This is a genomic window from Paraburkholderia sp., from assembly GCF_049581445.1.
GTDB lineage: Bacteria > Pseudomonadota > Gammaproteobacteria > Burkholderiales > Burkholderiaceae > Paraburkholderia.
On the sequence record NZ_JBAURZ010000362.1, the window covers coordinates 1 to 53,509 of the forward strand.

The following is a 53,509-nucleotide window of genomic DNA, read 5'->3' on the forward strand; positions in this document are numbered from 1 at the left end:
AGGCCACCCGCTTCAGCGCGCCGAGCGGGTCGCCGGCGGCGAGCGCGCGTGCCGCAGCGGTGACTAGCGAATCCATCGTCTATCGGAATCCCGCCACACTTGTCACTCCCACCGTTTCTGGCCCGCAACTAATCTAGCACATGCGTACCCCCTATCCCGTCGTACAGGGAATACCGGGTACGACACGACGACCCGCATTCAACGGAGGCAGGCATGACGACGAAACATATGACGGCAACACGCGAGGAAAGGTCAGCCGAAACAAGGAGATCTCTCGAATCATGAGTGCCGGACGCGTTTCGCAACAGCCCTTCTTTGGCGCTATCGCGCTGCTCTTTGCCGTCAGTGTGACAGGGACGATCCGGTGGTGCACGTCGATGTCGGCGATGGGAGAGATGCCGATGCCGGGCGGCTGGACACTGTCGAATGCATGGACGCGGATGTGTGGACAGACGTGGTCCTACTCCGCGAGTTCGTTCCTCGGCATGTGGATGCTGATGATGGTGGCCATGATGCTGCCATCATTCGCGCCCGTGTTGTGGCGTTACCGCGAGTCGTTCGGCAGGGTCAGCGCGACGCGTCGCGCCTGGCTGACCACGCTCATGGGCGCAGGGTACTTCAGCGTGTGGATGGCATTCGGCATCGTTGCGTATGCGGTGGGTGTTGCGCTGGCAGCGCTCGAACTCCAGTGGCCCGTGCTGGCGCGCGCCGTGCCGATCGCTGGGGCTTTGGTGGTACTCGGTGGCGGCGCACTTCAGTTGACTGCGTGGAAGGCGCATCACCTTGCCTGCTGCAGATCGGCACCAGCGCGAGACGGCATCTCGCCAGTGCGCGCGAGCACAGTATTGCAATGCGGTATGCACCACGGCCTGCATTGCGCATATTGCTGCGCGGGCCTGACGGCGATCCTTCTGGTCATCGGCATCATGGACCTGCGCATGATGGCGCTCGTGAAAGCGGCCATCACCGCCGAACGTCTTTTGCCGGACGGTGAGCGCGTAGCGCGCGGGGTTGGCGTGGTAGTCGTCGGCGCAGGAGTGTGGCTATTCATGCGAGCGGCGCTGCTCGCATAACATCACGCGCTCTGCGCACGCTTGAGAGCGGACCATTCGCCACCCGCGCGGCTTATGACAAAATAAGCCAATTTCACGCGCCATCAGAATCCGCTTTTGAACCCACCATCCTCTACTGTGTCGATCTCGGTCGTGAACGCCTTCCTTAGTGGAGCCGATCGTGCCGCAATGGCGCGTCTTGCTGGCCGCTCGGGTATTCCCTATGAGCTACTGAGCAAACCAGGCGCACGGGTCACAGAGGAGCAGTTCTCGACGCTTTACCGGCTCCTCGCTGTTGAACTGGACGACGAAATGCCCGGCATTTTCAGCCGGCCACTGCGAAGCGGGACATTGAAATTCCTCTGTCTAAGCTTGCTTGACGCGCCGAATCTGGGTGTGGCGTTGCATCGCTTCGGTCAGTTCTTTCACCTGATTCTCGACGAATTCCGCGTCGTCCTGAATCGCGAGGACGCGGTGGGCTGTGTCGAACTCGTCGATAATCCGGCGGGCCCTGCAGTCAGCACGCTGGGCCGCGAGTTGATGCTCAAACTGGTGCACGGCGTGGCGTCGTGGCTGATAGGACAGAAAATTGCACTCACGAAGGTGGACTTCGAGTTTCATCGGCCCGCGCGGGCGGGGGACCACCTTTATCTGTTTCCGGGCCCGGTGCAATTCGGCCGGCAAACGACGCGTATGTGTTTCGACGCCGCCTATCTTGATGTTCCAGTCAGGCGGCGCAAGTCGGAGCTCAAGGCATTTCTCGGGCGCGCTCCCGAGGACTGGATTTTTGTCTCGTTCGCAGAGCAGATGGTGTGTCACCGCGTCTGGCGCTACATCGCCGATTGTCTGCCTACCCCACCGGCGATCGACGCGGTGGCCGATCATCTGCACTACTCGGTACGCACGCTATGCCGCAGGCTCGAAGCGGAGGGGACGACGTTTCAGGCCATCAAGGACGAGGTGCGGCGCGACATCGCAATCCAGCGGCTGACGCAGTCGGAAGATGCGATTGCAGCGATCGCCTATGACGTAGGCTTCGATAATCCCACCGCTTTTCATCGTGCGTTTCGTCACTGGACCGGCAGCACGCCTGCTGCGTATCGCAATACCGTCTGAGCGGGTCGCCTGTGCGATAAACGCCAGGCCAACGCCATCAAGCATAGAAGGGGAGCAACTGCGGTCCGCCGCGGTTGCTCCCCTCTCGTCCAGCATCACGTTTCCTGACCGATCCCGCCAGCCCTTGATCAATGATTGAGGCAGGTGTCGGCGTTCTGCCAGGTACAGGTGTCGAGGCCGGTGTGGATGACCGGCTTCACGGTTTTTCCTTCAGCAAGGTCGCGCATGACCATCGCTGCCCGATAGCCCATTTCCTCCGGCCGTTGCCCGACAAGCACGTTGACCTTATGGTCCTTGAGGGCCTGAAGTTCCGGTCCAAGCGTATCGGCCGAGACGATCACGAACTTGCCGTCCTGGATCTTCTGCATGATCGGCGCAACGACCTGTGAATAGGCCTGCGGCGCGAACAGCGGCCAGCCGCCTTCGAGTACGAAAGCATCGAGCCCGGTCGCATTGGCGGTCAGCGTATCCTGCATCATCTGGTTCGCCTTGGCGGCATCGTCATTCACGTAGAGTGGGCAGGCGCTGATTTCATGCCAGCCGTTCTCGCCCGCGAGCTTCTGGATTCCCTTCTTGCCCGAGAGTGCATCGCGTGTGCCTTGAGCGCGCTGGTTGATGTTCTCGGCTGCGGGATTGCCCATCACGAGGCAGATATTGCCGCCCTTCGGCATCAGCGTTTTCAATTGCTCACCGAGCTTGACGCCCAGTTCGTAATTGTCGGTGCCTACATAGCTCTTACGCAGCGACGCGTCCTTCGGCAGCAAATCGGCATCCGCGGTGATGATCGGAATCGACATGTGACGGCGGCGCAATACTTCGGCCACGGCCGGGGCATTCGCGGGCGAGATCGCCATGGCCGATACGCCCTTCGTCAAAAGATCGTCGATGATCTGCACTTCAGCGCTTTCGTCGGCGGCCGTCGCGGGGCCAGTGTAGTAGCAGGTGTAGCCTTCCTTGTTGAGTTCCTTGTTCGCCCGTTCGCATCCCTGATGCATGAGGTCGAAGTAGGGGTTGTCGAGACCCTTCACCACCAGCGCGAGGGTCTTATCGGCTGCGAAGGCGGGAGAGCCCAGCATGGCAAGTCCTCCGATCGCAGCAAGACACATCAATACTTTTTTCATCGTTGCCTCCTAGGTCGACCAGCGTTAGCGCTTTAGCGTTTACTCCGGTCCCATGCAAAGCGACAGGCCCCGGCTCTGCGGTGCCCATGTCTCGCACAACTTTCGTAATAATCGCAAGGAAAGCCCGTATTCGAGCCTGCTCGCCTTCCCGCGGAACTTCGCGGTCTCATGCACACTTGCGTCCGGCAGCGCCGCGTCTCGTCCGGCCGCACCCCGCCCATCGTCGCACCGGCCGTATCGCGGCCGATGCGCGCGAAGACATTTCAATCTCCTTGCCGCACACCGCCTAGCCGGTTGAAGAGCACGGCGACGATGATGAACGCGCCCACGACCGTGCCCTGCCAGAACGAATCGACACCGAGCAGGATCAGGCTGTTGCGGATCACTTCGATGAGTGCGGCGCCGACGACGGTCCCGAAGGCGCTGCCGATGCCGCCCATCAGATTGGTGCCGCCGATCACGGTCGCGGCAATCACGCGCAACTCGTCGCCCGTGCCGAGGCCCGTCGTCACCGCGCCGAGCCAGCCCACTTCAAGGATCGCCGCGACGCCTGCCATGAGTCCAGCGAGGACATAGACCGAGCAGATGATGCGGCGCACCGGAACGCCAGTGAGGTTGGCCGCATGACGGTTGCCGCCGACCGCGAAGACGTAGCGGCCCCAGCGCGTCCACGCAAAGGCGAACCAGAACAGCACGGCAAGGACAACCAGGAACCACACCGGATTGGCGACGCCGAAGGTCTTGCCGCCGCCGAGCGCAAGCAGCTTGCTGCCGTCGGGGCCAAAATCGAAAATGGTCCGGCTGCCGGAGAACACCAGCGCAAGACTACGCCCAACGCTCAACATGCCGAGCGTGACGACGAAAGGCTGCATGTCCAGATAGGCGATGAGTATGCCGTTCACGAGGCCAACCAGCCCTGCGGTCAAGAGTCCCATGCCGATACCGGCCCAGATCGGATAGCCGGCATTCATGACCACCGAGAGCACGATCCCGCTCAGGCCAATCGTCGAGCCGACCGAAATGTCGATGCCGCCCGTGACGATCACGGCCATCATGCCGAGCGCGACGATAGCGACAAAGGCGAAGTTGCGCGTGACGTTGAACAGGTTCTGCTGCGTCGCAAAGGTCGAGGTGACGAACGAGAGCACGACGCAAGCGATGATGGTGGCGAGCACCACCCAGAACACCTGGCTCGCGAGCAGCCCCGACCAGCGAGTATGAGTCCGCGTGGATTGCGGATCATCAAGCAGTGTTTGCATTCGGGTAGGCCTTTCCGGCGCATCGTTCAATTTCGGGTCTCCGTTGCGAGGCAGATTCAGGCGGTGGTGATGGCTCCGGTGATGAGGCCGGTCACTTCTTCCGGGGAGGACGCTTCGATCTTCTTGTCCGCGACCTTACGCCCACGCCGCATGACAACCACGCGGTGGGCGACGTCGAAAACGTCAGGCATGCGATGGCTGATGAGAATGACCGCAATGCCATGTTCGGAGAGGCGTTTGATGAGGTCGAGCACCTCTACCACCTGACGCACGCTGATCGCTGCGGTCGGCTCGTCCATGATCACGAGGCGCGCTTCGGAAAGGCGCGTGCGAGCAATCGCCACGGCCTGTCGTTGACCTCCGGACATCTGCCGGACGAGGTCGCGAGGGCGCGTCTCCGATTTAAGTTCTTTAAAGAGTTCGCCAGCGCGCCGGTACATGGTCGCGTGATCGAGGATGCGGATGGGCCAGAAGCCGAGGCGTGGCTCACGGCCGAGGAAGACATTGGCGGCCGCCGTGAGGTTGTTGCAAAGCGCGAGATCCTGATAGACGACTTCGATCCCTTGAGCCCGGGCGTCGACGGGTTTGCCGAAATGCGTGGGCTTACCCTCGATAAGGATCTCGCCGTGCGAGGGGGGAAAGTTACCGGCGATGACCTTCACTAGCGTCGACTTCCCGGCCCCGTTGTCTCCCATGAGCCCGACCACCTGGCCCCGCTCCAGACTGAGCGTTACGTCGATCAGCGCCTGAATCGCGCCGAAATGCTTGGAAACGCCTCTGAGTTCCAGAAGACTCATGGACTGTCTCGCTCGCTCAAGTAATGCCGCCCGTTTCTTCTGCCGGGCAGACGGTGGACATGCAAACCAACATTTTTTTATAGCACAAAGGTGCTTTTTGGCAAGCAACGCTCGTTCGGGGTTTACCTTCGGCCCATGGGGCAGCGCACATCGTGAGAGCTATCGTTTTGCTTGCACTTGTGCGAAGTGGTCGCATGTACCTGTGATGGTCTCGGCGTATGCTATATGGGTACCAGTGGATGCGCCCCTAGTTTCCGCTTACCCAGATAACGAGCTTATGCAATGGCCAAAGATCCTGAATCGACGGTCGAGGAGGCTGCAGGCGGCGAAGCCGATCCTGCTCCTGCGAAGTTTCTTCCTGCCTTCGTGTGGCGCGCTTCACGCGATGGTTCAATCCTCTACGCGAATCCGTGGGCTTGCCGATATCTCGGCGGCCCGCCCGAACAAGTAATCGGACGGCACTGGCGAACGTTCGTGCACGAGGAAGACATCGACGCTGTGCTCGATGCCGTACGCCAGATAAAAGATGGCCCGCTCCTGCGCAATGTGGACGTGCGGCTTGTTCGTGCAGACGGCGCATTTCGCTGGCACACGCTTCATCTGCAGGCGACCCGCGACGAGCACGGCAATATCTCCGACACGGTGGGCGTCGCAATCGACATTCACGAATCCAGGCATACGCGGGCCCTGTACGAAGCCAGCGAGCGGCGCCTGCGTGCGGCGTTCCAGGCCGCACGGATGGGCGGCTGGGAATGGAACATGAAAACCCGGATGGTGCATATGACCGCCGAGTTGGCGAAGATGTATGCACTGCCTGAGGGCATTGAGTGCGCAACCATCGAAGAACTGAGCAATCGCGTGGCGCCCGGCGACCGCGATGCCTATCACCGCAAGCTCGACGAATTACTGCGGCACCGTGCACCATTCGAACTCGATTACCGCCTTGGAGAAGGTCAAGCGGCGTGCCGCTGGCTGCGCATGCGTGGGCACTCTGAGTACGATCCCGAAGGGCGCCTCGTGCGCGTGTACGGCGTGACCTTCGATATCAGCGAGCAGCACCGCAAGGAAGAGCAACTGAGTGTTAGCGAACGGCGTTATCGCGCACTCGTTGAATCGACCGGCGCGATGGTCTGGTCGGCGGATACCGATGGGCGCATCCGCGTCGCCGGTGGTTCGTGGAAAGAGTTCGCTGGAGCCGATGCCGCCAGGCTCGACGGCTGGGGCTGGCTCGACCTGGTGCATCCGGATGATCGCGAGTTCACACGACGCAGCTGGCAGGATGCGCGGCTCGAGAAGACCGCTCAGTCGCTGACGTTTCGCCTGCGCCGGCAGGACGGCGTTTACCGCTACATGCAGGCCAACGCGGCGCCGCTGAGCGACGAGCGGGGCAATCTGCAGGAATGGTTTGGAACCATGACCGACGTGACGGCACGGCGCGAAGCGCAGGCCGCAACCGAAGCGCGCCGCTTGAGATTAAGGGCCGCCACGCAGGCCGCCAAGCTGCGCATCGTGACGCTCGATCTGTCGGACTGGAGCCTTTCGATGGAGAACGGCGGGGACTGTCACCACGTGGCACGGATGCCCTATCAAAGCGCGCTCTCCCGCGTGCATGCCGACGACCGCGCTTCGCTCGACCGTTATGTCCGACGTCTCCTGGATGGAGAAGCGCCGCACGCGAACTTCGAATTTCGTATCCAGCATGCGCGGCGCGAGCAATGGGTCGGGGGTAGCGCGCTACTGCAACGCGGTTTTGGTGGCGAGCCGCTGCGTATCATCGGCTCGATCGTCGATATCACCGGGCGCAAGCGGCTAGAGTTGATGCTGCGCGAGTCGAGCCGGCGCAAGGACGAATTCCTCGCCATGCTGGCACACGAACTGCGCAATCCACTGGCGCCGTTACGAACGGCGATCGCGCTAATGCAAAAAGCGGCGCTGCCCTTAGAGCATGAGGAGCCGGATCTGCTTGGGCTGATGCAACGGCAGGCCGAGCATATGACGCGTATCGTCGACGATCTGCTTGAGGTGTCCCGGATCACCCAGGGCCGCATTGCGCTGAAGTACGAGCCTATTCTCGTTTGCACCGCTGTGTACCACGCGGTGGAATCGGTCGCCCCGCTTGTCGAGGCACGCGCCCAGCAAATCCACGTCGAAGTGCCGGACGCTACCAGCTGGATCTGTGCGGACTCCACCCGCATGTCGCAGATACTGGTCAATATTCTGAACAACGCCAGCAAATACACCCCCGAAGGCGGCAGCATCAAGATCACCGCGCATGTGGACGCGGAGTGGATATCTATCGTGATTACGGATACGGGTTCCGGCGTGTCGCCCGAACTGCTGCCGCATATTTTCGATCTTTTTTCGCAAGGCGAGCGCACGCTGGACCGTTCTGAGGGCGGACTCGGCATCGGGCTATCGCTGGTCAAGAAGCTTGTAGAAATGCATGACGGCAGGATCTCCGTACGCAGTCCAGGACCGGGCCAAGGGACGAGCGTGACGGTCGATCTGCCGCGCCTGCATCATCATGAACGGCATTCGGGAGCCGCGCTTTCGGCACTCGACGCGCCTCAGGAAGCGTCGGTGCGCCGCATACTTATCGTTGACGATAACCGTGATGCGGCCGATTCGTTAGCCATGCTATGTGAAACGGAGAATCACGTGACCTGCGTTGCCTATTCGTCGGCGCAAGCGCTGGAAGTCGTGCGGGATTTCAAGCCGAACGTCGCGTTGCTCGACATCGGGCTACCCGGTATGGACGGTTACGAACTGGCCGGGGTCCTGCGCGCGCAATGCGATACACCGCTATTGCTGATTGCGATTACCGGGTATGGACAAGCCGAGGATCGGATGCGTGCGCAGGCAGCCGGGTTCGATCTGCATTTCGTCAAGCCGGTCAGGGTGGAAAGTTTGCTCAAAGCCCTGTCGGTACGGGTGGCCGATTATGCGGACGAAGAGTCAGCCACCGTTGCGGGACGCGCACGGCGATGATTGATCGCGATAAACACGCCCATTAGCAGACAGAAGCCAAACAGCAGCAACGCCGTATTGATGAGCACGCGTTCAAATCCGAGCTCGCTGACGTCGATAAACGGATAGGGGTAAAAATCGGTTTCGCTGCCGCGCCAGAGTGTCATCAGCAGATAGGCAAGCGGATACACCAGCCAGAACAGGCAATCGCGTAGAAGTAGATGGAAGCGCGGGACGAACAGCAGCCAGTACAGCGCGCATAGCAGCGGTATGGCCGTGTGCAGCAATTCGTTGAGCAGCGCGCGGTAGCCTGACGGTGTCCACAGATGACGCAGCAGACAGTTATAGGCAAGACCGACGAACACGATATAGACGACGACCGCGGTGAGCACGGGCGGCTTGCGGAAGAATCCCCCGGGCGCGAAGCGCGCTCGCGTGGCCACGCAGGAAAAGCTGATCGCCACGGTGAGTATCGTCAGATTGGTCAGGTAGCTGCTCAACCGCTCAATACCCTCGATCACACCCAGGCCGCGAAACAGCATTCTGCTAATCGTGATGTCGGTCTGCGCGGCAAGGGCCAGCCATGCAAGAATCGCAATCAGCGATGCCATGGAGATTGACGCAAGACTTGGCGTCGCGAGCGGCAAGTCGGAACGATGCGGTTCGGGATGAGCGGAGTGCTTTGGCATGCTCAGAGTCCGTTTCACTGAAATCGAGTATAAGACAGTCTGGGTCGCGATCTGTGACCTCGGGACGAGGGCGACGGCACGACGTTTCGCGATTGCGTCGCTGCAGTGCATCAATTGCAGTGACAAGTGGCAGCGTTAGCGCGGTCACCACCTCGGGCACAAGGGCCATGCATTACGCAACGACTGGCCAACGCCAGGTGGTCGACAGCGAGGCGATAGCGCAACTGCCGCGATCAGGTGCAATATGTTGCGGCGTTCGTGATTGATATTTTTTTCTGGGCTAGTTAAATATACGGGTACGTGTCATCTCGTTGTCAGGCTGCTGATCCTGTTAAGAGGGGAATAGGCTTGAAAAGTGATTCGCAGACCTCGGTGCTGGCTTACAAATACACTACACGCACGCGATCGAGGCGGGTGGTGCAGGGCGGCGTCGCGCTCATCGTCGCAACGTCGCTTGCAGCGTGCATGGTCGGCCCGGACTATCGCAAGCCCACGGTTCAGGTGCCGGAAGGGTTCAAGGAAGGCGTGGACTGGCAGCGCGCCGAGGCGAATCCACAAGCGGCGATCTCGAGCACCTGGTGGCGCATGTATGGCGACGACAAACTCAACGGTCTGGTCGACCAGGCGTTGCAGGCCAACCAGTCGGTCGCGGCGGCAGAAGCCGCCTACCGCGTTGCTCTCGCAACCATAGAGTCCGACCGGGCAGCCCTGTTTCCTGTCGTCAGTCTGGGCGCGGAAGGCGGGCGCTCGGGCGGCAACATCGCAGGGCTCTCGGCGGGCAGCTCCAGTTCGCCGGCCGCGGCGGGCAACAGCGTGGCGGTGACGGGCACGGTCAGTTGGGAACTCGATCTGTGGGGCGCGATACGGCGCCAGCTCGAATCGGCGAGAGCAAACGCCCAATCGTCTGACGCACAGCTGGCCGGCGAGCGCATTTCGATCGCGGCCAGCGTCGCGACCGACTATTTCCAGCTACGGCAGGCCGACTTCGACATTCGTATGTTGAAGGAGCAGCAGGATATCTACGGACAGATTCTCGGGATGACGCAAGCCGGATTCAAGGAAGGCGAAGCGTCGGGTGACGACGTGCTCAACGCGCAGGAGAATCTGCAAACGATTATCGCCGACCTGCAGACGACCGAAATTTCACGGGAGCAGGACGAGCACGCCATTGCCGTGCTGGTCGGCACGCCACCGGGGTCATTTTCCATCGCGCCTGATCCGGACTATCAGTTCGTTTCGCCTCCCGTGCCGCCCGAACTGCCTTCCGAACTGCTGGAACGGCGCTATGACGTCGTGAGCACCGAGCGCACGGCGGCGTCGGCCAACGCGAAAATTGGCGTCGCCGAGGCCGCGTTCTTTCCGGACGTGACGCTTTCGGCCGAGGGCGGTTTCGCGCACAACACGTTCGCGCATCTGTTCTCGGTACCTAGCCGTTTCTGGACGCTTGGCCCCGATATCGCGGAAACGATTTTCGACGCCGGCGCACGCACCGCTGCGGTACATGGCGCGCGCGCGACCTACGACGAAGATGTCGCGAACTACCGTAATACGGTGCTGACGGCGTTCCAGAGCGTGGAGGACAGCCTCTCGTCGATGAATCATTTGCGGCAGCAGGCCAGCGCGTTCGAGCAGGTGTACGACAGCAGCAGCCGGCTGTTTTCAAGCCAACAGGCGCAGTTCAATGCCGGTGCGTCCAGCCAGCAGAACGTGCTGACGCAACGGCTGACGTTGATCCAGGCGGAGGAGAGTGTGCGCGACACGCAGGCACTGCTCGCCGAGAGCAACGTGCTTCTGGTCAAGAACCTTGGCGGTGGCTGGCAACGCGATGACGCCGAAGTCGCTTCGGTGCCGGCCGCCGCTTCATCACCCGCTTCGGACGCGGCAGCGCAACCTGCCGCGGTGCATTCCGCCGACTGACCCGCATGCTGTTTCATATGATCCGGCATACCGCGAAGCCCGCGCGTGCTGGCCTCAAGCAAGAACGGAGTTCTCATGAAGCCACGTCCTCAGCGCGCGTCGCTGTCGTATCTGTGTCTGATCGTACTTGCCGCCTGCTCGAAACCTGCGCCGACGCCTCCACCGCCGCAGGTTTCGGTCATGACGGCGCATATGCAGTCGGTGGCGCTTGAGCGTCAGTTCGTCGGCCGGCTGTCGGCTTACTACAGCGCCAATGTGACGGCCCGCGTGTCTGGCGTGCTGCTGCGGCGCAATTACACGGAAGGCGCGCCGGTTCGCACGGGGCAAGTGCTGTTTGAGATCGATCCTGTCTTTTACCGCGCGCAGGTCAATAACGACCTGGCGGTGCTGGCCGAGGATCAGGCCACCTACGTCAACGACCACATCACCGCAGCGCGCAACCGCAAGCTGCTGCCAGTGGGCTCGATCTCACAGCAAACCGTCGACAATTCCGACGCCGCTGAACGCAGCGCGGCGGCCAAGGTGAAGGCCGACGAGGCGGCTGTCGAGACCGCAAAGGTTTCGCTCAATTACACGCGTGTGACCTCGCCGATCAGCGGGATCGCCGGACAGCAACAGGTGACTGCGGGTGCGGTGGTGGGTAGCAGTACCTCCGACTCGGGTGGCAGCGGGACGCTACTCACGACGGTCCAGCAGATCGATCCGATGTACGTGAACTTCACGATCAGTTCGTCCGACCTGGCGACGCTACAGCAGTCCCAGACCCGGGGCTCGATCGATCTGACACAGCAGAACCAGACCACGGTGCAGATCGGACTGCCTAACCGCACGTCATACGGCACGGCGGGTACGCTCGATTTCTCAGACATTACCGTCAATGCGGCGACCGGATCGATCAACATGCGCGCGCTCGTGGCGAACCCGCAGCGGCATCTGCTGCCCGGCATGTTTGTGACGCTGACGGTCAATTTCGGTCAACAGAACAATGTGTATCTGGTTCCGCAGCAGGCATTGCAGCGCGACACCGTGGGCGGATACGTGATGGTGGTCAACGCGGATGGCAAGGTCGGGCGTAAGGACGTCGAGGCGAACAATAGCCTTGGCAATAACTGGGTCGTGACGCGCGGTCTGACAGACGGGGACCAGATTATCGTGACGGGTGTTCAGATGGTAAAGGAAGGGGCACCGGCGAAGACTGTCGCGTGGCAGCCGCCTGCGTCTTCGGCTGCGGCGGCGGATTCGGCAGCATCCGGAGCGCCGGCGGCAGCGGCACCACCGGCAGCATCGGCGTCGGGTCCGGCGGCAGCGCCGGCTTCCACAGCGTCATCGGCTTCGGCCGGCATGGCGCAATAGGAGACCGTTCATGCCGAGTTTTTTCATTCAACGCCCCATCTTTGCCTGGGTCATCGCGATCCTGATCTGCCTGTTCGGCATCATCTCGGTGCACGGCATGGGGATCGATTCGTACCCGGACATCGCGCCGCCGGAAGTGACCATCACTTCGACCTATCCGGGCGCGAGCGCCCAGACGATGGAATCCACGGTGACCCAGGTGATCGAGCAACAGCTCACCGGGATCGACAATCTGCTGTATTTCAGTTCGACCTCGAGCGCGAGTGGCCAGTCGCAGATCATCCTCACGTTCGCAACGGGCACTAACCCAGACATCGCGCAGGTGCAGGTGCAGAACAAGGTCACGATCGCCCAGCCGCTGCTGCCTTCGCAGGTAACGCAGCAAGGGGTCGTAGTGGCGAAGGCGAGCCCGGACATCCTGATGTTCGTCGCGCTGCAGTCAAACAACCCGGCGATCGATGCTGGGCGCCTGAGCGATATTCTCGCATCAGACATTCAGCCCAACATCGGCCGTCTGAATGGGGTGGGCAATACCAACCTGCTTGGCTCGGAGTACGCGATGCGCATCTGGCTCGACCCCGACAAGCTGCAGAGCTACGGGTTGTCGACGACCCAGGTACTCAATGCCGTGAACGCGCAAAACGCGCAGTTCGCAGCCGGCTCGCTAGGTGCGGATCCGGCCGTGAAGGGGCAGGTATTTACGGCGACCGTGACGGGCGACGCCCTCTTTTCGTCGCTCAAGCAGTTCCAGGACATCATTCTCGTGGCGAACAACAACGGCACCACGGTCAAGCTCTCCGACGTGGCGCGCATTTCGTTCGGCTCACAGACGTATGGCTTCGCGCCGGTCTATGACGGCAAGGCGGCTGGGGGGATGGCGATTTACCTGCTGCCGGGTGCGAATGCGCTCGCGGTCGCGAAGGCGGTAAAAGCCGAGATGGCGGTACTGGCGCGGGACCTGCCGGAAGGCGTCGTGTGGAGCGTGCCATACGACACCACGCCGTTTATTACCGCCTCGATCATCGACGTGATCCGTACGCTCATCGAGGCGATCGTGCTGGTGTTTTTCGTGATGCTGATCTTCCTGCAGAATCTGCGGGCTACCATCATTCCGACGCTCGTGATTCCGGTCGCGCTGCTTGGGACCTTCATTGGCCTGTCGGCGTTGCACTACACGCTTAACCAGTTGACGCTGTTCGGCATGGTGCTCGCGATCGGCATCGTGGTCGACGATGCGATCGTCGTGATCGAAAACGTCGAACGCATCATGACCGAGGAGCATTTAGAGCCAAAGGCGGCGACCCGCAAGGCGATGGGCCAGATCACCGGCGCCATCATCGCAATCACGGTGGTGCTGTCTGCGGTCTTCATACCGTCCGCGCTGCAACCGGGCGCGACCGGCATCATCTACGCGCAGTTTGCACTGACGATCGCGGTGTCGATGGGATTCTCCGCGTTCCTTGCGTTGTCGTTCACGCCTTCGCTGTGCGCGGCGATCCTGAAGCCCGAACACCCGGACAAGAAGAGCGCGATCTACCGCTGGTTCAACCGCACTTTCGACTGGACGACGACACACTATATCGGCCACGCCGGCCGGGCCGTGACCCATGCGCCGCGCTGGATGATGGTATTTGTGCTGGTCGTGGTGCTGACAGGTTTCCTGTACACGAAACTGCCGACCAGCTTCGTGCCCGACGAAGATCAGGGCTTCGTGCTCGCGCTCGTGAATCTGCCGCCCGGCTCGACGCTGCAGAGCACCAATCACGTGATGGGCGAAGTGCGCGACAAGCTCCTGCACAGTGCGGTCGGCAAGGACATCGTGGGCATTTTCCAGCCAGAGGGTTTCAGCTTTGTCGGCACGAGCGAAAACGTCGGCATGTCGTTCATCAAGCTGGCGGACTGGAAACAGCGGCCTCTAACCGCGATGCAGCTGATTCCGCGGATCAACCAGATCCTTCATTCCATTCCCGATGCGCAGATCTTCGCGGTGAATCTGCCGACCATCCGCGGTCTTAGCCAGTTCGGCGGCATCGACATGTATCTGCAGGCACGCGAAGGCCAGTCACGAGCGGAGCTCGGCCAGGCCGAACGCACGCTGCTCGCAAATGCGACGAAGAGCCCAGTGCTGTTCGGGATCCGCCCCAACTCGCTGCCGTACGCACCGCAACTGGACATCGCGGTGGACCGAACCCAGGCCGAAGCGATGGGCCTGTCGCTGTCCGATGTCTACAACACGCTTGAACTGGAGCTCGCACCGTTTTACGTCAACCAGTTCACTTACGGCGGGCGCGTAAAGAAAGTCTTTATCGAGGCCGATGCGCCGTACCGGATGGGCCTCGAGGCGTTCCAGCACTTGTATACGCCGAGCTTGTTCGGCACCGCTGCCGGCACCGGCACCGGTACGACCGCGAGCCTGTCGTCATCGACCAGCACGTCGGCATTGAACGGCTTCACGACGGCCGCCGACCCATCGGCCGCGAACCCGTCGATCGCCCCCTACAACATGGTGCCGCTCGCCAGCGTGGTGAATTCCAGATGGACCCTCGGGCCTACCGTGCTACCGCGCTACAACGGCTACTCGGCGATCGAGATCGTCGGCAACTCTGCGCCGGGCTACGCGACCGGGCAGGCGATCGATGTGCTGCAAAACATCGTCGACCACCAGTTGCCTAACGGTTTCGCAGCGGACTGGACGGGGCAGTCATTCCAGGAACTGCTATCAGGCTCGTCGGCGGTGACGCTGCTGATCCTGTCGATCGTAGTGGTGTTCCTCTGTCTCGCCGCGCTGTACGAAAGCTGGTCGATTCCTGCTGCGGTGCTGCTCGTCGTGCCGCTCGGCATGCTCGGCATGCTGGTGTTCTGTCTGACGTTCAGCGTGCCGAACGACATCTACTTCAAGATCGGCCTCGTGACCGTGATCGGCCTCGCGGCGAAAAACGCGATTCTGATCGTCGAGTTCGCCGTGGAGGGGCAGCAACGTGGCATGACGCTGCGCGACGCTGTTCTGACGGCGGCCCGGCTAAGATTGCGTCCGATCCTGATGACCTCGTTTGCCTTCATCCTCGGCGTGTTCCCGCTGGTGATCTCCTCGGGTGCGGGCGCCTCGTCGCGTCATGAAATTGGCACCGGCGTGATCGGCGGCATGCTGTTCGCGACCATCTTCGGTCTGCTGCTGATTCCGGTGTTCTATGTGGTCGTACGGCGACTGCTGGGTGACAAGCTCGACGAGGTGTCACACAAGATGCCCCATCACGGTGATGACGGCGAGGGCGGGGACGGCCACGGCAAGCACGACGATGGGACTCCGGGTGGCGGTGGTCACGACGGCGGTGGCGCGGGTGGCGCAGGTCCTGCAGGGGAAGGCGCGCCAGTCTAGCGAACGGACGCACGCCAGACCTGACGCTGGGCATGTCTGGCGAACCCTGTGCAACGCTCGCGATATGGCGAGGGAGCCGGCATGACCAATCTATTGCTCGCGGGTTACGCCCTCGTCATTCTCGATGTCGCGATCTGGCGATTCAAGCTTCCAGAAAGCGATATTGTCCGGTTGTTTATCAGGCTGTTCATCTTCGCCGCGCTGTGCGCGGTGCTATTCACTGCAAACCTCAGTCCGTTCTCGAAACCAGACCCGGGGCCGTTGTTTTCGTTGCAACTGGCAGGACAGATTCTTGAGGTCATCTGGTGGCTGAACGGCGCGCGTCTTCTGACACTTGCGCTCGACGCGCTATTGCTGCCAAAGGCATGGCGCAAGCAGCGTCTTTTCCAGGACATTTTTGGCGCTGTCATTTTTCTGGCCGCGATCGTTGCGGCGCTCGCGTTTGTGTTCAATGTGCCGGTGCGGGGGCTCGTGGCGACCTCCGGCGCACTCGCTATCGTGCTGGGTCTCGCGATTCAAAGCACCTTGAGCGATGTTTTTGCCGGCATTGTCATCAATACAACCGAGCCCTATGAGGTGGGCAATTGGGTCTCTATTGACGGCACCGAAGGAAAGGTTATTGAAATGAACTGGCGGGCCACCCACCTCCTGACATCGCAGGGGAACGTGGTTGTCGTTCCCAACGCCTTGGCCGCCAAGACAAAAATTACCAACAGCAATCGACCGCCGTCGTTACACGGTATCTCACTCGTGATTGATGTGTCTCCAGAGGAGCGTCCCGGCGTAGTGGTCACGGCCCTTGAAAATGCGCTCGTGGCATCACGTTCAATTCTCGCGGCGCCTGAGCCTTACGTTCAGGTCAAGGACACGGGTGTGAACTTTGTTCACTACGAGGTAACGGCGTATGTCGACGATATGGCGAAGAAGACCCCGGCGACCAACGAACTGTATGACCTGTCGCATCGACATCTCGCCGCAGCCGGCATTAACCTTCGTCCAATCGGCGCAGCGACACCAGACCCGCTGGCAAGCGACATGAAGCAGCTCCGCTTGCGACGCGTAGAGCTCTTTGCAGCGCTAAACGACGAGGAGATCAAAAAGCTCGCGGCTCGTCTCACGTCACAGAAATACGAGGTTGGGGAGGTATTGGTCACGCCGGAGACCGTACCCAATAGCCTTACGATTATTGATTCTGGCGTGCTGTCGGTAATCATCGACGAACCATCGGGGCAGGTGGAAGCAGGGCGCCTCGGTCCCGGAGATGTCATTGGTGAAGGGGGATTGCTCGCCGGTATGCCGACAAACGTCCGGGTTGTCACCCTGACGAAAACGACTGTGTCCTCCTTGCGCCAGGAGGACCTTACGCCAATTCTGAAAGCCAACCCCGAGGTGGCAAAGTCCATGTGCCGACTGCTTTCTACCCGGCGGGAGATATTAGGCAAACTGTCTGTGGACCTTCCGGCGCAACCGGCACCGGATCAATCGGTCTTTCATTGGCTGCTTGAAAAGATCCGCGAACTGCATTCGCTTACCTTGTAATTCGCGCCGGCGCGCAGATTGGTTTTGCCGATTAAAGTCGAAGAACAGGTTGATGTCTGCAGCCGTCAGTGAGCGGGCGTTCGACGCCAACGTCCAAAGTCGTAGACAATCTGCAGAAGCGGGTTAGCCTCCAGGCCGACACCAACAGTCTTTGCTCCGGCAGTGCGTTTCGGTCCACGACCGATGCGCTGCACGAACGCGCCATATGCATGGGAATGATTCATGTTGCAGAACATCAGCAGTATCCGGTGGAAGATCGTCGCTTTTCTGGTCGCGCCGATTACCTTTGTGATGACGCTAGACCGCGCCGCCATGACGGTCGCAGCGCCTACCATCCAGAAAGAGCTCGGACTGTCGATCGTCGAAATGTCGATGATCCTGACGGTGTATTTCTGGGCCTACGCAGTCGGACAGATGCCGGCCGGGCGGTTGGCCGAGCGGATCGGCTCACGCAAGGTGCTGTTCGGAACGAGTGCGGTGTGGTCGCTGATGATGATAATCACGCCGTTCGGCGCGACGTTTGCCTGGCTGCTCGGCTGCCGGCTGGTGCTCGGCGGCGCGCAGTCGGGAGACTGGTCGAGCGGGGTGGTCGCGATCAAGCGCTGGTTTCCGCGTGCCGAACGCGCGAAGGGCAACTCGATGCTGCTGGCCGGCCTGTACCTGGGGCCGATCATATCGGCGCCGCTGACGGCATGGACCATCGCCAATTTTGGCTGGCATGCGGTGTTCTATAGCTTCGGCGTGCTCGGCCTGCTGCTCAGCCTGGTCTGGTGGTTCGGGTACCGCGATACGCCCGCTGCGCACCCGCTGATCACGAAAGCGGAGGCCGAGTTCATCGCCGCCGGGCAACCGCCTGAAAACGCGCCCATCAAAGGGGCGTTCCTGCGCTGCTTCAGCCAGCCGCGCTTCTGGGTATTCGGCATTCAGTACTTCCTGCTGGTGCTGATCCAGAGCTTCTACACGACCTGGTTGCCGACCTATCTGATGCGCGCCCGCGGACTCTCGCTGAAAGCGATGGGCGTCTATACGTCACTGCCATGGGTGGCAGTGTTTATCGCGGTATTTGTCGCGGGCTATCTCTGCGACCGGATTCTGAAGCTGACCGGCTCGATTTACTGGGCGCGTACACCTGTTGCGATGGTCGGCTTCATCGTGAGTGCGGCGGCGCTGATCGGCGCGTCGCGTGCGACCGGCATGCCGTCGGTGATCGGTTTGTTGTGCCTGTCGTTTGCCGCGGTCGGCTTCGTGCAGGTGGTGGTGTGGTCCGCAACCCAAGACCTTGGACGCGAGTTCACCGGCGTGATGTCTGGCTGGACCAACGTGTGGGGCGCGCTCTCCAACGTTGCGGGGCCGGTGACGGTCGCGTACGTGGTGAAGGTGACGGGCAGTTGGGAGAGCGGGTTGTTCCTGATCGGCGTGGCGGCTGCGTGTGGCGCGGTGCTGTGGATCTTCCTGCATCCGGAGCGGCCGTTGCAGGGCACGCCTGCCGCAGACCCTGTGACCCAAACGAACCACTGCGTGAACACGACCGGTGCGACGGCAGAAGAAAGCGCGGCGCCGGTGCCGCCCGCTCAAGTGTCTGATCGTTAGCGCGAACGGCATTCTGATCGACGAACGAGGGTGTTAGCCGGCGTCTTGCTACTGTCACCACCGCCGCAATATAGTCATGCCTGTCGGCGCGCAGTCGAACGTGGCGCGCGCTACACCAACGAGATCGCCAGCGAGAAGAGCTTATGCAGACGACTGTTTTATCGAACTGGAACGAGTTTATGGACCTGACGTCGACGCTCGACGGTTGGGCGTTTCGTGGCCAGCAGCATGCAAGATGGCATCTTGAAAGCTCGCTGTCCCGCTATATGAGAGCTTACGTGCTGGACAAGAACGAATGGCGAGCACGCGAAGAGCGCGCGATCCGCGTGTTCAGGCGCAAGGCACACAACTATCTTGGCCAACCGGAACTGCTCGCGAACGATCTGCGTTGCCTTGCATTGATGCAGCACCATGGCGCACCGACGCGCCTGCTCGACTTCACGAAAAGCCCCTTCGTGGCGGCATTTTTCGCGCTGGAGCGCGCCACCGACGATTCCGCGATCTTCGCGCTCAACACGCCGGCGCTATGGAACAATCGCGCCCTGCCGAAAACGAAGCCGGGTCTCACGCGCGACGTGATCGATCCGCGCATCGACGGACACTTCGACAAATACTTCTTCTGCAACACGAACGAGGTGATCTGGTTCGGCGAGCCGACCGAGATGGACGACCGGCTGATCGCGCAATCGGGGACATTCGTGGTACCTGGTGTGATCGACCGGCCGCTGCATGAGATTGTCGACGGCTACGAGACCGGCGAGGAACTGTTGCACAAGATCGTACTGCCCGTCGACGTGCGAGTGGACGCGATGAAATGGCTATACCGGATGAACATCACAAACGCATCGTTGTTTCCGGGCCTCGATGGGCTCGCGCGGTCGATTGGTGTCGAACTGGAGATCGTGTGGTCGGGAATGACGCCGTCGCGGTGACACGTCACGGCCAGCGTCACCCCGTGCGAGCCGCTAGGCGCTGCTTGCGCAACATTTTCACAAAGTTCAGTACGGTCGGCGATTTTTCACGCGGCCGATGGATCAGCGCGATCCCCGTCGACAGTGGGTTGCCCCGCAGTTCGTGATACGAGACGCTCTCGACCTGGATCTGCCGGATCGACGCAGGGACCACAGCAACGCCGAACCCAGCCGCCACCAGATTCGCCGCCGATGATATCTGCGGCGACTCCATGCCGATCGAAGGCGCGAAGCCCGCCTCGCGGCACGCGCCGATAATCGAGTCGTAGAGGTCCGGGCCGATCGGCCTCGGAAACAGGATGAACGGATCGCCTGCGAGATCCGCCAGAGCAATGCGCCGCCGCCGGTTCAGGCGATGGCTCGCTGGCAGCACCGCCAGCATATCTTCTTCAATCAGAGGTTCGACCACCAGATCCCGGCAGTTCAGCGGCATGCGCACCAACGCAGCGTCGAGGTGCCGCTCAGCGACCTTGTCGAGGAGCAGCGAACTGTTGCTTTCCTCGCAACTGATCGATACACGCTCAAAAGCATGCCGGTAGCTCTGCATGGTCGCCGCCACCGCCGGGTGAAATACCGTTGAACCCGCGAAGCCCAGCGAAAGCCGTCCCGTCACGCCGCGCCCAGCGTTCTGCGCCTCCGCGAAAGCCTGTTGCGCGTCTTCGACGATACGCCGCGCGCTTTCGCGAAAGAGGCGTCCCGCCTCGGTGAGTTCGACGCGGCGCGGGTGCCGGATAAACAGCGGGGTGCCAATCTCCCGCTCGAGCTTGAGGATTTGCTGGCTCAAAGGCGGCTGGGCAATGCCCAGGTGGCTCGCGGCTTCCGTGAAATGCAAGTGTTCTGCGACGGCAAGGAAATAACGCAATTGGCGAAATTCCATATCTTTTTCGTCTCCAAATAGTGACTTCGAGATATTGGACTAATGACGGCTCTGATTTTAACCTTCGTGTCAACCTGTTGCGCCCAAAGGTCGCAGTCGAATCGGCTGAACGAAGCCGATGAGCGTCATACCCAGCGTTTCAAGAGGAGAAGTCGATGTCAGCAGCGCACGTACCCTTGGCAGCGGACCGGGCAAACACAGCCGAAACGTTGATCGCGGAGTTTCGCAGCATAGTCGGCAAGCAACACACGCTGACCGATGAGGGCGCAACGCGCCGCTTTCGCACTGGCTTTCGTTTCGGCGCAGGCAAGGCGCTCGCCGTGGTACGTCCGGGCACCGTCGTCGAGCAATGGAAAATCCTGCAGGCATGCATCGCGGCCAACGTGATCGTGATCACGCAAGCATCGAATACGGGCCTCACAGGCGGCTCGACGCCCGACGGAAACGACTACGATCGCGACATCGTGATTGTCAGCACGAGCCGCATGAAGAAGGTGTATGTGATCGACGATGGCAAACAGGTCGTCTGCCTGCCCGGGGCGACACTCGACCAGCTGGAACAAACGCTGAAACCCCTTGGACGTGAACCCCATTCGGTGATTGGCTCGAGTTGTATCGGCGCGTCGGTGTTTGGTGGTGTCTGTAATAACTCGGGCGGTGCACTGGTGCATCGCGGCCCGGCTTACACGGAAATGGCAGCATTCGCGCAGGTTGATGAGACCGGCAAGCTGCACTTCGTCAACCATCTCGGCATCCACCTCGGCGAGACACCTGACGATATCCTTGGCCGGCTTGAGCGCGGTGAATTCTCGGATGCTGATGTCGTGCACAACGCGGGCGCCGGCTCGGACCATGGCTACGCGAGCCATGTGCGCGAGATCGACGCGGATACACCGGCTCGCTACAACGCCGACCCGCAGCGGCTTCATGAAGCATCCGGCTCGGCTGGCAAGCTGATGGTGTTTGCCGTGAGGCTCGACACGTTTCCGGTCGAACAGAACGCCAAGGTCTTCTATGTCGGAACGAACCGGCCAGACGAACTGACGGAAATCCGTCGTCACGTACTGCAGGACTTCAAGCATCTGCCCATCTCGGGCGAATACCTCCATCGCGACGCGTTTAATATCGCAGAAGAATATGGTAAGGATACCTTCCTTGCGATCAACTATCTCGGTACGTCACGGCTGCCCGCGTTCTTTGCGCTAAAAAGCCGCTTCGATGCGCTGTTCGACCGTCTCGCCTTTCTCCCTGCGCATTTGACCGACCGCGTCTTGCAGGCCGCGAGCCGGCTGTTTCCGAGTCATCTGCCAGCGCGAATGAAACAGTATCGCGACAAGTACGAGCATCATCTGATGCTGAAGGTCGCGCAGGAAAGCGTCGATGAAACACGTGCATTCCTCGCGAACTACTTCGCGAATGCTACCGGCGGGTTTTTCGAATGCACCGACGAAGAGGGCGTGAAAGCGTTCCTGCATCGTTTTGCCGCCGCCGGCGCCGCGGTACGGTATCGCGCCGTGCATGCCCGGGAAGTCGAGGATATAGTCGCGCTCGACGTGGCGCTGCGCCGTAACGATCGAGACTGGATCGAGACGCTGCCATCCGACATCGAGGAAACGATCTCCATCAAGCTGTACTACGGGCACTTCCTTTGCCACGTATTCCACCAGGATTACATCGTCAGGAAGGGCAATGACTGTCTGGCGGTCGAGCATAAGATGTGGACCTTGCTGGACCGGCGCGGCGCTGAATATCCGGCGGAACATAATGTCGGCCATCTGTACCGCGCGAAGCCCCAGCTTGCTGCGTTCTATCAGCAGATCGATCCTTGCAACTGCCTCAACCCAGGGATCGGGCAGACATCGAAATTCGCGAAATACCGGGAGCCTGCGGTCTAGCTTCAGCGTATAGCCGACGCGTCGATGCGCAACCTGCGCTGGCGGCGGATAAATGCAAGCGTATCAGCCGTCCGTCGAACGGGTGACTGTTTCCCAGGCGTCGATTTCGGCGGCGAATGCCGACAGCTTGTCGCGTACGAGGCTGAGTGCGTCGCTGCCCAGGAGCAGGTGCGCGGGCGGAGTGTCGCTGGCTATCGCGGTCAGCATGGCACGAGCGGCCTTAACCGGGTCCCCCAGTTGCTTGCCGCTCTTTTCCTCGCGAGCCTTTCGAACCGGATCAAACACAGCGTCGTAGTCCGGGATAGAGCGAGGCGTCCGGGCCATCGAACGTCCTGCCCAATCGGTACGGAACGAACCCGGCGCCACCGCAGTCACGGCGATGCCGAGTGGCTTGACTTCCTTGCCGAGCGCCTCAGAAATACCTTCCAGCGCGAATTTGCTGCCGCAGTAGTACGTGATGCCCGGCAGGGTGATCAAGCCACCCATCGACGTTATGTTGAGGATGTGTCCTCGCCGGCGTTCGCGCATGTAGGGCAGCACGGCCTTCGTCATTGCTACAGCACCGAACACGTTGACATCGAACTGTCTGCGCATCTCAGAGAGCGGCGATTCCTCCATCACGCCCTCATGACCGTAGCCCGCGTTGTTGACCAGTACGTCCACCGGTCCGACGGTTTTTTCGATCTCGGCAACCACGCCGTCGATATTATCGAAATCGGTCACGTCGAGAATGCGGCCAAACGCGCTGCCCGGTGCGAGCGCTTCGAAGTCGAGCTTCGCCTGTTCGCTTCGCACCGTGCCGACCACGCGATGACCGTCCGCGAGCGCTTCCTGGGCCAAGGCGCGGCCGAAGCCGCTGCTGACACCGGTAATGAGCAGAATCTTGCTGGATGGCATGGGAACGACTCCGAACAGACGGGATAGGGTTGCATATTAGTATTGTTCCCATGCGGACTTCAAGCAACAGATTTTATTTTTATTGCCTTAAGACCCGCCCGTAGAGGAGACGCGCCACAGTGTGCCATTACCATCTTCGGTCACGAGTAGCGCGCCATCACGGGCAACGGCCACGCCTACGGGTCTGCCCCAGACGCTACGATTATCGATCACGAACCCGGTGAGAAAATCCACGTACTCGCCGGTTGGAACGCCGTGATCGAGGCGCACCCTCACTACCTTATAGCCGGTGCGCGAGCTTCGGTTCCATGAGCCGTGCATCGCCGCGAAAACGTCTCCACGATACTCGGCGGGGAATGCTGCTACGCCGGTTGTCGCTGGATAGAAGCACATCTCGAGCGGGGCCGAGTGCGACTGAAATAAAACATCGGGAGTGAGCGTCTTCCCGGCGAGGTCGGGGCGCTCGCCAGCGTGGCGAGGATCTTCATGACCACCCATGTAGTACCAGGGCCAACCGTAGAATCCGCCTGCTTTCACCCGGGTGATGTAGTCGGGCACCAGATTATCGCCAAGGCCATCGCGCTCGTTCGTTGAAGCCCACAGTTCGCCCGTATCCGGGTCCACCGCGATTCCTGCGCCATTGCGAATACCCGTCGCGAAGGTGCGAAGCGGTGCATGGCCTTCGGGGTCCGTTACGAGAATGTCGGCGCGATTGGTTTCAGCATCCCATCCCGCACCCTGTCCATGTTCGGCGTCCCAACGCGATATCGCCTCGGGGGTCTTTTTGCTCATGGCTTCAGCGACGTTTGACCCGGAACCAACGGTAATGAACATGCGTTTGCCATCCAGCGAAAAGGCCACGTCGCGGGTGCTATGGCCGCCGTGGCTTTCCGTGAGGCGCGGTACGACGACCTGCGCCGTACCGGTCGCCTTAAGGTCTCCACTGCGATACGGGAAGCGGACAATCGAGTTGTTGTTCGCCACGTAGATCCATTGCGGATGATTTCCCGGTGGATAAAAGGCGATACCGAAGGGCCGGTCCAGGCCGTCAGCAAAGATCTGATTGTCGGATGGCGTTGCCGCTCCGTCGGCGGCGCGCAATACTCTGATGCGATTCGCGGCCGTCTCCGCGACAAAAATATCTCCGTTGGGTGCGACGCGCACGATGCGGGGGTTCGACAGACCCGTCGCGAACAGCCGGACCTTGAACCCTGGCGGAACCGACAGCAAGGCGTTGGCGGGCTGCTTTACCACCTGCGGACTGTTTCCGGACGAAGTCGTGCTGTAGGGTGCAGGCAAATCAGCGAGCGTGAGGTGATGCTCGACCCCCGGGGCGGCATGATGCCAATCGCCGGAGTCGGTTTCAGTCGTGGAAGCGGACGCTGGGTTGGGGGTTTGGGAAACCTGAGCCGGTGGCCTCAAGGTGGAGAGGTAGGCAATCACATTGCCGCGATTGCTCGAATCGGCGACCGAAACGGGCATGGTAGTGCCGGGCACCATTGCCGCTGGATTCAAGAGGAACCGCTCGAGGGTTGCGGCATCCCATGTGACGTGTGAACCGCTCAAGGCGTTGGTAAAGCTGAAGTTAGGGATAGACCCGGCGCGCCGTCCAAAAACGCCCACGAGACTGGGGCCTTGACCCATGATGGGTGTGTTTCCGGGGCCCAGGTTATCGGCATGACAGATGGCGCAATTCTGCTGGAAGAAGACTTTTCCTTGGCCGGCGTTACCCATTGGTGGGACCTGAGCTGCCGCGTCTCCGCCAATACCAGGACTGGCGATGATTATGGTCAGGAGGAGCGCCTGGGGGAACGAGTGCATGGACAGCATCCCGCGCCCCGCTGTGTTCGACCACCGGCACGGTTTAGATCGCATGACCCACCTTCCGCGGATTGAGTTACCAAGACGATTCTACGGTGGAACGGGAGACTGTTAGGCCATAGTGAACCAACGAATGGCGTTTCTGGCAGGCTTGCCATCTGCACGCCACCGGGTTGTCATGCAGCGGGTGTTCTTCGGGTGCGCTGGCAGGCCTCACGGTACCTTACGGATCGCGAGGGTCTGGCATGTGACCAAATTACGCAACCTGCATGGCAGCCGCGTGTTGCGCTGCGCATGGTTATCGAGCTAGCGGGGGGAGGGCGCGGTGCGAAGGTTGCGATGGCTCGGATCAGCGAGGGAGGGCGGGGGCTTCACGTGGAGGTTCGTGTGTCGGCGTTGATGTGCCCTGCTCGCTGCTGGAGGCCGGTCGCCGGGTGTCGTTTGCGCCAGAGCGTCGCCGACAAAGCAGCCGGCGCTTGTCGCGATACTGACAGTCGCGACGCCGCGAAGGAAATCTCTGCGTTTATTGGGAGATGCCGGGTTATCCTCGGTGGACATGCACTTACCTCCAGATGACTTCGATTGAACGAGTTCGGAAGGAGCTCATACTTGACCTGCCCTGATGCGCAGCCCATCGTAACTAAACGCCGAATGATGTGCAACGTCAGCATCGTGCGGCTCGCCGCCCCTTTATACCGTTAGGCCAGGCCAGCGTGTTGACGCTTACACGGGGACAAAGACCCCGCTAGCACGAGCGATGAGTTCATCACCGCAATTCAGCATGCAACTCGCATTGATCAGCCTGCGGCCGACCTTGTGAATGTCAACCCGCGCTTCGACCCACGCGCCATTGCGCGCAGGAGCCAGATAGTCCATCGTCAGACTCGCTGTGACGGGCGGGTAATCGCGTTCGCCAGCGGCACGTAACACAAAGCCAAACGCGGTATCCGCCAGGGTGGCGAGAAAGCCGCCATGCGCGATGCCTAGTGGGTTGAGGTGGAGCGACTCAATGCGCGCGGCGACGATGCGCTGCTGGGCGTCAACGTAGATCGACTGACACGTAGCCACGAAGCCGGGCCGACTGGCCAACGGCGCGAAGCCGGGCGGCACGTCTGGCCCCGGCGCGTTTGCCGCACCGGATAGTTTGACTGATTCGATGACTACTCTCCCGCTTTCAGGGTTTTCAACAGACGTTCTCTATGCACACGCGATATGCCCAGCTGGTCGGGCGTGGTACAACTCATCGATAAGATTTGCACGACGTGCACGGGTTGTGGCCTGATTCACATACCCCTTGTCAGCAATCTCGTTGGCGTCGATCGATGGCGGCTCAGCCATCAGCATGAGACGCGCGACCATCAGGCTCGCGCCCCCCGCAGTCTGCGTGCGAAGCCGCGCTTGCAACTGCGAGACGACGATCGGATGCTGGATCAGTTCAGTCGCGTCCAGGTCAGCTAACTCGGGCGCGAGACGCTGGCATACGGCAATGTTCGGCCACGCGAGCGCGGCGATAAAGTCGTGATCATGGCCGCAGATCACCGCATCAGTGATCAGGGGCGCGCAAAGCTCCAGCAACGCCAGACGCACTGAGCCGGTACGCACCCAGGTGCCGCTCGTGAGTTTGAAGTCTTCGACCACACGCCCGGCAAACCGTAGGCCCTGGCTCGGATCGGCAGGTTCTGCCAGACGCACCGCATCGCCTAGCCGGAAGTAACCCTCGTCGTCGAAAGCGGCTTCAGTCAGATCCGGGCGTGCGACGTAGCCCGTGAAAATCGAACCGCCACGGAGGCGGATTTCGTAGCGTCCATCGCTACCGTCGAGTGGAACGAGTTTGACTTCAGTGCCAGGAGTCGCAACGCCGATATTGCCCAGATCGTCACTTGCCCACCCCAAGTAGGTTCCCGTTCCGTTGGTTTCCGTAGCGCCGAGCGACGTGCAGAAGGCGATGCGCTCGCCCACGGTTTGCTCGGCCACGCGCTGGATGCGTTCCCATACGTCTTTGGGCAGGCTGGCACCGCCATAGCCGAAGGCCAGCAGCCGGGAGAGCAGTTTTGCGGCGAGCGCGGAATCGTTCTCGATTTCTGCGGCGAGCATTGCCAGCGCCGAGGGGGCGCTGCTGAACAACGTGGGCGACACTTCATGCAGGTTGCGCACGGTGCGCTGAAACTGCCCACGAACCGGCCGGCCGTCGTCGATGTAGTGGGTGGCACCCGTTACCATCGCACGGCCGAAACCGAATACGCCACCCATCGTGTGGTGCCATGGCATCCAGTCGAGAAAAACCGGTTGAGGTTCGGCTAATGCCTCAAAAGAGTCGTGGAAATAGGCGGTGGAAGATTTAAGGTTGGCGTAGGTCATCGGGACGCCTTTGGGAGCCCCAGTCGATCCCGACGTGAACAGCACGCGCATGAAGTCCGTGGGACGGATAGCGGCATGCGCACGATCTAGCGCAACGCGACGTGCAGGCGTGAGTTCGGTACCGACGAGCCGGCTCCAGGCAAACCGCTCTCCCTCTGCGCCTTGCACCGCGATAACCTTGATATCTGAGCGGTTCAGCGCTGCAAGAGCATTTTCGAATGACGTGACGGACTGCACAAATACAGCCGCCGGCGGTACGAGATCGACAATCGCTTTCAGGCGGCCGAAGTCTTTGCTGAGCGTTGAATAGGCCGGCGATACGGGCATAGTGGGGATGCCGACATATTCGGCCGCGAGCAACAGCACGGCTTGTTCGATCGAATTTCCCGATAGAAGGATGAGCGGACTTTGCTGGCCCAGGCCAAGTTCCAACAGGGCCGCAGCGACTGCCTGCAACTGGTGCAACAACTCTCGCCAACTGATCGAACGCCACGTAGTCTCCGTGTCGCGTTCGCAGAACGCCAGCGTATCGCCACGACACTCTGCCCACTTGAATACAAAATCGGTAAAGCCGCTTTGCTCAATTGCGACAGGTACGGCGGCGGAGCGCATGATCAATGTGCCATCGGGACGGCGGTCGACAAGCGTTTGTCGTACAGGCATCCGTAGGGATCGATACGGCACGGCCATACTGGCGTCCGCGTTGAGCGCTGTCATCGTATTTGTCTCCAAAGCCTTGTTTTATTGGCGAGCCTGCTACCGTCAGCATATTGATCGCTGTCGGTTTCGACACCACCCGACGCGGGTGGGCGCGGAAGCTTGGAAGGAAACCTGAAGTCTGGTCTGCACCGTCGAGTACGTAGCCGCGCACCCGCCGTTACGCCGCTTCACGACCGAGGGGAATCCCGGCAGCCCAAACAGGCTAATCCCCGGTATTGCAGGTTAGCGCCGGTGGGAGCCTCAAATCTAACCGGGAGCGGACATCCCCGGTTTTCGCCTCAATGGCCGCAGTTGGCCACACTGCGCCCGCGACGGTCCGTATGCAATCACCGCTGGAGCCAATCGTCGTGACCGACGCCATAGACACGCTCGCACTCGTCGTATGCCTCTTCGAGTGAGATGTACCAATGATCCGAGCTCGAAAATGACGCCTCTACGGATTCGTACCGCATCAATAAAAAGCTTCCGTCGTTAAGCTGTTCGATCTCGACCTTCTTGGTCGTGCCTTCGCTCGCACCTCGGCCATCAAGGGATTTCCGCGTCAGTGCCCAAATCAGCACAGGTAGTTCGCTTCCGTCGAAAGTAGTGATTTGGAGTGCATCAATCACGGCTGCTAGCTGCCGCCCACCAGGAATTGTCGACGATTTAGGTAGGCATGTCGAACGACTCGAATTGGCCGACAAGCGCCCGCGCACCGGCCGCGATCTAATCAGACTTCGGTTTACTCCGCCATTTCGAGCACGTCGTCCGTGCGCGTACCGGCGTGTCGACAGGTAAGGTGAGGCGTGCAGCCGACTCGGAAAGAGATAGTCGGCAGGCTTCAGTCCACGCGCCGAAATCCAGACGGCGACGCTCTGCCGAGTTTGCTCCGTGATCTCGAACTGCACCGGGCGTTGGGTTCTCTGCTGCATGAGCGTCGCCGGAGGGACCACGTGGCCTCCCATGCAGCGATGTGCTTGCCCGAGTTCAAATCGTTCCTGCGTGCATACTCAAGAAACTCCCGCGTGAGTGACGCATGGAGTCGCACCGGCCACAAGACGGCGACCTACGCTGCGGCGTGCGTTAATCCTTGAGCAGCAAGTCTGGAGTGGCTCGGTTGACATCACTACATCCGGTCAGAATCATGGCGACCCTGAGCTGCGCCAAGGATGTCCAACATGTCCCGTACCCCTGATTCGCCCGCCGCCCCCAATGCATATGCCCGCGCCCGCCCTGCGAAGCATGCCTTGGCACCAAGCGCCAGCGCTTTCAACACGTCTAGGCCCGAGCGAATGCCACCATCCATAAACACCGGAACTCTACCTTGAACGGCATCGACAACTTTCGGCAAGGAACGAATGGTCGATGTCACGCTATCGAGCTGCCTGCCACCGTGGTTTGACACCACAATCCCGTCGATATGTGTCTGGACAGCGCGCTCGGCATCTTCGGAGTCGAGAATGCCTTTCAAAATAATCTTTCCAGGAAAGATCGACCGTACCCACTCGATGTCTTTCCAGGTAGTCGATGCATCGAAATTGTCGTGAACAGATTTTCCATACGGGACGCCTCTGGGCATCGCTTCAGCCACAGTACCAAACTTCAGCGGCCAGCCTTTAGTGACGATATCGAGGGCCCAGCGGGCGTGCGTCGCGCCTTGGGCTACGAACCCCAGCATCCCCAGAAGCGTCGGGTCCTTCTCTATCCCGTCGTGCACCTGGCTGTAACGCCGCCCGGGGGTCGCGAGATCGACGGTGAATACCAACACCTTCGAGCCTGCGGAAACGGATCGTTCGATCACGCTCTTGACGAAGCCGCGGTCTTTGAGCATGTAGAGTTGGAACCAAGGGGGAACGCCGGACTTTTGCGCGACCTCGTGTACATCGCATACCCCCGTGGTCGACAGCGTAAACGGAACCCCAGCCGCCTTCGCCGCATTGGCCGCTTTGACTTCGCCGCGGCTCGAGTACATTCCGGCCATACCGACGGGCCCGAGGACGACTGGCAGTGACATTGCCTGATCCCACAAATGAATCGACAAGTTGAGATGCGATTCGTCCACCGTCACACGTTGGCGCAACAGGGTGGCTTGTAGCTCCGCAATATTCGCTCGCAGCGTGTTCTCCTGGAAAGAACCCCCGCTGATGTAGTCGTACAGGAATCAGGGAAGTCTGGCTTCGCATTGTTTGCGATAGTCGTCAATGCTCGCGATGATCATGCTGGTCCTCCAGCTCCTCAGGAACGTGGGCGCCTTCGCCCTCGCCTTATTCGTTCGCGATATCCGGCATGATCTGCCCCGTCTCCATCGCCTGACTCGCTGGTAGTTCCTGAATGCCTACGACAATCCGGTCATCGGGCGCTCCCGTCGCCGTCTGAAACAGTGTCCAGAGACGCTGTAGCAATTCCCGCTTATATTCGGGTGACCGTACGGTCCGTATCAAAAGCGTGAGCGCGGCTGTTGCAGCGGGTTCTCCGGCGGTGAACCCGCTGTCGGGCGCATAGTCCTGAAACACGACATGCACCCAATTTTTCGATACACCCGCGTAGTCGGAATGCAGGGTCGTCAGATCCATCGCGAGCCTGGCTTTGGCGTCACGGCTGAGTGCACCGTCCTGAGTAATCAAGGTATAGAGCGGCATGGGAGCGAGTCCTATACTGACGTTTCGCGGGCATTCGCATTAACGTTGGCCCGCATAACTGGCCCCTTGTTAACCCACAGGGCCATCCAGACGGTCATCCGGCGTAGTTCTTCAGAATGCGCAGGTCCGTCACTGAGTACGCCATGCCGAGCCGATAACCCTGTCCGACACGCAGTGGCGCAATCAGGTGCATGTCCTCACCATCGACTACGGGAAGCTTTAGTTCGGCCGATCCGCCCCACATCCACGATCGCGAGACTGTCCGTGAGCGACATGGTGAGTTCGTCGACCGGTGGTTTGTCCCAGCGGCCGGCCGCGAGCTGTGGGAAGTAACGGCGCATGGTCGTCGGCCGGTTGAAAACGGTCGAAGGATCGGCGACGGCTTGCTCCAGCTGGATACGGGCGGTCGCCATCCTTTCCCGTGCGCAGTCACACTGGCGCCGAAGCGACTTCCTTTGGCAAGTGGCGCGGCAGCCAGACTGGGTGCGGAGAAGCTGCGAGTCTGGTAGACGCTGCCGAGTTTTTTTGGAAACCCCTGCGCCCATCCACGGGCAATGGCGGCATCGTTATCGACGAAGATGTAAGGGCAATAATTGACGGGAACACCGTCGAAGACGGCCTCGACCAGAACGAAGGCCTCGCGATACTGGTACCGGGCGGGGTCTGTCAGTTCGTCGTTGGATCCGGTGAACTGCCAATCCAGAAACCAGAAGAAGGCGCGTCCTGCGGATTTCTCGTCTACCGTGAGGCCTGGCGGCAGTAGCGCTGCGATTGCATTCTGGTCGACCCCGTATTCGACGGCGAGACAGTCGCTGGAATAGTGCCACGGCGGCAAGGTTGCCAACGCGGACTTTCCTTGTGGAGTAACGGGAACCGAAAATGCTTTAGACATTTCGTTTTCCTCATTGAGTGCGGCGACTCAAGCGTCGCTGTTCATGCGGTCATGGCGTTTTGTGGAAACGCCGCGTATCACCTGACGCGGACCATTCGAGGATCGCCAATCTACGAGACGATCTGCTTCGGTCCACCATGCCTCGAGGATAGTCGGCGCGCTGGGAAGGGCCATTACATAAAACTATAGTCAACTCTGCTAAAAAACAATCTTTCGACTTTCCAGTTGACCTTTCGAATTTAGAAGCGCCTTGTCTGATAAGGCTTTGCGGCTGAAGCGGATAGAAGCCGATTGCCGACCCCGCTTCGCCACTACGCGGCCTGTGCGTGGCTCGTAGCGCGAATGAACGCTCGGCCGTTTGCATCGAACAGATGGCAATGCTCCGCGCGTGCCGATACGCGTAGCATGTCGCCGTGCCGATGTCGTTCCAAAGGCGGAATACGGGAAATCAGACCGTCGGGTGCCGCACTGCATTCAGCATAGAGGTATGCCGCATCGCCCAGTGACTCGACCGCCGTGACATTTGCTACCGCGCCGTTTCCCGAAGCCGCAACATGAAGATGTTCGGGACGGATGCCGACCGTCACCTTATCCCCGACTTTCGCATCCCCGCGCAAGACGGCGACTGTTTGCGATTCGCCCGATCCGTACTGCACCGTGACGCTGGATTGATCGACCGCAACGACTTCCCCTTCAAAGAGATTCATTTTTGGCGAACCGATAAAGCCTGCAACGAACCGGTTTGCGGGTGCGTGATAAAGCTCGTACGGCGTTCCGACCTGCTCAACATTTCCTGCTGACAGGACAACGATCTTGTCGGCTAAAGTCATCGCTTCGACCTGATCGTGTGTCACGTAGATCATTGTCGTCTTCAGTTCATCATGCAGACGTGCAAACTCGAGACGCATCTTGACCCGCAGCGCGGCATCAAGGTTGGACAGGGGTTCGTCAAACAGAAAGACCTTTGGCTTGCGCGTGATTGCCCGACCGATCGCAACACGCTGCCGCTGGCCACCTGACAGTTGCTTGGGCTTGCGCTCCAACAGGTGGTCTATGTGGAGGATTTTCGCCGCATTGCGCACCGCTGCGTCGATCTCAGGCTTCTTTGTACCGGCAAGCTTCAGTCCAAATGCCATGTTGTCGTACAGCGACATGTGCGGATAGAGCGCGTAGGACTGAAACACCATCGCAATACCGCGCTTTGCCGGCGGCACGTCGTTCACCCGCACACCATCAATATTCAGGTCACCGCCGGTGATCTCTTCGAGGCCCGCAATCATTCGCATAAGCGTCGACTTCCCGCAACCGCTCGGGCCGACGAACACGACGAACTCGCCATCGCGGATTTCGAGGTTGATGTCCCGCAATACATCAGTTTCTTCATAGCGCTTGCTTACGCCGCGCAAAACCAGACCAGCCATGATCGTCTCCTTCAGGGTTCGTTTGATGCTGACGCAGCCGTTGCGCCTGTCGCTATACGGGGCGGCGTGTAGTCCATAACCCCTCCTTATTTCACCGCGCCAAACGTCAGTCCTCGCACCAGCTGTTTCTGCGAGAGCCAGCCGACGATCAGAATGGGCGCAACGGCAAGAAGGGAAGCGGCAGAAAGCTTCGCCCAGAACAGTCCCTCAGGACTCGAATACGAAGCTATGAATACAGTCAATGGCGCAGCGTTCGAACTCGAGAGGTTGATGCTCCAGAATGCCTCGTTCCATGAAAGGATGACTAGAAGCAAGGAGGTTGACGCAAGTCCCGGCAACGACATCGGCATTAACAGATACACGATTTCCTGCCAGGTCGTAGCGCCATCGATGCGACCGGCTTCCAGGATGTCCCGGGGAATCTCGGCAAAGTAAGTAAACGTCATCCATACCGCAATCGGCAGATTGATGAGCGTATAGACAATCACAAGCCCCGAAACTGTATCGAGCAACCCACTATTCTTGCAAAGCAGATAGATTGGTACGAGCACGCCTACAGACGGCATCATCTTCGTCGACAGCATCCACAGAAGGGTCTTCTGCGTGCGGCGACCCGGAAAAAACGCCATTGCGTACGCGGCCGGTATAGCGAGCGCCAGGCACAACAGCGTGACCCCTACTGAAATCTGCACCGAGTTCCACGCGAAAGAAAAATAGTTGCTGCGGGCGAAGACCTCCCGGAAGCTTTCCAGTGTCGGGGTGAAAAGAAGCGACGATGCATAGGCCTGCTGTTCCGTTTTGAATGCCGTGATGGTCATCCAGAAGATCGGGAAAAACAGCAGGGCCGCGACGACCCAGGCGATGACGCCGGGTGCCGCCCGGCCGATCAACGCAAGTGGCTTGCGAGCCGTGGCGGCGGTGGTTGGAGGGGCAATAGCGTGGCTCATTTCTCATACTCCCCTTTAAGATTCTTCGCCAGCATGCGCACCAGGAAGAACGAGACAACATTCGCGAGCACTACCGCAAGAATCCCACCGGCGGAGGCAAGACCAACGTCGAACTGCTGGAGACCGAGCGAGTAGATCAGATACGACAGCGTTGTCGTTGCGCTACCGGGGCCGCCGCCCGTCGTGGTGTATATCTCTGCGAAAATCGACAGAAGGAAAATGGTTTCCATCATCACGACTACCGCGATCGCTCGCTTCAGGTGAGGCAACGTGATGAAGAAAAACATCGCAATCGGCCCTGCGCCGTCGATGCGTGCGGCTTCCTTCTGCTCCTGATCAAGCGACTGAATTGCTGTGAACAGAATGAGAAACGCGAACGGGAGCCATTGCCAGGACACGATCATGATGATGGCCGTGAGCGGATAATCCGCAAACCAGTCGATGGGAGTCAGCCCCATGCCGCGCATGAGGCTGGCTAAAACGCCATAGACCGGATGCAGGATCATGTTTTTCCAGATTAGGGCGCTGACCGTCGGCATCACAAAGAACGGGGCGATCACCAATAGCCGCGCAATACCCTGGCCGTAAAATTTCCGATCGAAAAGAACAGAGACAAGCACTCCTCCCACTACCGTAATGACCAGAACTGCAATGATCAGCACCAGTGTGTGGACGATCGATGGAAGGAAGGATGGGTCCGTCGCGAGGAAGCGGTAGTTATCAAAGCCGGCGAATCCATTCGCGTCTGGATTGAGCAGGTTATAGCGCGAGAATGAGAACCAGATAGTCATCGCCAGCGGAACGGTCATCCATAGCATGAGTACGCCAACCGAAGGCGCAACAAGCCACCGTACCGAGGCCCCTTTTTTTGATCCAGAAGACCGCCTGTAGGGACGGTCAATGGCTCAACAGACGAAGCAGTATGCTGCATGATGTGCACCTACAATGTAACGGGAGCCCGGACTCGATGCTCCGGACTCGCCGCATCTTCAGGACATTCCCGCTTTACTTCTGATAGCCGGCCTGACGTACTGCGCGATCCGCAGCAGCATTTCCGGCCGTCAGAGCTGAGGCCACGTCCGTCTGTCCAGCGAGAGCACCCGCAATGGCCTGACCCACGACAGTGCCGAATGACTGGAATTCCGGAATCGCCACGAACTGGACACCGGTATAGGGCACGGGCTTTGCGGTCGGATGATTCGGATCGGCAGTTTCGATCGCATTGCGAACGAATTCAGAGAACGGCGCCGCCTGCTTGTACTCCGAAATCTGATAAGTCGACTGTCGGGTACCGGGCGGCAAGGATGCCCAACCGATATCAGACCCGACCATCTTGATGTATTCCTTCGACGTTGCCCACTCGATGAATCGCTTTGCGGCATCCTGCGATCGTGACGTCTTCGGAACCGCGAGCGCCCATGACCAAAGCCAGTGAGCCCCGTTGGGCGTCGCCTGCACGGGTGCCGCCGCAAACCCCACTTTGTCCGCAACCGACGATTCCTTGGGGTTATAGAGAATGCCCGCAGCGGAGGTCGCATCGACCCAGATCGCGCACTTTCCGCTCGTCATCAACGAAAGATTCTCATTGAAGCCATTCGAACTTGCGCCGGGAGGGCCATCCTTCTTCATCAGGTTTACGTAGAAACTTATCGCATTGTTCCACTCAGGCGACGTTAGCTGGGCCTGCCACTTCTCGTTGAACCAACGTCCACCGAACGTGTTCACGAGCGTTCCAACATACGCCATGTTCTCGCCCCAGCCCGCCTTTCCGCGCAGACAGATGCCATAGACGCCGTTGGCCTTGTCGGTCAGTTTGTCGGCGAACTGCTCGATCTGCTGATAGGTCGGTTGGGACGGCATCGTCAGGCCCTTCGCCGCGAACAGATCCTTGCGGTAATACGTCATTGAGCTTTCGCCATTGAATGGCAACGCGAACAGCTTGCCGTCATAGGACAAACCATCGCGGACACTCTTAAACAGGTCATTGACATCGTAGTCCGCCGGCAGGTTGGTCATTGGGACCAGCCAACCGCGCTTCGCCCATAACGGTGCTTCGTACAACCCTATCATCAGGACATCGAACTGACCGCCGTTGGTCGTGATGTCCGTAGTCAATCGCTGGCGTAAAACGTTCTCTTCAAGAACCACCCAGTTGAGCTGGATATCCGGGTTGGCCTTCTCGAAGTTAGATGAAAGCTTTTTCAGCTCGATCTGATCGTTGTTGTTGGGAACCCCGATCGTCACAGTCGTCGCATTCGCGACGCCTGCGCCCAAGACACCGCAAACTGCGGCGAGTGTGACGAATCGTCGGCATAGCGCAGGCAGGATTCGCCGATTAATGTAAAAGGTCGCGTTCATTCTTGTCTCCTTGATTCTCACCGTTCATGAACTTCTCACAGGGATCTTCGATTGAGCATGAAGAACCCACCACCGGACACCAACATCCACGGAAAGGACGTGATACGGATAGATGTCCTCGTTCCGCAAACACTCGCACTTCACAACTTCTTACGCACCGTCAGTCGTTTGTTGCCTCACGCCTTCCATGATGCGGCGCCCTTCATCACCGACTCCAGAGGTCCGCGCGCAGTCCCTGCTCGGTCCGTCAAGCACTGCCCTCAATGAGTCACGTAATGGTGTACCCACCATCGATCAGCAGATTCGCCCCGTTTATCATGGCCGCCTCGGTGCTCGCGAGATACAGGATTGCAGCGGCAATCTCCGCGGGCTTCGCAAACCGGCGAGTCGGGATCGCAGCGCGGGCGCGATCGCCCGTTTCTCCGGCCCAGCCACTCAGCCCGAGCTCAGTCTCCACAACCGTAGGTGAAATGGCGTTGACGGTGACGCCCATCGGCGCCCATTCGAGCGCCATGCAATTAGTTATGCCAATAATTCCTGCCTTGCTTGCGCAATAGGCGAGGTGCCCTTCGATACCGATCACGGCTGCTTGCGACGCCAGATTGATAATTCGTCCGCTTCTGCGTGCGAGCATACCCGGGGCGAATTCGCGGGCGACCAGAAACGGTCCGGTCAGGTTGACCGCGATCGTCTTGTCCCACGTCTGCAGAGGAAAGTCTTTCGCCGGAGCCAGCGGCCCGATCCCTGCGTTGTTGACCAGCACATCCACGCGGCCGAATTGCGCGTTAATTTCGTTCGCTACGCGGGCGACCGATGCAGCGTCACTGACGTCCACGGTCCATCCCTGATGCGTCGGGCCCAACGCCGAGGCGACCTCCGCGACGGAGGGCAAAAGGTCCATGAGCGCGACGGTGGCGCCGGATCTTGCGAACAGTTCAGCTGTCTTGTGGCCGATACCGGATGCCGCACCGGTAATGGCGACGACGGTGCCTGCAAAATCGTATGCAGTGTTCGATTGGGTGAGCACGATGGTTTCCTTGATCATTTGTTTCTGAAATGGCGTGATATGCGGACTCGAGCAGCATCGCCCCCATCGACCGCGCCTCTAACTCATCCAGTTCCCCCCGTCGACGTTGAGCGTCTGTGCAGTGATGTAGTCGGCATCCGCTGAAGCGAGGAAAACCGCTGCACCCGTCAACTCGTCGGGCCGTCCCATGCGCCCAAGCGGGACCGCCTCTCCAACAAGGCGCTTTTTTTCACCAAGCGGCCGGTTTTCGTAACGAGAAAAGAGCGCATCGACTTCCTTCCACATCGGGGTATCAATTACCCCAGGCGCAATTCCGTTGACATTGATGCGATGCGCAGCGAGCGCCAGTGCTGCCGACTGCGTATAGCTGATAACCGCAGCCTTGCTCGCGCAGTAGTGGGCCACCAGCGCTTCACCACGGCTTCCCGCCTGCGATGCCATATTGATGATCTTTCCGCCGCCGCCCTGGTCGACCATTTGTTGGGCTACGCGTTGCATCAGGAAAAACATCCCCTTCACATTCACTGAAAAGAGGCGATCAAAAATGTCCCACGACTCATCGAGGATGGGCCGCATGTCAAAAACCGCTGCGTTGTTGAACAGAACATCGATCCGGCCGAAACGCTCAATCGTTGAGCGAACGATGGCTTCGATGCCGTCACGCTTCGTCACGTCTGCCTGAAGTAGAAGCAACTTTTCCTTTGCTGCATCCGCGTAGGTCGCCTCAAGCTCTGATGCGGGCTTGACGTCGACGACAACCACGTTGGCGCCTTCCTTCAGGTAGCGGCGTACGACTGCCTCGCCAATTCCCGCTGCGCCGCCGGTTACGATTGCAACCTTGTCTTTCATCTGCATTTCCAGTCTCCTGATTCGGATAAAGCTTCGTTTTGTTTAACTTCATGCTGCCAGTGGAACTTGCCAAACGGCTCGCATTTAACATAAGTAGTGCTATTTATTATGGTTTTTAATCTGGCCGGCAAGGACAACCACGACTGAAGGTAATCAGGTCATCAAGCGATGCATGCATCGGCATATATGCCGATGACGTTGCGAACCTTGCTCTGCACGATGCTCATAGGAGACGCATCAATTTCGCCGCGTCGAAGCTGCCAATATTGATCTGGCAGGTAGCGGCTTAGCAGGTTTTCGGGTATGGAGACGGCATTAAGGTTGCTGATCAGCTTTTGAGCCGCCGAGTCGATCGCGGGATCAGCCCAGTAGTACCGGACGCGATCGCTGTAGCTGTACGTACGCAGCAGCCGCTTTTCCTGATCGTCGCCGTGATAATACTTTTCCCAGTTGCCCGGCTTCGCGAGCATGATTTTTTCTACGACCTGGCGCAGGTTCGAACGATCCCGTTCCGCGATCAGTTCAGACTCGATGTCTGCCAGTGCGTAGAGTGCCTCTCGCAATGCGAATGTCACGCCAGGCCCCACCTTGAGAATGGCAAAGCCGTCCCGCACGAGTGCAGCCAGCGACTCAGGTGTCTGATAGTCCGTCGAGTGGGCTTCGAAGACCAGCCCCGGCAGTTGTTCAAGGACGCGGGAAAGCTCGGTCGCCAGTTCAGGCTTGTAGTTAACAACCTTCGTGTGATCGAATTCCACTCCGGGCTGCACGACCAGGCCGATCACGCGCTCCCACGCAGCATCCAGCCCACGGACACGCCACGCATCGCGATGGACGGCGACTGTGTCCAGCGCAGCCTCCCAATGCGTCACTTCGACCGTTTCAAGTTCTTCCGCAGCACCGCCGGGTACGGGCACTTCTGTACCAATGATGTAAACCGGCTTTTGTTCCTTGGCTTCGCGATGGGCGGCTGCTTCAGCAATCGCACAAAGGCGTGACGCACGTTCGGCGACCACTGCATCTGACAATCGGGCAGGATCGTCGGCGCAACTCATGCTGGTATCGAGATGGATCTTTGTGAATCCCGCCGACACATAGGCATCAATCAGTGCGTCGGCGTGAAGCATCGCTTCTTCGGAAGGAAGGTGCCGCCAGGTGTTTGGTCCAAGGTGGTCGCCGCCAAGAATCAGTCTGTCTCCTGGAAGTCCCACACGATCCGCAATCAGATGGACGAAGCGCACAAAATCTGCCGGTTTCATTCCGGTGTATCCACCAAACTGGTCCACCTGATTCGAAGTCGATTCGATCAGAAGCGGCGTACCGTCGTCCAGGGCCTGCTTCATGGCAGCGCCGAGCACCCAGGGATGAGCAGAACAGATGGAATAGATTCCCTTAAGCTTTTGTGATGCCTGAACATCACCGGAAAGGCGCGCAACGACGTTATGCATGATGTTGCTCCCCATTCTTCAAAATGAACTCGTCGAGTTCGGCGAGGGTCGCGGTCCCTTCCATGGGTCCCCGGAATGTGACGGCTCGCGCGCCGCTGGCGCACGCATAGCGCAATGCCGTTTCGGCATCGAAGCCCTGCGAACGACAGGCGACGTAGGTTCCTCCAAAGCAGTCACCGGCCCCGGTCGGATCGACTTCCTTGACGCGGAAAGGGGGAACGCGAATTTCATTTTTTCCGTCGAAAAAGCTGCACCCGTCCTTGCCGCGCTTGACGACGACTTCGCGAACGCCTCGCTTCAGAAGTTCCTCGATAGCACCTTGTTCGGTACTTGCACTGGCCAGCAAAGTGACCTCATGACCGCTTGGCAGGAAGACGTCCGTGTAGTCGAGAATGAAATCGAGCGCCTCGCGCATTTCGGGGATTCGTAGCATCTCCTTGCGAATGTTCGGATCGAAACTCACCGTTCCGCCGTGCCCCTTAACGGTCTCGATGACTTTCTTCATCGCTTCGATGATGCGAAACGAAAACAGTGACGAGCCCATCACGTGAAAATGCTTGCAGTCTTTCAGCAGGTCGTCCCTGATATTGCCGACCGCAAGCTGCCCCGACGCGCTATTGGCGATGTTGAAGATGAAATCGCGCTCGCCGTCCTCACGATACGTAACGAAAGCGCTGCCCGTTGTCGCAGTCTTGATGACAGAGATTCCCGACACATTGACGCCGTCGGCGCAGAGGCGTTCCACGTTCAGTACACCGAAGTCGTCATCGCCCACGCAGCCGATTATTGCGCACCGACTGCCTGCGCGGGCCACCTGATCAATGAAAATGGCTGGCGCGCCGCTCGGATACGGACCGATCAGGGTGCCGGGACGGCGAAAGGTCTGCCCGCGTTCGGCCGCCATGATCTCGACGAGTATTTCGCCCATCGTCAGGATGTAACCGGTCTTCCCGGCTTTATGCAGTTCAGTGTTAGCCATGGCGCTTCTTCGTTTGAACATCGATGCAGGCGGCGAATGGAATCGCGGCGTCCTTCACGATAGGTTGGTAAAAATACGGGTCACCCACCACATTCATCCTGTTGTTGATCAAGGCTTGCGGAACTCGAGTATTCCGCTTTCTCTGCGTTCAAGCCGAAACCCTTTGCTCGGCATCAAGTCCATCGTTGGCGAATCGATTCCATCATCAAGCAACAGGACATTGATGTCCGAAAGATTGGCGAAGATCTCACCGTCGCATTCGGCCAGTTGCGGCTGATAAGCAACCACGACCGTTCGCGCGGAGGCACGTCTGCCGGCCTCGAATACGCGGGCTACCGCAGGGTCAGCGCAAAAGAGGTTGCCGTCCCGGTCAACACCCGCTGCTTCAAGAATGCACAGGTCGAGTGATCTGCGCGCCACGGACGCTTCTGCGTCGGGACCGGTCATGGCTGTCGCGTTCTGGTCAAGCTGCCCACCGGTTAGTAGCAGTTCGCAGTGAACAAAGCGTTGTGCTGTCTGGGCCATACCGATGTCTTGCACCAGCAGTGCAAGATTTGACCGGTCGGAAAGAAATGGAAGGACCTTGTGGCAGATGTCGCCAGCACCCAGCATCAGCGACTCATGGTCATCGACCGTTTCTGCTGCGAACCGGGCGATTGTCATTTCATACGCTTTTTGCGCCGCACCATCGGCCACCGGCACCAGGACGCTCTCACTGGGCCGCTGCGCCAGGTATCGGGCCTTCCCAAAAGACCGAATGAGGTATCGCTGCTGTTCAAGGTAGTTCAGGTCGGTACGAATCGTGACGCTCGACACTTCGAAAGCCTGACTAAGCTCCTCGACCGATACCTCGCCGCGCTTGCGGACAAGCTCAACGATCTGCAGCCGGCGTTTCAGGGAACTCTTGTTTGCCAACATGTCTTGGACCTCGAAAGAAAACTCTTTTGTTTCGAAAGAGTCTAGTTTCGATTCGAAAGAAGGCCAAGGAATATCTATGTGCCAGACATAGTCGTTTTCCCTAAAGAGATTTGGGGTCCGATTAGGCTCGGAAGGCGATTCTCGGAGAGAACCGACTTCGTTGATCCCCGGGGAGGCGTCCGCGGCCACCTTGCTGCCGGCGGCGGCGAACATGGAGTCGCTGGGATTGCGCGATCGTGCGGAGCAGATCCTGCTCGCCGAGGCGAAAGACCCCGGTTGTTCGGCGACGCCATCAACGAACTGCCTCCTCGTCAGCGCATAAGACTGACTTCGGAGAGGAGTGACTTTCAAATGAGGGAGAAAGCAGTAGTGCGCGAGGGCGCCGACTCGACACCGTTGCCGGCCTCAACTTGACAACTTGCGCCTCCAGAAGCGGATGATCGGGATGCGTCCAAAGCCTGCGAGGATAACGAAGTATCGTTTTGTACTTTAGATCACTAACCTCGGCACTGTTCGATATAAGGATCAGTGCAATACCGATACTTCCATCGACGAGGTCTTGTTCAATGGCTTCGCGCTCAGCCTCAACGACTTATATCGTAAGGTTTCCGAACCGTTGCGTCACTGTGGATAGCCGCATAGGCATCAGATAGGCGGAGATCGTTTCGGTTACGCCGATGCGCACATTGCGGAAAAACGATATGAAATGCTGCCAAGGTCTGATCCGAGGTCAGCCGTCCACAGTGAGATCGGGCTTGACTGCAAAGATCAAAGGCTCGTTGTGGATTAATCGGCCCACAAACCCGGAGATGATGAAGCTGCGATAGCCGACTACTAATAGCGCAATTCTCAGAGCCGCCCCCCGTTTTTGGCTCGGATCGCTCAACTTGCAAGCGCTGCAAAAAGTGGCCTTCGTCTTACTGCTATCGCATCATGGCCGGTGCAGTGTCTTCGTCCAGCGGCGCTGCTGCCGATATAGGACCAGGCGCCATGTGGGAGAGCTTCATCATGCGTGGCTGGAGCAGTAGCGCGACGAGTCCGCTCCAGCCGGTCTGATGCGAAGCGCCGACGCCACGTCCGTTGTCGCCGTGAAAGTACTCATGGAAGAGAACGAGATCCTGCGAGCGGGGATCGGCCTGCAGCATCGGATAAGCTGCCATCACGGGTCGCAGGCCCTGTGCATCTTTGAGGAACAGCGTGGTAACACGCTTCGCGAGGTCGTCGGCAATCTCGCTCAGCGAAAAGCGATTGCCCGAACCCGTTGGATATTCGACGCGAAACTCATCGCCATAGTAACGATGAAACTCATAGAGGGATTCGATCAGCAGGTAATTGACTGGTATCCAGACCGGTCCACGCCAGTTCGAATTGCCGCCAAACACACCCGAGTCTGATTCGCCAGGCAAATACTTGACGCAGAAGCTCGCACCGCCATGATCGAAGACATACGGCGCATCATGGTGTACGCGTGTCAGCGCACGCACGCCGTGCTCGGACAGAAATTCACTCTCGTCAAGCGCCCGACGCAACAGCGCGGACATCCGATACCCGCGCAGCAGAGAAAGCAGCGTGGTGTTTCCCTTTCCGGGTTCGGTCCAGCGCGACACCAGTTTTGCAAGATTCGGCCGATGATCGAGAAACCATGCTAGCCGTTCACGCAATCCAGGGAGATGGCCATACACCCGCTCTTCGAGCACGTGAACGGCAAACAGCGGGATCAGTCCGACAATCGACCGAATGCGCATCGGCGTGCTGGTTCCATCGGGAAGGTGCAGCAAGTCATAGAAGAATTCATCGTGATCGTCCCACAATCCAGTACGGCAGCCATCGCCGCAACTGATCGCCTCTGCAATATAAAGGAAATGCTCGAAGAACTTGATCGCGATCTCAATGTAAGCGTCATTTTTCATCGCCAGTTCGAGCCCAATCTGCATTAGATCGAGCGAGTACGAGGCCATCCATGCGGTGCCATCGGCCTGATCGATGCGGCCACCGATCGGACACGGTGACGACCGGTCGAAGATGCCCACGTTGTCGAGTCCGAGAAAGCCGCCCTGAAAAATGTTGCGATCATCGGCATCCTTGCGGTTGACCCACCACGAGAAATTCAGCAATAGCTTGTGAAACATCATTTCAAGAAAAGCGGAATCACCAACGCCTGTCACCTCGCGGTCAAGTTCGTACACGCGCCATGTTGCCCACGCATGGACCGGCGGGTTCGCGTCGCTGAAGGCCCACTCGTAAGCGGGCAACTGCCCGTTGGGGTGCATATAGCGGTCCTTCACGAGTAGCAACAATTGCTTCTTCGCGAAATCGGGATCCATCGCTGCGAAAGCGACCGCATGAAACGCGAGGTCCCAGGATGCGTACCAGGGGTATTCCCATTTGTCTGGCATCGACACGATGTCGCCGTTACACATGTGGCGCCAGTCCGCGTTGCGGCCATGTCGACGTGAGTTCGGTGGCTTCGGTTGGCCGGGGTCACCGTCGTGCCAACGGGTCACGTCGAACTGGTAATACTGCTTCGACCACAGCATCCCGGCAAGCGCCTGACGTTGCACGAGCCGTGCGTCGGCGTCGGCGATGTCGTGCTGAAGTACGGAATAGAATTCGTCGGCCTCTGCTTTTCGGCGCGCGAACAGCGCGTTCAAATCCAGAGGAACGGCTTCAAGAGTCGATTCGGGACGCCAGCGCAGATATAGCACTGATGTTTCGTGAGGAGCGAGTTGCAGGTACACATGCGCAGCAGCGCGGGTGCCCTTGTCGCGTCGGATTGCCTGCTCGTCGCCATCAATGAGGTAGTCGTTGATGCCGTCCTTGAACGGTCCCGTTCCAGCCAAGCCGAAAATGCGGCGCACGTTCGTTTCATTTTCGCAGAAGAGCCATTCGACTGGCTGTTGTGCCGACGCCGTCACGATCGTGGTTCCAAGCGCAGGATTATGGGCAACGACGCGTGCGCTTTCCCCCGCACCGGGCTCCAACGTGAGCGAGGGTTTGCCGCCCTTGCCGGACCATGCCCACCTGTTGCGCGCCCAGAATTGCGGCAAGACGTGCAGCACCGCCAAGCTGTCGGCGCGGTTTTCGATGGTAACGCGCATCACGATATCGTCGGGTGTGTGCTTTGCATACTCGACGACGATGTCAAAGTAGCGGTTGTCGTCAAATACACCCGTGTCGAGGATTTCGTACTCCGGCTCGTCGGCGCTGCGTCGCCGGTTCTCGTCGATCAGATCCTGATACGGATAGGCATCCTGAGGATATTTGTACAGCATCTTCATGTACGAATGAGTCGGTGTACCGTCGAGATAGAAGTAAAGCTCTTTTACATCCTCGCCGTGATTGCCTTGCTCATTTGTTAGTCCGAAGAGCCGTTCCTTGATGATCGGATCATGGCCGTTCCAGAGCGCGATAGACACGCACCAGTCGAGCGGGTCATTGCCGAATCCGGCAATACCGTCCTCGCCCCAGCGGTACATTCGGCTACGCGCATGGTCATGAGGGAAGTAATCCCATGCGGTGCCATATTCACTGTAGTCCTCACGAACGGTACCCCATTGACGTTCGCTCAGATAGGGACCCCAGCGACGCCAACGGTCAAGTTCCGCCCCATGGAGGCGAGACCCCTCTTTTGAGTGGAGTAGATTGATTGTGCGTTGCGCTCGCATGAAGCCTCCCGAGCCGAAATCGACCGTGCTGAATCGATGCTTGAGAAAGTACTCGTGCCCCTTTGAAGGCGAGCACGTTGGAAAAGCCTGTTTCGCGCTAACTGGCAATGAGGTTTTGACGGGCAGCCAGAGATTCATTATAGGCCAGCAGCGCGCGACCCTCGGCATTGGCAGTTGGTCGCGCAGCTATTCCCGTGCCTTGGCGCCGGAGCAGTGGGCGCAGGCGGGTGTGGCCGTTTCTGGATTGGGGCACGGCTGGCGACTTCACCAGCAGCTTCAGAACAGATATTGAACTCCCAAAGCCGCTCACGTTCGGCCTGACCTATGTTCCGGAATCCTTAACGGTCCGCAACGCCCCGATCTGCGAGCGCACGTAGGTGACGTGCTCGCGTAGCGCGTAGAACTCGTCGGCGTAGGCGAGCGGCATCTGGAGCTTGTTGAGTGCCTTCTCGACCGCATCGAGTTTCTTCGTGAACTCGGCGTATTTTTCCTCCGACGGATCGTCGAGCACGCTGCGCTCGAGCGCGATCAGCTCGCCGTAGCGCCGGTAGAAGCGGGACTTGACGCGCCAGGCGTAGAGCGGTGGCACGAAGCGCAGCGCCGGTATCAGCAGGACAAATACGGGCACGAGCAGTACCAGCAGGCGGTTCGTGAGGCTCGCGAGCCAGAATGGCATAACGCGGTACAGGAAGCTCTTGCCGGACTTGTAATAGCGCGCGGCGTCCGGGCTCAACGGGAAATCGTGCGCGACGGGCGCCGGAAACTCGCCGGCCTTCTGCAGCAGGCTGGCACCGCTATGAACCTCGCCGGCGGCCTCGACGAGCAAGTCCGAGAGCGCGGGGTGCAGCGTGTCGCGCGCGATCAGCTCCACGGTCGTTGCGATGGTGTCGGTGGATCTGGGCGGCAGGTTATCGGCCAGGTCGAACGCGCCCATCGGGACTTCGAACTGGCTCAGAAACGGGAAGCTGCGTATGTAGGCTTTCGCTTGCGTGAAGCTGAAGAGCCGGATATCGGGCGTCCGGATCATTTTCTCCATGAGCGCGGGGCGCGCCGAATCAGCCGTCAGGAAGGCCACGTCGACCGTGCCCGCCAGCAACGCGTTCACGGCGTCCTCGCCGACGAGCGGCAGCATCTGCGTGTCGTCGTTCGGTTCGACACCGTTTGCCCTCAGCAGTAACAGCACGATCTGGCGGGTTCCGCTGCCTTCGCGGCCGATGGCGAGCCGCTTGCCCTTGAATTCCGAGAGCCGCATGAGATCGGGGCCGCGATAGAAGACGAAGAGCGGCCAATTGCTGACGCTGCCGAGCGACATCAGGCCTGATTGCCGCGTGTCGGGCGAAATGACGCTTGGGATACTCGTGAGGCCGCTCTGCACGAAGCCGAGGTCCACATGACTGGCGGGATCGGCGAGTCGATTGAGGTTCTCCAGCGTGCCTGACGACGTTAGCACGCGCAGCGTTACACCGTTGCGCGCGAGGATCTCCTTGTACTTTTGTGCGGCAAACCAGAAGCGGCTGTACTGCGGACCCGCGGAGATCGTCAGGGTACTGGGTGGCGCGGGCTGGATCACGCGGATGACCACCCAGATCACCACCGCACCGACAATCACCATTATGCCGACAGAGACGACCAGATCGAGCCATGAGATGGCGACATGATAGGCGCCTTGGCGTAATGCAGGCTCATCTGGGCTGGTTTTGTCCGGATGCTCCAGAGAACGTTTGGGGGAGGCATGCTTATCCATTTTTGACACAGATAGCGTAGCTTCAGGATGTGGATTGGCCGATAGGCCATATGATAGGACTTTGTGCTTGTCTTGCCTTAACCTTCGCGCCCGTGCCGATGTTTCAGCAGAGCAAATCATCGCATGGGCACCCGACCATATGGCGTCGTACAAGGAACCCCTGATCGTCGAATGCTTCCCCGGGTTGCCCCGAGCGGGCAGCGGGAAGGTTCAATGGCGGCTGCTGCAGGAGCGGGAGAACAGCACATCAGCCCCCCGAAAGTGGCAGATTTTGTCAATCATTGGGCAGCTTTTGACATGGGAACAAACGGCCGCCGGCGCTAGGATAGACTCCCATCAATGGCATGAACACGAACAGAGGGCTGTTCGCTGCCGCATTGAGTTTTGGCTCATGAAAAAAGTGGAGACGCGATGAGTTACACCGCCCCGGTGAAAGATATGTTGTTTGCCATGACGGAACTGGCCGCACTTGACCAGATCGCGGCTTTGCCCGGTTTCGAGGACGCGACGCTGGAAACCGCCCAGGCCGTGCTTGAAGAATCCGCCAAACTCTGCGGCGAAGTGCTGGCACCGTTGAACGTCGAAGGCGACCGCAACCCGAGCAGCTGGAAAGACGGCAAGGTCACCGCCACACCGGGTTTTGCCGAAGCATTCCGGCAGTTTGCCGAGGGCGGCTGGCAAGGCGTGCAGCATCCGCTCGACTACGAAGGTCAAGGGCTGCCCAAGCTGATCGCCACGCCGTGCGTCGAAATGCTCAACGCCTCGAATCTCTCCTTCGCGCTGTGTCCGCTGCTGACTGACGGTGCAATCGAGGCGCTGCTCACGGCCGGCACCGAAGCGCAGAAACAGACCTACGTGCCGAAGCTGATCTCCGGCGAGTGGACCGGCACGATGAACCTCACCGAGCCGCAGGCGGGCTCCGATCTCGCGCTGGTGCGTACGCGCGCCGAGCCGCAGGGTGATGGCTCGTTCAAGGTGTTCGGCACCAAGATTTTCATTACCTGGGGTGAGCACGATATGGCGAAGAATATCGCCCATCTCGTGCTGGCTCGTACACCGGATGCACCGGAAGGCGTGAAAGGCATTTCGCTGTTCATCGTGCCGAAGTTCCTGGTCAATGCGGATGGGTCGCTCGGCGAGCGCAACGACGTGCATTGCGTGTCGATCGAACACAAGCTCGGCATCAAGGCGAGCCCGACCGCTGTCCTGCAGTTCGGCGATCACGGTGGCGCAATCGGTCATCTGATTGGCGAGGAGAATCGCGGCCTCGAGTACATGTTCATCATGATGAACGCGGCACGCTTCGCGGTGGGCATGCAGGGCGTCGGTGTCTCAGATCGCGCGTACCAGAAGGCGGTCGCTTACGCGAAGGAGCGCGTGCAGAGCCGCCCTGTAGATGGCTCGGCGAAGCAGCCGGTTACCATCATCCATCACCCGGACGTGCGCCGTATGCTCTCGACCATGCGTGCGCTGACCGAGGCGTCGCGGGCGCTCGCCTATGTGGCGGCGGCGCATTGCGATATCGCCCATCGTCATCCTGATGCAGGCAAACAGGCGGAACACCAGGCGATCTATGAGTTCCTCGTGCCGATCGTGAAGGGTTGGAGCACGGAGCTGTCGGTGGATGTCGCGAGTCTGGGCGTGCAGGTTCATGGCGGGATGGGCTTCATCGAAGAGACCGGTGCGGCCCAGTACTATCGCGACGCGCGCATTCTGCCGATCTACGAAGGCACGACGGCAATCCAGGCAAACGACCTGATCGGGCGCAAGACGGTACGCGACGGCGGCGCGGTGGCGAAATCCTTGCTGGCGGACATCGCGGAAACGGTCGCGGCGCTCGGCGTCCAGCAGGGTGCGCCGTTCGAATCGATGCAGCGTCATCTGGCGCAGGGGCATCGTTCGCTGCAGGCGGTGGTGGAGTATGTGGTCGCGAACACGAAGCGTGATCCGAATGCGGTATTCGCGGGCAGCGTGCCATATCTGAAGCTGGCGGGTATCGTGCTGGGCGGCTGGCAGATGGCGCGCGCGTTGCTGGCCGCTTCTGCGAAGCGTGCGGACGATCCGTCGTTCTATGGCGCGAAGATCGCCACCGCGCAGTTCTACGCAGAGCACGTGCTGTCACAGGCGACGGCGCTGGAAGCGTCGATTGTCAGCGCGAAGGGTGATGAAGGTGTGCTGGCGTTGTCGGAGGAGCAGTTCTGAAGTTGACGCTAGGCGTGCGATTGCATGCCTGAGAAAACACCACGTGCAATGTCAAACGGCGCCTCTTCAGGCGCCGTTTGTCTTGCGGGACTGCCCAATAACCAAAACAGAAGACAAGTGCTGCACGTTCGATGGACGCCCGACTGAACATCAGACCTACAATGTCCATGTTCAAATCACTCGAACCGGGTGCATGACTGGCATCCAGCCGCTCGATGCGCGCCGTTACGGCGCGGAAGACCGGGTGCTGGCTTCGCTGCGCGAGACCTTCGGCAAACTCGGGGCTGATGCGGACCCGGCTGGCTACCTCATCAGCCGCGTGGCCGAACATGGACGGCGCCGCGGGGAGGAAACGCGCGAAGTGGCACAAACCCTGCGCGACGCAGACATCGAACCGACGATGAGCGAGGCGACCGCACGACTTCAGGATGGGCTGATCGACACGATGCTCGAGTTCGGCATTGAATACGACGGCACCTTGCCGTTCGATTGGCGGAGCTTCTTCGACCGACTCCAGCGGGATTAGGCGCTCGACACAGAAGGGCGCTTGCGCGCAGCCCCGTTCCTTATGTTCTACGAGGGCCGCGTTGGCCTCGCGACGCCGCGCCGGTCGCTCGGTGGCCGATCCACCATCATCCTCCAGACCGACCCGCTGACGCTGCATATTTCCGTTCGCTTTCCGCCCGGAAGGTTTGGTAAGCGCTCGGATTCTGCGCCGCATATTCGTCCGTTCCGCATCTGGGTTCGCTGGCTACACTCGCCGCAGATCAATCAGCTACCTGCAGTAGCGACCCCACGCGGAAGGAAACAATCATGGTGCGTCCCAGTCAAAGCGGTGCGACTTCGTCCAAGGCGGTCCGGCAACTTTTGCTCGTCGCGATCCTGACCGTTGTATGCGGTCTGCAAGGATGCGCCAACTCCATTGAAACCCTTGGGCTCGGCCTGGGCCTCGGTGCCGCCGGCGCAGTTGGCGGTGCCGTCTGCATGATCAGTTGCCACTGACTCCCCCAAGGTCGCCATTGACGTGACATTGAACTGCTGCGCGACTGGCTGTGTCGAACCTCGATCAGTGACAATTTTACTGACGCTTTGCCGCAGTTTCGCTGCCGTGTCGCCACCCTGTCGCATTTGCGGCAACCTTTGCCGCTCGTCGCCGGGCGGTGCCTTAATTTCCGCGGTAGTGCTGGCAGGAAGGTTCCAGCTTGCTGCCGCCGCTGTTTCAAACTGAATGAGGTCAAGAGATGGATCAGGATAGCTGGGACGCGCTGGATCATTTCTTCTGCGAACAACTGCTGCCTGTCGATCTTGCGCTGGATGCCGCGCTGGAATCGAGTGCGGAGGCAGGGTTGCGATCCATCAACGTGTCGCCAAATCAGGGCAGGTTTCTGAACCTGCTAGCCAAAATTCATGGGGCGCGCCGCGTTCTCGAGATCGGCACGCTGGGCGGTTATAGCGCCATCTGGATGGCGCGCGCACTGCCGTCAAGCGGCACCTTGGTGTCGCTGGAAATCGATCTGCTCAACGCCGAAGTCGCACGAGCCAATCTTGCGCGGGCTGGCGTGGCGTCGATTGCTTCTGTTCTGGTGGGGCCGGCCATTGAGAGCCTCAAAGGCCTGATCGACAAGAGGGCCGAGCCCTTCGACATGGTCTTTATCGACGCGGACAAGAAGAGCTACCCGGACTACCTGCGGCTCACTTTGCAGTTGCTGCGGCCAGGCGGCATCATCGTCGCGGACAACGTGGCGCGCGGAGGGCGGGTGGCCGACCCGCGTAACCATGAGGACGATGTCGTAGGGCTGCGCCAGTTCTTGCGCATGCTGGCATCGGATACGCGTCTGAGCACCACGGCGATGCAGACCGTAGGATCCAAAGGATGGGACGGTTTTTCGCTGACGCGCCTGTCCACGGAGTGACAAGCGGGGCCCGCATGCCAACGGCAACGGGCGCCCCTGACTACATTTAGAAGTCCGTACTCACCGAGAACCACGCAGTGCGTGGCGTCCCTTCCGTCAAATATCCACCCAGAGCCGACGACCAGTACGCACGATTGGCGACGTTTGTCACCATCACGCGGAACGTGGTGTCGTGACTGAACACCTGGGTGTGATACCGCGCGCCGACGTCAAAGCGCGTCCACGAGGCGAGCGGCAACGTATTGGCTTCGTCGAGATACTGCTTGCCCGTATAGATTGCACGCGCCATCAACGTTGCCCCCGGCAGCTGGGGTAAGTCGTATTCCAGATTGGCGTTGAACGTCCACGCCGGTACGCCGATAGGCCGGTTGCCGTTAAAGGTGCCGCCGTCAGTGTTCTGGAGCTGTGCATCGATGTACGACACGCCGCCAAGCACACGCAGGCCCTTGATGGGCTCACCATACGCCGACAGTTCGACGCCACGGTGCCGCTGGGTGCCGTCGGTCGCGTAGATCATCGTCGTAGCGTCGGTGTAGGCGACCGGCTGTTTGATCTGATCGGAAGGCGCGCTGCCTACTATCGCCGTCAACCGCAACTCCGCTGCCCGGCGATCTTTCACCCGCTCATGCCGGCCGAGAGGTTGCGACAGGCGCGCAGGTCGGCGTCCTGGGCAAGCAAAAGGTAAATTTTCAATTATTACAAGGGAAAGAGGGGGGCTTGGTCGTGCACGCGTTGCAGATTCACGTGGCGAACAAAGGTCGCAACCCGCGAATAGGCAACACGTCGATTGCGGTGAGCGAGCTGGTTTGCAGCGTTATTTCATCGACGCCCAGAAGTCGCAGTGATGTTCCTTGGCGTAGGCGTCGCCGGTAATGATTTCGGTGGCGCCACCGGACAGGAGTCCCAGGCGCTGCGTTTTCGCTTCGTCGTAACGTGGCCAGGTCGCTTGCGATGGCGTGTTGGGGTCGCCCAAACGCGCAAAGCTGGCCCAGTAGCGCATCATCATGTGCGAGAGCCGAGTTTGCGCCACGCTGAGCGGCAGAAAGCCACTCGACTGGCCGCTCGAGACTGGCGTGGTCGCATCGCCACGCCAGATGTACTGCATTTCCGAAGTGTGCGCGGCGCCAATTTCAAATGAGGGCGGCACGACCATATAGGGCGTATGCGGCGCGGTATCGTCGCGGAACTCATAGGTATAGGTGGGCACCCAGTTGGATAGCGCGGCTTCCACCGGCACCGAGCCGCACGCGAACCGCGAGTCGGTCTGCACTGCGGCGAGTGCGACACCGGGTGCGGGATAGGCGCTTACCGGATACTCGGCGAGCACGCGGTCCGCCTTGTCGCCTTGCTGACTGCGCACGGCTGATTGATAGCCGTCCGCCGTCAACGGCTGGCGGATCATGTCGTTACCTTCGTAGACGAACACGCGCGTCTCATGCCGCACATTGCCGACCAGCACGGGCACGCGGTTGAACTTGCCCGAGCGGAACGCGTCGAGCACGGGCACCGGTTGTGCCGCACCGCCGGTGACAGGGCGCCAGGTCAGATTGGTTTTGGCCTGCGCATCGATGATCTCAGCGGGACTTTTGTTGCGCAGACACGCTAGTGCGGTAGCCGGGTCCGCGCAGCCGATTGCTTCGGCAAAGGTCTTGCCGTGCGCGGCGGCAGTGTCATGACTGATGACCGCGCAGTCGCCGATACTCTCGATCACCGCCCGGTTAAAGAGGCCCGCCGCTGAAGGCGACGCGAGCAGCCAGCACACCGATCCCGCGCCCGCCGATTGCCCGCCGATGGTCACATTGTTCGCATCGCCGCCGAACGCGCCGATATTCTGCCGGACCCATTGCAACGCGAGGATTTTGTCGAGGTCGCCATAGTTGCCGCTTGACTGGCCGTCGGCCGATTCAGTATCAAGCGACGGCAGAGAAAGATAGCCGAGCGCGCCGAGCCGGTAGTCGACCGTCACGACGATATTGCCGTGCGAGACGATCTGCACCGGTTGCATGTCGTTGCTCGCGCCGTTGATCCATCCGCCGCCGTGGAACCAGACGATCACGGGGAGATGTGCCTCGACGTGGCGCGGCTTCCACACGTTGAGGTAAAGACAGTTCTCGTTCCAGCTTGCGGCGTTGCCGGGACGCCAGAAGGTGGCGGCTTGCGCGCAGGCGTTGGCGGGCAGGGTCGCGTCGCGCACGCCGTCCCATGCGGGAGCGGGT

Annotated in this window: 39 protein-coding genes and 2 pseudogenes; 14 read left to right on the plus strand and 27 right to left on the minus strand. The window is 59.9% G+C overall.

Translation table 11 applies throughout. The features are described 5' to 3' along the window. Positions 1-281 precede the first annotated feature (281 nt). Together WCA85_RS30935 and WCA85_RS30940 are read left to right on the plus strand one after the other, a co-directional pair. Complete coding sequence (locus tag WCA85_RS30935; protein WP_424068805.1) at positions 282-1,073, plus strand: DUF2182 domain-containing protein; 792 nt, start codon at positions 282-284, stop codon at positions 1,071-1,073. Between the two features lie 96 nt (positions 1,074-1,169). Beyond that, on the plus strand, positions 1,170-2,168 hold the full coding sequence (locus WCA85_RS30940) for an AraC family transcriptional regulator (protein ID WP_424068807.1): 999 nt from the start codon (positions 1,170-1,172) through the stop codon (positions 2,166-2,168). A gap of 128 nt (positions 2,169-2,296) precedes the next feature. Here WCA85_RS30940 and WCA85_RS30945 read toward each other — a convergent pair whose 3' ends face one another. From WCA85_RS30945 to WCA85_RS30955, 3 genes are all read right to left on the minus strand, one after another. Further along, on the minus strand, positions 2,297-3,289 hold the full coding sequence (locus WCA85_RS30945) for a sugar-binding protein (RefSeq protein WP_424068809.1): 993 nt from the start codon (positions 3,287-3,289) through the stop codon (positions 2,297-2,299). A 263-nt stretch (positions 3,290-3,552) separates the two neighbouring features. Further along, a complete protein-coding gene (locus WCA85_RS30950) occupies positions 3,553-4,548 on the minus strand; it encodes an ABC transporter permease (RefSeq protein ID WP_424068811.1) in 996 nt (331 codons plus the stop codon). A gap of 56 nt (positions 4,549-4,604) precedes the next feature. Beyond that, entirely contained in the window at positions 4,605-5,345 is a 741-nt protein-coding gene (locus tag WCA85_RS30955) for an ATP-binding cassette domain-containing protein (protein ID WP_424068813.1), read from the minus strand. A 282-nt stretch (positions 5,346-5,627) separates the two neighbouring features. Between WCA85_RS30955 and WCA85_RS30960 the strand changes: the two genes are divergently transcribed. Continuing rightward, positions 5,628-8,333, plus strand: a complete 2,706-nt coding sequence (locus tag WCA85_RS30960; protein WP_424068815.1) for a hybrid sensor histidine kinase/response regulator — start codon at positions 5,628-5,630, stop codon at positions 8,331-8,333. Here the strand turns inward: WCA85_RS30960 and WCA85_RS30965 are convergent. Beyond that, on the minus strand, positions 8,285-9,001 hold the full coding sequence (locus WCA85_RS30965; RefSeq protein ID WP_424068817.1) for a Pr6Pr family membrane protein: 717 nt from the start codon (positions 8,999-9,001) through the stop codon (positions 8,285-8,287). The two genes, WCA85_RS30960 and WCA85_RS30965, sit on opposite strands and share 49 nt — an antisense overlap. Before the next feature lie 348 nt (positions 9,002-9,349). Here WCA85_RS30965 and WCA85_RS30970 point away from each other — a divergent pair, with 348 nt between their 5' ends. From WCA85_RS30970 to WCA85_RS30995, 6 genes are all read left to right on the plus strand, one after another. After that, positions 9,350-10,918 (plus strand): efflux transporter outer membrane subunit, encoded by a 1,569-nt coding sequence (locus WCA85_RS30970; protein ID WP_424068819.1) that lies wholly within the window; start codon positions 9,350-9,352, stop codon positions 10,916-10,918. A gap of 75 nt (positions 10,919-10,993) precedes the next feature. Beyond that, entirely contained in the window at positions 10,994-12,271 is a 1,278-nt protein-coding gene (locus WCA85_RS30975; RefSeq protein WP_424068821.1) for an efflux RND transporter periplasmic adaptor subunit, read from the plus strand. Between the two features lie 10 nt (positions 12,272-12,281). Then, a complete protein-coding gene (locus WCA85_RS30980; RefSeq protein WP_424068823.1) occupies positions 12,282-15,647 on the plus strand; it encodes an efflux RND transporter permease subunit in 3,366 nt (1,121 codons plus the stop codon). 81 nt (positions 15,648-15,728) lie between these two features. Next, a complete protein-coding gene (locus WCA85_RS30985) occupies positions 15,729-17,186 on the plus strand; it encodes a mechanosensitive ion channel domain-containing protein (RefSeq protein ID WP_424068825.1) in 1,458 nt (485 codons plus the stop codon). 222 nt (positions 17,187-17,408) lie between these two features. Next, on the plus strand, positions 17,409-18,776 hold the full coding sequence (locus WCA85_RS30990) for an MFS transporter (RefSeq protein ID WP_424068827.1): 1,368 nt from the start codon (positions 17,409-17,411) through the stop codon (positions 18,774-18,776). A 143-nt stretch (positions 18,777-18,919) separates the two neighbouring features. Continuing rightward, positions 18,920-19,708: an FRG domain-containing protein gene (locus WCA85_RS30995; RefSeq protein ID WP_424068829.1), complete on the plus strand. Its 789-nt coding sequence runs from the start codon at positions 18,920-18,922 to the stop codon at positions 19,706-19,708. 16 nt (positions 19,709-19,724) lie between these two features. On the opposite strand, the gene WCA85_RS31000 is transcribed toward WCA85_RS30995, so the two are convergent. After that, on the minus strand, positions 19,725-20,624 hold the full coding sequence (locus WCA85_RS31000) for a LysR family transcriptional regulator (RefSeq protein ID WP_424068831.1): 900 nt from the start codon (positions 20,622-20,624) through the stop codon (positions 19,725-19,727). A 155-nt stretch (positions 20,625-20,779) separates the two neighbouring features. Here WCA85_RS31000 and dld point away from each other — a divergent pair, with 155 nt between their 5' ends. Next, positions 20,780-22,519: a D-lactate dehydrogenase gene (dld, locus tag WCA85_RS31005; protein ID WP_424068834.1), complete on the plus strand. Its 1,740-nt coding sequence runs from the start codon at positions 20,780-20,782 to the stop codon at positions 22,517-22,519. 63 nt (positions 22,520-22,582) lie between these two features. Here dld and WCA85_RS31010 read toward each other — a convergent pair whose 3' ends face one another. From WCA85_RS31010 to WCA85_RS31105, 20 genes and pseudogenes are all read right to left on the minus strand, one after another. Next, on the minus strand, positions 22,583-23,416 hold the full coding sequence (locus tag WCA85_RS31010) for an oxidoreductase (RefSeq protein WP_424068836.1): 834 nt from the start codon (positions 23,414-23,416) through the stop codon (positions 22,583-22,585). Positions 23,417-23,503: 87 nt separating this feature from the next. Beyond that, entirely contained in the window at positions 23,504-25,060 is a 1,557-nt protein-coding gene (locus WCA85_RS31015) for a PQQ-dependent sugar dehydrogenase (protein WP_424068838.1), read from the minus strand. Positions 25,061-25,960: 900 nt separating this feature from the next. Beyond that, positions 25,961-26,305: a PaaI family thioesterase gene (locus WCA85_RS31020; RefSeq protein ID WP_424068840.1), complete on the minus strand. Its 345-nt coding sequence runs from the start codon at positions 26,303-26,305 to the stop codon at positions 25,961-25,963. A 129-nt stretch (positions 26,306-26,434) separates the two neighbouring features. Next, positions 26,435-28,312 (minus strand): feruloyl-CoA synthase, encoded by a 1,878-nt coding sequence (locus WCA85_RS31025; protein ID WP_424068842.1) that lies wholly within the window; start codon positions 28,310-28,312, stop codon positions 26,435-26,437. A gap of 329 nt (positions 28,313-28,641) precedes the next feature. Next, positions 28,642-28,923 (minus strand): hypothetical protein, encoded by a 282-nt coding sequence (locus WCA85_RS31030; RefSeq protein WP_424068880.1) that lies wholly within the window; start codon positions 28,921-28,923, stop codon positions 28,642-28,644. A 144-nt stretch (positions 28,924-29,067) separates the two neighbouring features. Then, positions 29,068-29,259 (minus strand): annotated as a pseudogene (locus WCA85_RS31035) (integrase); the annotation flags it as partial. Between the two features lie 161 nt (positions 29,260-29,420). Next, positions 29,421-30,452, minus strand: a complete 1,032-nt coding sequence (locus WCA85_RS31040; RefSeq protein ID WP_424068876.1) for an L-lactate dehydrogenase — start codon at positions 30,450-30,452, stop codon at positions 29,421-29,423. A 106-nt stretch (positions 30,453-30,558) separates the two neighbouring features. Next, positions 30,559-30,933, minus strand: a complete 375-nt coding sequence (locus WCA85_RS31045) for a tautomerase family protein (RefSeq protein ID WP_424068844.1) — start codon at positions 30,931-30,933, stop codon at positions 30,559-30,561. Positions 30,934-31,027: 94 nt separating this feature from the next. Further along, positions 31,028-31,825 (minus strand): acetoacetate decarboxylase family protein, encoded by a 798-nt coding sequence (locus tag WCA85_RS31050; protein WP_424068846.1) that lies wholly within the window; start codon positions 31,823-31,825, stop codon positions 31,028-31,030. Positions 31,826-32,136: 311 nt separating this feature from the next. Next, entirely contained in the window at positions 32,137-33,246 is a 1,110-nt protein-coding gene (locus tag WCA85_RS31055; RefSeq protein ID WP_424068847.1) for an ABC transporter ATP-binding protein, read from the minus strand. 86 nt (positions 33,247-33,332) lie between these two features. After that, entirely contained in the window at positions 33,333-34,193 is an 861-nt protein-coding gene (locus WCA85_RS31060) for a carbohydrate ABC transporter permease (protein ID WP_424068849.1), read from the minus strand. Beyond that, positions 34,190-35,056: pseudogene (locus tag WCA85_RS31065) on the minus strand (carbohydrate ABC transporter permease); the annotation flags it as partial. The gene WCA85_RS31060 and the pseudogene WCA85_RS31065, both read right to left, overlap by 4 nt. A 142-nt stretch (positions 35,057-35,198) precedes the next feature. Further along, positions 35,199-36,551: an ABC transporter substrate-binding protein gene (locus tag WCA85_RS31070; RefSeq protein ID WP_424068851.1), complete on the minus strand. Its 1,353-nt coding sequence runs from the start codon at positions 36,549-36,551 to the stop codon at positions 35,199-35,201. Between the two features lie 268 nt (positions 36,552-36,819). Continuing rightward, positions 36,820-37,596, minus strand: coding sequence for a GolD/DthD family dehydrogenase (locus WCA85_RS31075; protein ID WP_424068853.1), 777 nt, complete (start codon positions 37,594-37,596; stop codon positions 36,820-36,822). A 60-nt stretch (positions 37,597-37,656) separates the two neighbouring features. Beyond that, the gene (locus WCA85_RS31080; protein ID WP_424068855.1) at positions 37,657-38,433 is read right to left on the minus strand and encodes an L-iditol 2-dehydrogenase; all 777 of its coding nucleotides are present in this window, start codon (positions 38,431-38,433) and stop codon (positions 37,657-37,659) included. 155 nt (positions 38,434-38,588) lie between these two features. Then, positions 38,589-39,872 (minus strand): D-tagatose-bisphosphate aldolase, class II, non-catalytic subunit, encoded by a 1,284-nt coding sequence (locus WCA85_RS31085; protein ID WP_424068857.1) that lies wholly within the window; start codon positions 39,870-39,872, stop codon positions 38,589-38,591. Further along, positions 39,865-40,851 (minus strand): tagatose kinase, encoded by a 987-nt coding sequence (locus tag WCA85_RS31090; RefSeq protein WP_424068859.1) that lies wholly within the window; start codon positions 40,849-40,851, stop codon positions 39,865-39,867. The genes WCA85_RS31085 and WCA85_RS31090 overlap by 8 nt, the downstream gene beginning before the upstream one ends. Before the next feature lie 108 nt (positions 40,852-40,959). Next, entirely contained in the window at positions 40,960-41,982 is a 1,023-nt protein-coding gene (locus WCA85_RS31095) for a DeoR/GlpR family DNA-binding transcription regulator (RefSeq protein WP_424068861.1), read from the minus strand. 710 nt (positions 41,983-42,692) lie between these two features. After that, complete coding sequence (locus WCA85_RS31100) at positions 42,693-45,434, minus strand: MGH1-like glycoside hydrolase domain-containing protein (protein WP_424068878.1); 2,742 nt, start codon at positions 45,432-45,434, stop codon at positions 42,693-42,695. Positions 45,435-45,756: 322 nt separating this feature from the next. After that, positions 45,757-47,178: a TAXI family TRAP transporter solute-binding subunit gene (locus WCA85_RS31105; protein WP_424068862.1), complete on the minus strand. Its 1,422-nt coding sequence runs from the start codon at positions 47,176-47,178 to the stop codon at positions 45,757-45,759. 411 nt (positions 47,179-47,589) lie between these two features. Between WCA85_RS31105 and WCA85_RS31110 the strand changes: the two genes are divergently transcribed. The 4 genes from WCA85_RS31110 (at position 47,590) to WCA85_RS31125 (ending at position 51,293) form a co-directional block, all read left to right on the plus strand. Then, positions 47,590-49,380, plus strand: a complete 1,791-nt coding sequence (locus tag WCA85_RS31110; protein WP_424068864.1) for an acyl-CoA dehydrogenase — start codon at positions 47,590-47,592, stop codon at positions 49,378-49,380. Between the two features lie 193 nt (positions 49,381-49,573). Beyond that, entirely contained in the window at positions 49,574-49,906 is a 333-nt protein-coding gene (locus WCA85_RS31115; RefSeq protein ID WP_424068866.1) for a DUF1932 domain-containing protein, read from the plus strand. Positions 49,907-50,193: 287 nt separating this feature from the next. After that, positions 50,194-50,382 carry a hypothetical protein gene (locus WCA85_RS31120; protein WP_424068868.1) on the plus strand — a complete coding sequence of 63 codons (189 nt, stop codon included), beginning with the start codon at positions 50,194-50,196 and terminating at the stop codon, positions 50,380-50,382. A gap of 239 nt (positions 50,383-50,621) precedes the next feature. Next, the gene (locus WCA85_RS31125) at positions 50,622-51,293 is read left to right on the plus strand and encodes an O-methyltransferase (protein WP_424068870.1); all 672 of its coding nucleotides are present in this window, start codon (positions 50,622-50,624) and stop codon (positions 51,291-51,293) included. Between the two features lie 46 nt (positions 51,294-51,339). Here the strand turns inward: WCA85_RS31125 and WCA85_RS31130 are convergent, their stop codons facing one another. Beyond that, positions 51,340-51,882: a TonB-dependent receptor domain-containing protein gene (locus WCA85_RS31130; protein ID WP_424068872.1), complete on the minus strand. Its 543-nt coding sequence runs from the start codon at positions 51,880-51,882 to the stop codon at positions 51,340-51,342. Between the two features lie 225 nt (positions 51,883-52,107). Continuing rightward, positions 52,108-53,509: carboxylesterase/lipase family protein (locus WCA85_RS31135; RefSeq protein ID WP_424068874.1), on the minus strand; the 1,402-nt coding region annotated here is incomplete at its 5' end.

Bases quoted from the DNA above. Each gene is read 5' to 3' on its own strand.
- WCA85_RS30935 (WP_424068805.1), top strand. From the start codon at position 282: ATGAGTGCCGGACGCGTTTCGCAACAGCCCTTCTTTGGCGCTATCGCG.
- WCA85_RS30945 (WP_424068809.1), bottom strand. From the start codon at position 3,289: ATGAAAAAAGTATTGATGTGTCTTGCTGCGATCGGAGGACTTGCCATG.
- WCA85_RS30950 (WP_424068811.1), bottom strand. From the start codon at position 4,548: ATGCAAACACTGCTTGATGATCCGCAATCCACGCGGACTCATACTCGC.
- WCA85_RS30955 (WP_424068813.1), bottom strand. From the start codon at position 5,345: ATGAGTCTTCTGGAACTCAGAGGCGTTTCCAAGCATTTCGGCGCGATT.
- WCA85_RS30960 (WP_424068815.1), top strand. From the start codon at position 5,628: ATGGCCAAAGATCCTGAATCGACGGTCGAGGAGGCTGCAGGCGGCGAA.
- WCA85_RS30965 (WP_424068817.1), bottom strand. From the start codon at position 9,001: ATGCCAAAGCACTCCGCTCATCCCGAACCGCATCGTTCCGACTTGCCG.
- WCA85_RS30975 (WP_424068821.1), top strand. From the start codon at position 10,994: ATGAAGCCACGTCCTCAGCGCGCGTCGCTGTCGTATCTGTGTCTGATC.
- WCA85_RS30980 (WP_424068823.1), top strand. From the start codon at position 12,282: ATGCCGAGTTTTTTCATTCAACGCCCCATCTTTGCCTGGGTCATCGCG.
- WCA85_RS30985 (WP_424068825.1), top strand. From the start codon at position 15,729: ATGACCAATCTATTGCTCGCGGGTTACGCCCTCGTCATTCTCGATGTC.
- WCA85_RS30990 (WP_424068827.1), top strand. From the start codon at position 17,409: ATGTTGCAGAACATCAGCAGTATCCGGTGGAAGATCGTCGCTTTTCTG.
- WCA85_RS30995 (WP_424068829.1), top strand. From the start codon at position 18,920: ATGCAGACGACTGTTTTATCGAACTGGAACGAGTTTATGGACCTGACG.
- WCA85_RS31000 (WP_424068831.1), bottom strand. From the start codon at position 20,624: ATGGAATTTCGCCAATTGCGTTATTTCCTTGCCGTCGCAGAACACTTG.
- dld (WP_424068834.1), top strand. From the start codon at position 20,780: ATGTCAGCAGCGCACGTACCCTTGGCAGCGGACCGGGCAAACACAGCC.
- WCA85_RS31010 (WP_424068836.1), bottom strand. From the start codon at position 23,416: ATGCCATCCAGCAAGATTCTGCTCATTACCGGTGTCAGCAGCGGCTTC.
- WCA85_RS31015 (WP_424068838.1), bottom strand. From the start codon at position 25,060: ATGGGTCAAGGCCCCAGTCTCGTGGGCGTTTTTGGACGGCGCGCCGGG.
- WCA85_RS31025 (WP_424068842.1), bottom strand. From the start codon at position 28,312: ATGACAGCGCTCAACGCGGACGCCAGTATGGCCGTGCCGTATCGATCC.
- WCA85_RS31045 (WP_424068844.1), bottom strand. From the start codon at position 30,933: ATGCCGCTCTATACCTTGATTACTCAGGACGGTGCACTCAGCCGTGAC.
- WCA85_RS31050 (WP_424068846.1), bottom strand. From the start codon at position 31,825: ATGTCTAAAGCATTTTCGGTTCCCGTTACTCCACAAGGAAAGTCCGCG.
- WCA85_RS31055 (WP_424068847.1), bottom strand. From the start codon at position 33,246: ATGGCTGGTCTGGTTTTGCGCGGCGTAAGCAAGCGCTATGAAGAAACT.
- WCA85_RS31060 (WP_424068849.1), bottom strand. From the start codon at position 34,193: ATGAGCCACGCTATTGCCCCTCCAACCACCGCCGCCACGGCTCGCAAG.
- WCA85_RS31070 (WP_424068851.1), bottom strand. From the start codon at position 36,551: ATGAACGCGACCTTTTACATTAATCGGCGAATCCTGCCTGCGCTATGC.
- WCA85_RS31075 (WP_424068853.1), bottom strand. From the start codon at position 37,596: ATGATCAAGGAAACCATCGTGCTCACCCAATCGAACACTGCATACGAT.
- WCA85_RS31080 (WP_424068855.1), bottom strand. From the start codon at position 38,433: ATGCAGATGAAAGACAAGGTTGCAATCGTAACCGGCGGCGCAGCGGGA.
- WCA85_RS31085 (WP_424068857.1), bottom strand. From the start codon at position 39,872: ATGCATAACGTCGTTGCGCGCCTTTCCGGTGATGTTCAGGCATCACAA.
- WCA85_RS31090 (WP_424068859.1), bottom strand. From the start codon at position 40,851: ATGGCTAACACTGAACTGCATAAAGCCGGGAAGACCGGTTACATCCTG.
- WCA85_RS31095 (WP_424068861.1), bottom strand. From the start codon at position 41,982: ATGTTCGCCGCCGCCGGCAGCAAGGTGGCCGCGGACGCCTCCCCGGGG.
- WCA85_RS31100 (WP_424068878.1), bottom strand. From the start codon at position 45,434: ATGCGAGCGCAACGCACAATCAATCTACTCCACTCAAAAGAGGGGTCT.
- WCA85_RS31105 (WP_424068862.1), bottom strand. From the start codon at position 47,178: ATGGATAAGCATGCCTCCCCCAAACGTTCTCTGGAGCATCCGGACAAA.
- WCA85_RS31110 (WP_424068864.1), top strand. From the start codon at position 47,590: ATGAGTTACACCGCCCCGGTGAAAGATATGTTGTTTGCCATGACGGAA.
- WCA85_RS31115 (WP_424068866.1), top strand. From the start codon at position 49,574: ATGACTGGCATCCAGCCGCTCGATGCGCGCCGTTACGGCGCGGAAGAC.
- WCA85_RS31120 (WP_424068868.1), top strand. From the start codon at position 50,194: ATGGTGCGTCCCAGTCAAAGCGGTGCGACTTCGTCCAAGGCGGTCCGG.
- WCA85_RS31125 (WP_424068870.1), top strand. From the start codon at position 50,622: ATGGATCAGGATAGCTGGGACGCGCTGGATCATTTCTTCTGCGAACAA.